The organism is Tautonia sp. JC769, from assembly GCF_040717455.1.
In the GTDB taxonomy this organism is placed as follows: Bacteria; Planctomycetota; Planctomycetia; order Isosphaerales; family Isosphaeraceae; genus Tautonia.
In genome coordinates, this window is sequence record NZ_JBFEFH010000019.1 from 1 (window position 1) to 57671 (window position 57671).

Genomic DNA, 57671 nt, shown 5'->3' on the forward strand with positions numbered 1-57671 from the left:
CGCGAAGGCGATCCCTGATGACGCCGGCCGCCGCTCCTTCTACAATATCAGGCGATCGATCCTCCCCCCGTACCCACCGCGAAGCCCCACCGTTTCATGGCCGACGCGAATCACAAAGTCCCCGAGAACGTCGCCGGGCGGTTCTACGTCGATGACACCTGCATCGACTGCGAACTCTGCCGCGAGACCGCCCCCGAGAACTTCGCGCGCTGGGACGACGGCCGCTATTCGTTCGTCGCCCTCCAGCCCCGCGACGACGAAGAGGAGGCCGCCTGCCGGGCCGCTTTGGAGGAATGCCCCGTCGAGGCGATCGGCTCCGATGGGGAGGAGGCCGAATGACGATCGCCGAGATCCTCGCCGACCAGGTCCAGCGCGACGGGTTCGCCGTCGTCCCGCGTGTGCTCGACGCCGACGAAATCGAGTCCTTGATCCTCGCCGTCGATCGCGCCCGGGCCGCCGCCGACCAGGCCGCCGATCCCGCCTCGCTCCGCCGCGGCCAGAGCACCTTCGGCCTGCGCGACCTGCTCGGGCGCGTCCCCGAGGTCCGCCGCCTCGCCGGTTCGCCGCCGATCCGTGAGTTGGTCGAGCCGATCCTCGGCCCCGCCGCCTTCGCCGTCCGCGGGCTCTGGTTCGACAAGACGAGCGAGGCGAACTGGAACCTCCCCTGGCATCGCGACCTGACCATCGCCGCCCGGAGGCGCGTCGACGCCCCCGGCTTCTCCTCCTGGACCGTCAAGGCGGGCATCCCCCACGCCCTCGCCCCCGTCGAGGTGCTGGAGTCCATGCTGACCGTCCGGCTCCACCTCGATCCCGCCGGCCCCGACAACGGCCCCCTGCGCGTCTTGCCGGGGTCGCATCGGCTGGGCGGCTCCGCGCCGACCGAGGTCGGTTCCTGGACCGACCGCGTCCATCCGATCGAGTGCGTCGTCGATCGCGGGGGGGCCGTCCTGATGCGGCCGTTGCTCCTGCACGCCTCGAATTCGGCCGCCTCGCCCGATCACCGGCGCGTGATCCATCTCGAATTCGCGTCGATGCCGCTGCCGGGGGGCGTCGAGTGGTATGACGTGGCTCGGGCGGAAGCGTCGTCCTGATTGGGGTTCTCGGGGGGACGAGGAATCGGATGAATCCTTACGAGGCACCTCGGGACGATCATTTTCCGACCGCACCGCACGACCGGCCCCGATCGAAGTACGATACGATTTCTTCCTGGGCACTCCTGCTCGTTGCGCTGAACCTCTGCTGGGTCCTCATGCTTTACGTCGTGATCCGATACGAGTCGAAGGAGTGGATTCCCGAAGAGATCGAACCAAAACCCCTGCCAAGGAGGGTCGTTGACGCGCTTGGTATTCTCCATGTCGTCCTCTCCGGATTGGCGTTCCTGGCCACCTTTCCGTTGACCTGGAGTTTATGGAAACGTCTCCTTGCCTGGTTCCTGATCCTCCTCCTCCTGGCATGGTCGGGATTGTGGTGGCTTGCGGCAGGAATGGGAACAATGGGTCATTATCTGTAACCTGACACGTTTCTCTCCGTGCGAATCGCACGATCGACCGATCCCGTCCGAGGATTCCCATGCCTCTCCGCGTCACCAGGATGCACGGACTCGGCAACGATTACGTCGTGGTATTATGATGGCAGGCCGCCCGACGAGGTCTCGTCTTAGGACCGCCGGCTCGTCCTCGTGGAAGGCCCCATGGACACGTCGAATCCTTACGACCCGCCGCTCAGCCGCGTCGCTCCCCCTGCGCCGGGGCACTCCGGCCGGGCGAGGCCCGATCGTCGCCGTTCCTGGTCCCTTTGGTTCCTGACATTAACGGTGTGCTCCGTCCTGCTGATCGTGGTCGGAGCAGGGTTCAAGCGAGATCGTTCGATCGGATTGAACAACTGCCCCTGGCCGGACGGGCCGATTCCCTGGCACGACCCGTCGATCCCTTGGCCGATCCGGGCCGTTTACGCCCTCACGGCCACTCACCTGGTCATCACCGCGGCGGCGTTCGTCGCGACCTTCTGGATCACGAGCCGCTTGAAGCAACGAATCCTCGCCTGGCTGGTGCTCGTCATCATGCTCGGCTGGACCCTGCTCTGTACCGTCGGCGCATACCTGGCGACCACCGGAAGATAACCGGGATCGCAAGGACGGGAAGAAACCCGCGTTGCCGATCAACCCCATCGAGGACCCCATGCCCCTCCGCTTCACCAAGATGCACGGACTCGGCAACGATTACGTGTATGTCTCCCTGTTCGACCAGCAGCTCCCCGGCGCAATCGCCCCGCTGGCCCGGGCGATGAGCGACCGGCACTTCGGCATCGGCTCCGACGGCCTGATCCTCATCCTCCCGTCCGAGCGCGCCGATGCGCAGATGCGCATGTTCAACGCCGACGGCTCCGAGGGGGAGATGTGCGGCAACGGCGTCCGATGCGTGGCGAAGTATGTGTATGACCACGGCATCGCCCGCAAGGATCAGGTCACGATCGAGACGGGCCGAGGGGTCCTGACCCTCGACCTGGAGATCGAATCGGGCAAGGCCCGGCGCGTCCGGGTGGACATGGGCACGCCGATCCTCCAAAGCTCCGACATCCCGACCACCCTGCCCGGCGACCCTCCGGTCGACGTGCCGGTCGAGGTCGGCGACGAGCGCCTCAAGCTCGTCCTGCCCCAGACGGCCGTCTCGATGGGCAACCCGCACGCGGTGGCGTTCGTCGACGACGTGGTCGGCTTCCCACTGGAGCAGATCGGCCCGCTCTGGGAGACGGACTCGCACTACCCGAGGAAGGTCAACGTCCACGTCGCACAGGTCCTCAGGCCCGATGAGGTCCGCATGCGCACCTGGGAGCGCGGATCGGGGATCACCCTCGCCTGCGGCACCGGGGCGTGCGCCGTCTGCGTGGCGGGAGTCCTGACGAAGCGCACCGATCGGAAGATCCTCGCCCACCTGCCCGGCGGCGACCTGGAACTGGAGTGGCCATCCGACGACGCCTCGGTCTTCATGACCGGCCCGGCCACCGAGGTCTTCTCCGGCGAGTGGCCCGCGTAGATGGCGAGACCAGGGGGAGACACCGCCGCGATCGTCGCCGGGGCCGACGGCTGCCCCGGGGGCTGGATCTGCGTCCTGCTCGATCGCTCGAGCCGAAGCGTCACCCCCCTGCTCTGCCGGTCGAGCGAGGAGTTGCTCGCCATCCACCCCGAGCCGTCCGTGCTGGCGATCGACATGCCGATCGGCCTGCCCGACTCGGGCGATCGGGACTGCGACCGGATCGCCCGGACCTTGCTCGGCCCCCGGCGATCGAGCGTCTTCCCGGCGCCGATCCGCCCGAGCCTCGCGGCCGTCACCCGGCGCGGGGCCGACGCGATCAGCCGGGCGATCGTCGGACGCGGGGTCGGGGCGCAGGCGTGGGCCTTGTATCGTCGAGTCCTGTCGCTCGATCGCCTGATCGGCCCCGAGGAGCAAGCCCTGTGCGTCGAGGTCCACCCCGAGCTGTCGTTCTTCGCCCTCAACGGCGATCGCCCCGTGCCGGATGCGAAGCGATCGCCCGGAGGGATCGCGACGAGGCGGGCCCTGATCGACGCCGCGTTCGGCCCCGAGGCGTTCCCCCTCGTCCGCCGGGCGATCGCCCCCATCGAGGCCGACGACGATGACCTGCTCGACGCCCTGGCCGCCTGCTGGACGGCCCATCGGATCGCCGAAGGGACCGCGCAACGGATTCCCGCCGATCCGCCAACCGACGCACGCGGGCTTCGCATGGAGATGTGGTTTTAAATCAACACCAATCCCGGAGGAACAAAGGCACCGATGACCGGAATTCGCGGCCTCTTCGTGACGGGGACGGACACCGGCGTGGGCAAGACGCGGGTCTCGTCGGCGATCGTGGAAACCCTGGTGGCCCAGGGCGAGCGCGTCGGCGTGCTCAAGCCCCTGGCGAGCGGGGCCGATCGGGTCGATGGTCAGCTCCGCTGGGACGACACGGAACGCCTGATCGCCGCCCTCGGCCGCGACGTGCCGCGCGATCGGGTCACGCCGATCACCTTCGAGGCGCCGCTCGCCCCCCCCGTCGCGGCCCGGCTGGCGGGCGAGCCGCTCGCCTTCGACCGCGTCCTGGAGGCGACCCGGGCGGCGATCGCCTGGTGGGCCGGCCCCGGGGGGGCGGAGCTGATGGTCGTCGAGGGGGTCGGCGGCCTGCTCTGCCCGATCGCCGAGCGGGCGACGGCCGCCGACCTGGCGATCGCGCTCGATTACCCGCTGCTGGTCGTGGCCCGCCGAGGCCTGGGGACGCTCAACCACACGATCCTGACGGTCGAGGCGGCCCGATCCCGGGGGCTCCGGGTGGCCGGCGTCGTGCTCAACGGTTCGGAGCCGACGGTCGATCCGATGGCCGAGTCCACCAACCCGATCGAGCTGTCGCGATGGCTGGGGGAGATCCCCTTACTCCTTGAACTCCCGCACGGATCCGACCTGACGGCTTTGCTCCGGTCGCGGCCCGACCTAAACTGGAAGGGACGAGCCGCCTTGCCCCGGACGGGCTGGAGTGAGGCAGGGCGGCCGGCCCCCCGATGATCGCGAGGGGCCGTTGCGTCGCGCCGATCGCCCGTGCGGGATCGGTGCGATGAACCGACGATCCTTTGAGCCAAAGGGTCCGGGGTGATTCGAAGGTCCGCCGGCTGCCTCGGTTGAATGCGCGTCGCAACGCTGCCCGGATTCGGTTCGTCGATGGCAAGGCCGAGGCCGGGAAAGGATTGTCCGCCGATGTCTCCTCCCCTCGTCTGCCCGCACTGCGGGGTGCGCCTGGAACCGCCTCCTGCTCCCTCCGGATCGCCCGGGGACGCGCCTCGCGCCGAAGGCCCCGAACCCCGCCGGCCTCCTTCCGGAGACTCGGCGGAGCGGCGCGCGGCCATGCCGTCCTCCGGGGAGATCCTGCCCGATACCCTGGCCCACCCCGACCCGATCGCCGCCGCGGCCCTGGTCTCGTCCGATGACGAATTCCAGATCAAGGCCGCCAACCCGTCGAGCCTCGGGATCACGCTCAGCCCCTCGGCCGATTCGAAGCGGGGCGCCCGGCCGGTCGCTCCCTTCGCGTCGTCCGCCCCGGCCGATCGGGGGGACTCCCGCTCGCAACACGACGACGACGACCACGGGCACGTGCGATCGGCCTGGCCGATGGCCCTGCTCGCCAGTTATGCCAGCGCCATGACGATCGCCTGCGGGTGGCTCTGGTGGGCCTCGGATCGCGAGGCCCCGGGCCGCCCGGCGGCCCCGGCCTGGGCCGCCGGCCTCGATGCCGCGGTCGAGCCGGACGCCGGCGCGGAGGCCGGCCGTCGTGACGACGTCTCCGCCGTGGTCGAGCCGTCCGAGCCGATCGCCGAGGGGCGCCTCATCCCCCTCGGCGACTCGGCCCGGATCGATGCCCTGGAGATCCATCCGGAGCGGGTGACGGTCGGCCCGGTCGAGCTGAAACGGACCCGGGTCGACGGCCGGACCGAGCGCCGGGACGGCGGTTCCCATGCCCTGCGGCTCCATCTTCGCTTGCGAAATACGTCCGACTCGGTCATCTTTGCCCCGTTGGACGAGGCATTCGTGCGCGAGCCGGATCGCCGGCTCCCGGAGACGTTCATCCAGGATGGCTCCGGGACGCGGATCTATGCCTATCGGCTGCCGGTCTCGAGCGAGTGGGAGATCGCCGGCCAGTCCTTCCACGAGCTCCGACCCGGAGAGCAGCTCGAGACCGTCGTCCTGAGCGATACGAACTCCAGGAACCGGCTCGATGGCCCCTTGGTCTGGCGGCTTCGCCTGCGGACCGCCCCCGAGACGACCACCGTCCTCGGCGTCACCTTCGATGCGTCCGAGGTCGAGCCGGCTCGCTGACGGACCGCACGGCCCGGCCCCCAAAGCCCCGGGCCGCGACGAACCCCGGGCGGCCGCTCGATCCCTCGGGCGCGGGAGCGACCCGAGGATCTCCCTCTCCTCTCTTCTCATCACTTCAACACTGGTCCCAAGGTGTCCGACCCCGGGGGGCAAACGGCGTCCGTCGGCAAGGATTCGAGTGAGCACGCCCCGATGAAGGTCCTCCTTCTCTCCGCCGAGGTCGAGCCGTTCGCCAAGACCGGCGGCCTGGCCGATGTCGCCGCCTCGCTCCCGCAGGCCCTGACGGATCTCGGGCACCAGGTCGCCGTCATCATGCCCGGCTACCGCCGCGCCCTCTACGCCGGCCGGCCGATCCGAGACGCCGGCGTCCGGGTCCGCGTGCCGATCGGCCACCGGTCGCTCGACGGGAGGATCCTCGCCTCCTCCCTGCCCGGGTGCGACGTGCCCGTCTATCTGGTCGATTACGCCCCTTACTTCGACCGGACCGGGATCTACGGCGCCGACGGGGTCGATTACCCCGACAATTGCGAGCGGTTCGTCTTCTTCCAGCGCGCCGCGCTGGAGGCGATCCGGATGCTCGACTTCCAGCCCGAGGTCATCCACTGCAACGACTGGGAGACCGGCCTGGTCCCCGCCTACCTGGAGGAGGTCTACCGCCCCCAGCCGGGCTCGATCTTCCGCCGGGTCGGCACGGTCATGACGATCCACAACCTCGCGTACCAGGGGTCGTTCTGGCACCTCGACATGCCGCTGACGGGCCTCGACTGGTCGCTGTTCACCCCCGAGCGGCTGGAGGCGTACGGCCGGCTGAACTTCCTGAAGGCCGGCCTCGTGTACTCGGATCTGATCAGCACCGTCAGCCCGACCTACGCCCGCGAGATCCAGGCCCCGGAAGGGGGCCGGGGGCTGGACGGCCTGCTCCGGGCGCGCAAGGCCGACCTGTTCGGCATCGTCAACGGCATCGACGTCACGGCCTGGAATCCGGCGATCGACCCCCATCTGCCCGCGCGATACACCGTGAAGACCTGGCCGGCGGGCAAGGCCGCCAACAAGTCCCACCTGCAACGCCTGGCCGGCCTCCCGGAACGGCCCGCCGTCCCCTTGATGGCGGCGATCTCGCGGCTCGACCCCCAGAAAGGCTGGGATCTGGTCGTCGATGCCGCCGGGGACTTGCTCCGGCGCGACCTGCAGATGGTCATCCTGGGCACCGGCGAACCGCGATACGAGATGGCGCTGCAGCAACTGGCCGGCGAATTCCCGGAGAACCTCCGCGTCTTCCTCGAATTCTCACAGCCCCTGGCGCACCAGCTCGAAGCCGCCGCCGACCTGTTCCTCATGCCCAGCCTCTACGAGCCGTGCGGGCTGAACCAGCTCTATAGCCTCGCCTACGGCACCGTCCCCATCGTCCGGGCCACGGGAGGGCTGGTCGACACGGTCGTCGACGCCACCGACGAGACCCTCCGGGACCGGACCGCCACCGGGATCAGCTTCCTCGACCCGACCGCGAATGCCCTGATCCGGGCCGTCGATCGCGGCCTGGCCCTCTACAAGAGCCCCGACGCCTGGCCGCCCCTCGTCTCGAGCGGGATGCTCGCCGACTGGACCTGGCACCGCAGCGCCGAGCAGTACGCGAGGCTCTACGAGGCCGTCCGCCTCCGACGCTCGGCCGCCCGCCCCCTCGATTGACCGGCGTCGCCGTAACATTCGACGGGGCCGCCGGAACGAACCGTCACACGTGTCGGGGAAGGCCCGTAATTTGCAGAGCTCTCTTGACGCAATCCCTTCAATCGGATTCTGATACCCGCTGCAAGGGTGTGTGAAGTGTTTTGACCTGCTTGCACCTCCCGAGACGCACTCCAATGCCTCTTTTATTCACCACTCCCAGGGTCCTGCTGGGCCTCCTGGGACTGATCGTCCTGTCCAGCGCCCCTCCCGCTCAGGCCGAAAGCCTTCGGAGTCGCCTGACCCGGAAGGATGACATGAATGCCATCCGGTTCCAGGGGCAAGACTGGACGATCCACGACCTGATCGATCGCCGATCGCAGGCCCCGGGCCGCTTCGATGTCCATCATCAGCGGCTCGGCTCGGCACTGGGCCTCGGGCTCGAGGGGCTGGAAGCGCGACGGGCCCTGAACCCGCGGCGGTTCGACTTCTTCCACCCGTTCCTCGGGTACTTGCTCTCGGACATCGACCCCGACTCGGGGCTGGGCGCCGGGGGCGATCCGGTCATCGACGACCCGCCGATCGGCCAGGACGGGGGCCCGCAGCCCCTCCCCGACGAATCCGTCTCTCCCCAGGTGCCGGAGCCTCCCCAGCCGCCGATCGTGCCCCCGACCCCCACCGACCCGACCGTGCCCCCGCCGCTCGATCAGCTCCCGTCGGTGCCGGACGAGTCCGAGGGGCCGCAACTGCCCGGCGCTCCGGACGGCCCCGAGGTCACGCCGCCGACGGTCGATCCGATCGGCACCGACGATCCGAACGAGATCCGGGCCATCCCCGAGCCCTCGACCGTGATCCAACTGAGCGTCGGCCTGGCCGGACTGGTGGGGGCCCTGGCCTGGCGACGCCGGGCCGTCCCGCGGCCCGCCGCCGATTAATCCCTCCGACCGTCCAACTCGATCCGACGATTCGGGCCGGTCTCCATTGGAGAATCGGCCCGTTCTGTTGATAATGGCACCATCGGTCACCATTGACCAACCGTTCCGAACCGTCTGGTTCCTCCGGATCGGATGGACCTGCCCTCGCCCCGGCCCGTCACGATGACGGGCATTCCCCCGCTCTGGGACCCGTCGCACCATGTCGCGCGTCCGCCTGATCCTCGCGCTGCACGACCACCAGCCGGTCGGAAATTTCGAGAACGTCTTCGAGGCCGCCTACCGGGACAGCTACCTGCCGTTCCTGGAACTGATGGAGCAGTACCCCGAACTGCCCTTCAGCCTGCACAGCTCCGGCCCCCTGATGGAATGGCTGGTGGCCCATCGCCCCGATTACATCGATCGCCTGCGCGCCATGGTCGCCGCCGGCCGGGTCGAGATCCTCGGCGGCGGCTTTTATGAGCCGATCCTGACGATGATCCCCCACCGCGACCGCGTCGGACAGATCCGGTCGTATTCCGACTACCTCGAACGCCTCTTCGGCCAGCCGATCCGGGGGGCCTGGATCGCCGAGCGGGTCTGGGAGCAGCACCTCGTCTCGGCCCTGGTCGAGGCCGGCATCGAGTTCACCGTCCTCGACGACTTCCACTTCCAGCGCGCCGGGGCCGCCTCCGACGACCTCTTCGGCTACTACCTGACCGAGGACGAGGGCCACCTCCTGAAGGTCTTCCCCAACAGCGAGTCGATGCGCTACCTCGTCCCCTGGCAGGAGCCGCACGCCTCGTACGAGTACCTCCGCGGCCTCTCCCAGTCCCGGCCCGATGCCGTGGTCGTCTGCGCCGACGACGGCGAGAAGTTCGGGGGCTGGCCCGACACCCACGAGCACATCTTCACCAAGGGGTGGCTCCGCCGCTTCTGCGACATGATCCGGGGCAACCGCGACTGGCTCGAACCGACGACCTTCGCCGCCGTCGTCGACTCGACCGTCCCGCTGGGCAAGGTCTACCTGCCCGACTGCTCCTACCGAGAGATGACCGAGTGGGTCCTCCCCCCCTCCCAGCTCTCGGCCTTCGAGTCCGCGGTGAAGGGCTCCGAGGGGGTCGCCGCCGTCGATCACGTCCGCCCCTTCGTCCGCGCAGGCGGCTTCTGGCGGAACTTCAAGAACAAGTACATCGAGACCGACGAGATGTACGCCCGGATGCTCGAGCTTTCCCACCGGCTCAACGCCCTCGAAGAGTCCGCCGACGCCGACGCCGAGGCGCTCGACCTCGCCCGCCGGGAACTCTACCGCGGCCAGTGCAACTGCCCCTACTGGCACGGGGCCTTCGGCGGTTTGTATCTGCCCCACCTGCGCAACGCCATCTTCAAGCACCTGATCGCCTGCCACGACGCCCTCGACCGGGCCGAGGGGAAGGTCGGCCCCCGCGTCGCCCTCGACGTGGCCGACTACAACCTCGACGCCCGCCAGGAGGCCCGGCTCGAGAACGACCGCCTGATCGCCTACGTCCGCCCCGCCAGCGGTGGTCATGTGTACGAACTCGACGTCCGCAAGGCCGGGGTCAATGTCCTGGCCACGCTCGACCGCCGTCCCGAGTCGTACCACGGCGCGATCGCCTCGGCCGCCGTGGCCGAGCCTTCGGGAGAGACGTTCGAAGGCCCGTCGAACCTGCACGACCGGGTGATCCTCAAGCAAGAAGGCATGGACAAGCTGCTCGTCTACGACCGTGCCCCCCGCAAGGCCCTGGTCGATCACTTCTTCCCGATCGACGCCTCGCTCGACGACCTGACCTCCTGCCTCGACATCGAGCGCGGCGACTTCGCCACCGGCACCTATCTGTCGAAGGCCCATCGCGAGGAGGGCCGCATCGCCCTCCTGATGGAGCGGCAAGGCCTTGCCGACGGCCACCTGATCCGCATCCACAAGACGATCGCCATGGAGGCCGGACGCCCGGGGCTGGAGGTCGTCTACATGCTCGAAGACCTGCCCGTCGGCCAGACGGTCCACTTCGCCATCGAGCTGAACCTGGCGGCGATGGCCGGCCACGCCGAGGACCGCTTCGTCTCCGACCTCCACGGCCACCGGCTCGGCCTGCTCGACGCGAGGCTCGACATCCCTCACGCCGAGGGGGTCAACCTGACCGACGAGTGGCTCGACCTGGGCGTCTCGATGCGATGGTCGGTGCCGTCGAGCCTCTGGTGCTTCCCCGTCGAGACCGCCAGCCAGAGCGAGGGCGGCTTCGAGGGGATCTACCAGAGCACCGCCGTCATCCCCCACTGGCGGATCACCGCCGACGAGTCCCGCCGCTGGACCGTCCGCCTCTCCTGGGCGCTCGACCTGGCCCGGCCCGAGGAAACCGAGACTCCCGCCGAGGCCGATCGCCCCTCCTCCTCGGCCCCCCGGGCCGCCGACCGCCCCTCCTCCTCCCGAGTCGCGGGGGCCCCGGCGGCCGGCTGACGCGTTCGAACCGGAGTCATCGGTGATGGAAACCACCCCGGCGCTGCTCGAGTCGCCATCGTCCTGCGAACAATGGGCGGTGCTCCCCGGGATCACCTGGGAAACCTATGGGGCGATCCTCGAGGAACTCGAGGGTCGCCGCGTGTTCCTCACCTACGACAATGGGCTCCTCGAAATCATGTCGCCCTCGTTCCGGCACGAGTCGTATGCGGTCCTGATCGGCCAGATGATCGACCTGCTGACGATGGAGCTGGGGCTGCCGATCCGATCCGGGCGATCGACCACCTTCCGACGCCGAGACCTTCACCGGGGGCTCGAACCGGACAATTGCTACTGGATCGAGAACGAACCCCGCGTCCGAGGCCGCCTCACCTTCGATCCCGAGGTCGATCCGCCCCCCGACCTCGCCATCGAGATCGAGGTCTCTCGACGAGCACTCGACCGCCTGAGCATCTACGCCGCGCTGGGTGTCCCGGAGATCTGGCGGTGCGACGGGCAACGCTTGATCATGTGCCGGCGTCAGGAGGACGGCTCGTATGGGGTCCTGCCCCGGAGCCCGGCGCTGCCCATGCTCCCGCCGGAGCAGGTGCTTCACTTCCTCCATCGGTTCGAGACAATGGACGAGACCGCCTGGAAGCGTGCCTTCCGCGACTGGGTCCGCGCCGAGGTCCTTCCCCGGCCCGGCAATCCGCCCGACTGAGTGAAGGGAGCGATCCTGTCATGACTCCCCCCATTCCGATCGAGAATCGGGCCGGATTGACCGATCCGGAGTTCGCCCCCCTGGCGGCCGAACTGGCCGGTCAATCGACGATCACCCGGGCGCTGGGCTGGTTTTCATCCCAGACTCCTCCGCTCGCCCCCGACGGGATGGTGACGCAGGACGAGTTCAGCTTCGACCTCCTCGTGCCCTGCTCGCGGGGCCTCTACCTCGCGTACGACACGAACTGACTGGGAAACGTGGCGGCGGTCGCCGTCTGGGACCACCGGCCCTCGCCGGCCGAGCTCCTGAACGCCCGCCTCGCCCGCGGCTGGCGACCGACGGCGACCCCCACGGTTCGGGGCCCTGTGGTGCTCGGATACGCCGGCTGCCCGGTCGGATCGGACGCGAAGGGGCAGCAGGACTGATCGGGACCGATTTCCGCCATGCGATTCTCCCTCCGCAAACGCCCCGACCCGCCGGTCCCGGACCTCGACCCGGGCGCGATCATCCGCCGCGCCCGCCGCCTGCGCTTCCGGGTCCGGCCCTCGGCGGTCGCGCAACTGGCCGGGGCCTATCACAGCGCCCGGCCCGGGTCGGGGCTGACCTTCGCCGAGCTCCGGGCCTACGAGCCCGGCGACGACGTCCGCCACCTCGACTGGAACGTCACCGCCAGGCAGGGCCGCCCGTTCGTCCGCCGCTACGTCGAGGAGCGGTCGCTCAGCCTCTGGATCATCCTCGACATCTCCCAGAGCCTCCGGTTCGGCGCCGACGGCCGGTCGAAGTCCGATCGGGCCGCGCAGGCCGCGGCCCTCCTGGCGGCCTCGGCCATCCAGAACGGCGACCGGGCCGCCCTGACCCTCGTCAGCGACCGGATCGAGTCCGAACTGCCCCCCGGCGGGGGCCCGAGGCATCTCTCCCGGCTCCTCCGGATGCTCGTGACGTCCCCCTCGACCTCGAGGCGGTCGTCCCTGGCCCTGGCCGTCTCGCGCCCGCGGCGGTTCGCCAGGAGGGGCCTGGTCGTCGTCCTCAGCGATTTCCTGAACCCCGAGCCGGTCGCCCCCTGGCGGGCGCTGGCCAACCGGGGCGAGGTGGTGGCGCTCCGGCTGGTCGACCCCCTGGAAGAAGCCCTCCCCGACGCCGGCATCCTCGCGCTCGAAGACGCCGAAACCGGCCGCCGTCGCGTGGTCGACTCCGGGTCGGCCCGCCTGCGGGAGTCCTACGCCCGCATGGCCGAGGCCCGCCGACGCTCCTTCCGTTCCTGGTGCGAGGCCACGACCATCGAAGGGCTCGATCTCTCCACCCGACACGACCCCATCGGCCCCTTGCTCGGCATCTTCCGCGGAAGGGCCCGACGACGGGCCGGTCCCCGATGATTCCCGGAGCGCTCCAGGGGACCGAGAGCCTCCCCGACGCTTCCCGGCCCGTCCCCGCCGAGCCGATCGTGCCGCCCCGCCCCAACCTCGGCCCGGAACCCTGGCCCGACCCGGCCCCGGGGGGCGAATGGGCCCCGGTCGCCCTGGCCCTCCTCATCGGGCTGCTGGCCGCCGGCCTCGGCCTCGGGTTCCGGTCCCGGTCGCGACGCAGGGCCCGCCGCCGGGCCGGGGGCCCGGGAGGCGATCGCGGGCCGTCGAGTCGCCAGTCCGGCTCCTCCCCCGAGGATCGCCGCATCCGCCGCGCCGAGGTCCTCCGAGACGCGCTCGTCAACGCCTTCGGCCCCTCCTGGAACGCCAAGACGACCGAGGAAATCGGGGCCGACCCCGCCCTGCCGGCCCGGCTCGGCCCCGAGGCGTCGGCCCGGGCCGTCGCGATCCTCGCCGAGGCCGACCGGGCCAAGTTCGCCGGCCCCTCGGCCGGGCCCCCGGCCGACGGAGGCGACGAAGACGACGACGACGACCGGGGCCTGGACGGACTCCTCTCCTCCCTGGCCGCCCCCCCGGCCGATCCGGGCCGCTGATCGGCCGACGCTCCCCCGCCTGGTCGCCTTGTTTCGCCGCGATCCCGGCCCGCATTCGCCCCCCGTCGAGCCAGGTTTGTAGCATCTTCAGACAAATTTGACCGATCGGTTGCCTCCGATCCCGGGACGAACGCCAATCGCGCACTACGATTGGGACGAGCCAGCGGATCAGGAGGGTTGTCCGGTGGGTGATCCGCCCGTCGCGGGACAAGAAAAGGAGAGACGCCAACCCCCTGTCACCCGTAACGACCGCTGGGTTGCGACCGGCAGGGCCTGGGGGCTAAACTCAAGTACTGGGGCATCTCGCGTGTCCGACCAAGCTTTGACATCCACCTCGCCTGCGCCCACCCTTTGCCTTGCGTTACCCTGCGGGCGCCCGGAACGATCCCGAGCCATGTCGATTGACCCGCGAACGTCTCGATTCTGGAAAGAGACGTTGCGCCATGGACTGCTCGATGACGCGACCCTCCAGTCGTGTTGGGACGCCATTCCTCCCGAGAAGCGAGAGGACCCCGACGCGATTGACCGCCGGCTCGCGCGGCAGGCCATCGCGGCGCAGCACCTGACCCTCTGGCAGGGTCAGCAGATCGTCGCCGGCCGGGCCTCGGCCCTCAAGATGGGCAAGTACGTCGTCCTCGACATCATCGGCAAGGGGGGGATGGGCCTGGTCTTCCTCGCCCGGGACACCCGGCTCCGGCGCCTCGTCGCCATCAAGATCCTCTCCCGAGAACGCATGAGCAGCGCCCGGGCCGTGGCCCGCTTCGAGCGCGAGGGCAAGGTCGGCGCCCAGCTCCAGCACGACAACCTCGTCCGCATCTACGACGAGGGGGAGTACCGCGACCTCCGCTACCTGGTCATGGAGTACATCGAGGGGCGCAACGTCTCCCAGATCCTGGCCGAGGTCGGCCGCCTCTCCCCGGCCCTGGCCGCCTCCATCGCCCGGCAGGTCGCCCTGGGCCTGGAACACGCCCGGCTCAAGGGGCTGATCCACCGCGACGTCAACCCGCAGAACATCCTCGTCACCGAGGACGGCACGGCGAAGCTCACCGACCTCGGCCTGGCCATCGACCTCGGCGACCCCGACGACGTCGTGACCCGGGACGGCGCCACCGTCGGCACGTTCGACTACATCAGCCCCGAGCAGGCCCGGCATCCCCGGTCGGTCGACACCCGGAGCGACCTCTATTCGCTCGGGTGCACGATGTATCACATGATCGCCGGCCGCGTCCCGTTCCGCGAGGCGAGCCTGCCGCAGAAGCTCTACGCCCACCAGCTGCACGAGCCGGAGCCCCTCTCGGAGCAGGTCCCCGAGGTGCCCCCCGGCCTGGAGGCGATCGTCCGACGTTTGATGGCCAAGTCGCCCGACGACCGCTTCCCCTCCCCGCTCGCCCTGGCCGAGGCCCTGGCCCCGTTCGCCGAAGGGGCCTCCTCGGTGGCCGAGCAGATCGCCGCCGGCCGGATCGCCGCCAGGCAGGGCCAGAGGGCAGCCCGGCCGTCCCCCGACGCAATCCCGTTCGGCGAGGGGTCCGACCCGCACGGCTACCACCTCCGGCCCGACCCCGAGCCCGTCTCGGACCAGCACGAGGAGGCGCCCCCCACCCGCACCGCCTCGGCCATGAAGCCCGAGCTGCGCAGCCCCGCCGACAGCGGGATCGGGCCGATCCCCGGCGATTCCGAGGACGGGTCCGATTCCGGCGACTCCGAGCGGCAGGCCGAAGCCGATCCTTCGCCCGCCGCCCAGCCGACCACCGAACCCGAGCCCGAACCCTTCGTCCCGGCGCCCCCGACGGCGAGGAATGGCCTCGGCCTGCCGATCGACCTCGGGCCCGAGCCCTCGCTCACCGAGATCGCGGCCTCCCGCAGCCGATCCCGCTCCTCCCTCTCCCGGTCGTCGAGCGACCCCGGCTCTTCCGACAAGGTCAAGCCCGCCCCCGCCGAGCCTCAATCGGCCGAGCGGACCGACCTGCGCCGGAAAATCATCTGGCTCGTGGGGGGAGTCGTCGGCTCGATCGCCGCGCTCGTCCTGATCGTCCTCCTGGTGCAGTCCGTCATCTCCGGGGCCGCCGAATCGAGCAACGACGACCTCGTCGCCCCCCCCCCGATCGATGACCCGCCCGCGGCCGATCCCAGGCCGACGGCCCCGGCGTACGCGGTCGGCACCGCCGACGGCCAGAAGCTGATCCCCTGCCCCTCCTTCTCCGATGCCCTGATGCTGGCGCCGAACAACGGCGGCGTCCTCTACCTGAGCGATGCCGCCGAGCCGTTCACGGTCTCCGAGGGAGATCCCGCCTCCTTGATCCCGCGGGCCGGCATGGTCATCCGCCCCTATCCGGGCTCGCGGGGGGCCGTCCAGGTCACGCTGGCCGGCCGAGAGGCCTGGCTCCGTCAGCAGTCGGTGGGGGGGCTGACGCTCGAAGACCTGACCGTCGTGGTCCGCTACGAGGGCCCGGCCGCCGCCGAGACGCGGCGCCCCCCCGTCATCGAGTCCAACGGGGAGCTCACCCTCCGACGCTGCACCTTCCTCGTCCAGTCGGAATCGGGCCTCGGCTCCAGCGTCGTGCAGTCGTTCGGCTCCTCGGTCCGGGTCGATGGTTGCCTGTTCCGGGGCTTCGACCGTCCCCTCGACCTGGTCGTCTTCGGCGGGGTCCGCCACGAGATCTCGAACAGCATCTTCGTCTGGACCCAGGGGACGCCCGGTCGGCCGTCCGGCTGGCCGATCCGGATCGCCAGCCGATTCGCCAACCAGCCCCGACCGGGCCGGGTCACCATCGACCGCTGCTCGGTCTTCCTCGCCACCGGATTCCTCGAGACCACCTCGTTGCTGCCCGAACATCCGCTCGAACTCCACGTCCGAGAGTCGGGCATCCGCGCCGATCACCTGATCTGCTGGGCCCCTCCGGCCGAGGGGGCTTCCTTCCCCTCCGGCCTGAAATGGACGGGAGAGGCGAACCGTTACGACCTGCAAGGGGCGTCCTGGGTCGTCTCCTCGGCCGACGGCCTGACCGTGCCCGACGCCGCCCCGTCCGACCTCGAATCCTGGGTCGAGGCCCTCGGCGCCGACGGCACCGACTCCTCGGCCCAGATGCTCGTCGAGCTGCGGGACCCGTCGGCCTTGAAGTCCTCGTCCGTCGATCCCTCCCGCTTCGCCGCCCGGTCCGGCGGCGATCCGATCGGCGCCGATCCCACCCAGGTCGGGCCTCCCGGCGACCCCTCCACCGCCCAGTAGCCCCATCCGCGTATCCGCACCCCCTCGTCGCAGGACGCATCCGTCCCCTTCGTCCGTGTCGTCGACCTTCCGCTCGACGATGGTGGGGCCTTCCCGGGTGGCCCCTGTTGCTTCGCCAACCGGGGTCGCGCAGCGACAAGAGGTCTCGGTGCCGCCCCCGTGGACACTCTCGGCTGCGCCGCCCCGGTTGCTCGCCGACCGGGGCCACCCTCAACGTATCAGTCAGGACTTGGAAACAGCAGTTGGGAGGGGCTCCGACCCCCGATCGTCCTCCGCTCTTCGTACGCGCCTTCTCCCGGCTTGTACGTCCTGCATCTCGGCGTTTACGCTCGGTTTTCTTACGCTTAGGCTTGCGATCTCTTACGCTCGATCCTGCAGTCTGTACGCCCTGTTTCCTCGTCCTCACGCCCAACATCAACGCAACGACCCCCCTCCCCCGCGTCCTTGGCGGGAGAGGAGGGTCGTCGATTCGACACCTCGGCCGGATGCGCAGCAGTCCCCAATCACGAGGACGGTTCTCAATTGCAGGAGGGGGGCCCCGTCGATCGCCCCGCGATCAAGAGGGAATCGTCCTGATCGGTGAATCGGAGAATCCGAGGCGCCCGGCGTCCGGAGGCGTGGGCGACCTCAGAGGAAGAACCCCCCGAAGCCGGGGCCGGTCCCGATCCCGGGGCCCGCAACGACCCCGAACGTGTTCCCCAGCCCGAACGCACCGCCCGAGCCGAAGCCGAGATTCTGGCCGAAGACCGACCCAGCGGGCCCGAGGCCGGGGAACGTCTGGCCGCCGAAGCCGAAGCCCGTCCCGAAGTTCACCGGCCGGCCAAACCCGACCAGCCCGTTCCCGAGGCCGCCGAAGCCCAGCGTCGGGTCATACCCGGCCGGTCGGGGCCCGAAGAACGGCTGGGCCGGGACTCCCGGGCTGAAGGGGGAACCGCCCAGCCCCGGCCGATCGCCGTAGCCCGGCACGCCGACCAGGCCACCCGGCCCGAAGCCTCCCCCCCCGAACCCGCCGCCCAGTTGCGCCGCGCCCGCCTCTCCGACACCGACACCGGCACTCACCGTCTGGGCGGCCGACTGCGATCCCGGGCCACCGGCGGCGCCCATCGGGGTGCCGAAGCCCTGCGCCGGCCGGCCCATCATGGCGAACCGGGGATTGGCGTCGAAGAACTGCATGGCGGTCGTGAACAGGCTGAGGTCATAGAGCTGGACCATCGCCCTCAGGTCGTTCACCGACCGGCCGATCAGGTCCTCGGTCAGGGCCGCATGGCCGAGCGTCCCGAAGGCGGTCGTGCCCGCGTCCGGCACGTTCGCCAGGTTGAGCTGCAGGGAATTCAACTGCTGGGTCGCGAAGGAGTTGAGCACCCCCGCGCCCCCGGCCGGCTGATTGATCGCCTCGATCGCCGCGGTCCGGAGGTCCTCGGCCCGCTCGGCCACCTGCCCGCGGAACGCCTCGAAGGCGTCGTCACCCGCCTGATCCCCGATCGAATCGAAGTAATCGGAGCGAGAGTCCCGGAAATCCGAGGCGAACGAGGCGAACGAGTCGTTCAGGCCGTCGAGCACCGGGCCCACCACGGGGGAGAGCTCCGCCAGTTGCTCCGCAGGGCGTTCCCCACCCCGGAAGAAGCGGAGATTCCCGCTGAAGAACCCGGAGGCCGTCTGGAAGAGTGCGGCGTCATAGACGTTGATGAACCGCTTGGTGGCGGCCAAAGCGTCGGCGATTGCGAATTCGCTGATGACCGCATATTCGGTGGTGTTGAGCAGCCCCTCCCCGATCCCGGGGATGTTGACCAGCTCCTGCCCGAGCTGCTCGACCCGGGCCCGGCCGAAGTTATTCAGGAGGCCGCCGCCCCCCTGGATCTCGCCCAGGGCCTCGTTGACATCGTCCCGCAGCCCCTCCACCCGGTCCAGGACGGCCTGCTGGAAGGTCGACGCCATGCTCTCGGGCGTCACCGGGGCCGGCTCGGCCCGGAGGTCGATCGGGTCGTCCGCGTCGCCCCCCGGGTCATCTCCCGGCGGCTGCGTCGGCGTCGCCAGGCCCTCGAAGTAGTCCGAGCGCAGGGCCCGGAAATCCTCCGCGAACGTCGCGAAGAGCGAGTTCATCCGCGCCTCCAGCTGATCGATCAGCTGAGACCGCTCCGGGAGTTCGGTCGGGAAGCGGAACCCGTCGGTTTCCTCGCTCGTCGTGGCCATCTGGGCCGCCTGGGCGGCCACCGGGCCGAGCAACCCGGCCTCGCTGAGGACAACTCGTTCTTCCAGCGCGGGCGAGTTCTCGGGCCTGAAGGCGCGGGGGCGTCGTGATCGCATTGGTTCATTCCCTGGTGTGATCGTGAATTCGCGAAAGTCCGTGCAGGCGTGAAATCCCGGCAATGCGTCGTCCCCGATCGCCGGCCTTCGCGTCCCGCCGTCTCGAAAGCACCCGAGAGCACGATCCCGGATGCCGCTGCCCCCCAGGACAGGCAAAGCATGGGCCTGAACATGGACAACTTTACGAACTTTACGCAAATCGTCGCCGGCCGCCGGCCGATCCCGCCCGGCCCGATGGCCGGATTCCCCCGGGAAACCCCGGGAATCCCCGCGGATCCCGCCCTCCTGGTGGGATTCCCCGGCGAGGCCCAAAACGACAATCACTCGCGTACCCGCATGCAAATGCGCCGCGAGGTCGATTGACCTCGGGATGACCACCCTGAAACCAGGTCGTCCAGCCGGTCGGCCCCCCGTCCCCTCGCGGTCATGCCGGGCAAATGCCCGCGAAATCCCGCAAGGCCGCCTGCGCGACCGGGCCCGGGCACGACCAGACGAGGAAGAACATCGCCTGCCGCGCCCATCGCTGCGCCGGCTCGGTCCGGAGCATCCCCGACCCCCGCCGGGCCGTCAGGTAGGCGTGCGTCGATCGCAGCACGAACCGGTTCGCCCGGGCCCGCAAGTCGGCGGCCGAGGGGGCCTCGGGCCGGCCCTCCGCCGCGTCGAGCAGCCCCCCGGCCAGCTCGCGCCAGGACGACTCCAGCGCCTCGACCGGCTCCTCCAAATCGTCCCGCGAGGGGGCCAGATCCCGCAAGGCCCTCAGCGCGGCCGCGGCCTGCCCGATCGCCAGCGCCGAGGTCTCCAGGCTCCCGGCCCCCCCGCCGTCGCTGGCAAGGGCCATCACGTCCGGATCCGGTCCGAAGAGGACCTCGGACGCCTCGACCCGGACCCCCTCGCAGGCCACCTCGGCGGTGCTCGACGCCTGCAGGGCCGCCAGCGGCATCGGCGGACCGACCGACACGCCCCCCCGGTCGCTCGGCAGGGCGATCAGGACCTGCCGGTCATCCTCCAGGACCGCCCCCACGACGAACAGGTCGGCCTTCGAGGCCGCGGTCACCCACGGCATCGCCCCCTCAAGCCGATAGCCGCCCCCCGACACCGCTTCGGCCGTCAGGGCGCGACGGCCCCGGCGTCGCGACGTGGTCAGTTGCGACGTGCCGATCGTCGGGAACGCCCGGCCCGAGGCGATCGCCCGGAGCCACCGCGCCGCCCCCTCGTGCCCGCGATCGGCCGCCGTCACCAGCCTCCTCGTCGCGGCGTTGAACTGCGAGAAGATGAACGCGGCCGTCAGGCTCCCCTCGGCCAGCCCGGCCTCGCGGCGGACCATCGTCGCCCGGTCGAGCCCGTCCCCCCCGTGCGACGCGGGCACCGGCCACCGCGGCACTCCGAATCCCTCCAGGGCCGACCACAAGGCCCCCGGCCATTCGTCCGAGGCGTCGGCCGGGCCGTCGAGTTCGGCCAGGCGGCCGACGAGCTCGGCCACTCCCGGATCACTGAGGGTCGACAGCGGATCGCCGGTAAAGTCGGTCATGGCAAGACTTCGGGTAAAGGCTGGGGTCCGCGATTCGCAACGAGGGTCCGGAACCGCCCGCGGACCTCGACGACTGGCAGTAGACGATCTTCCCAGTCTCTTTATAGTGATCAACGGAGAGCTTTCCGGCCAGACAGACTGGAGCCGGGGCTTGCCTGGCAGGATGCAACACTCATGACGCAATCGTACTGTTACGACTTCCCCCGGCCCGCCGTCACGGTCGACACGGTCGCCTTCGCGATCGACCGATCGGCGCTCCGGGTCCTCTTGATTCGCCGGGGGCAGCCCCCTTTCGAAGGCCAGTGGGCCTTGCCCGGCGGATTCCTCGACCTCGACGAGGCGGCCGAGCCCGCCGCCCGCCGCGAGCTGCGGGAGGAGACCGGGGTCGAGGTCAAGTCCACCTTGCCGTTCGAGCCGCTCGGCTTCTATTCCGCACCCGGACGCGACCCGAGGGGCCGGACCATCAGCCTGGCCTACGCCACCGTCCTGCCCCCTCCCCCCCCCGACCCCTCGGGCGGCGACGACGCGGCCGAGGCCTCCTGGGTCGTCGCCGACTCGCCCGACCGCCCGCTCGCCTTCGACCACGCCCTGATCCTCAACGACGCCCTGGAATGGCTCCGCAAGGGGGTCGAGGCCGGCCCCCTCGGACTCGCCTTGCTGCCCGACCCGTTCGACCGCGACGACGCCCGCTCCATGTTCCACGCCGTCGGCCTGCCGCTCCGCCACTCCGCGCGATGGCTCGGCCGATGCGCCAAGGAACAGTGGATCGAGCCCGTCGAAGGAGACGCCCAGCGCTATCGACCGAGGCGATGACGGGCCCCGGTGCGGGCCCGCCTCACCCCCCCTCGCGGTCGTCCCGCAGAAGCTCCGCCTCCGATGTCGCCGTCGACGCCGACGGCCCGGAGGCCCGCCGGATGCGTTCCAGGGCCGACCGGACGGAGCGTCGGGCCCCGACCTCGTCCGATCGCTCGGCCCGGTCGTCCCAGGCGGCCCGGAGCGACAGGGCTTCATCGAGCACCGATTGATACGACCGGGCCCTCGAGTGCGATTGCCAGCGGGCGATCCGCACGCCCAGCCGCCCGTCGTACCCCTCGATCTCCCAGGGGTGGCGTCGCCCCACCAGCACCCGGGCTGTACGGTCGAGGAACGCCTGTGGCAGGAACGAGAGCGCCTTCGGCGGATCGATCGCAAGCCCCTCGAACAGCCCGCCGGCCGGCCGATCGGCGACGGATGCCGGCCGGCCCGCCCGCGGAGTGCTGCCGCCCGCCGCCCCCTTCGCCGCCGAGTCCGGGCCGATCCGGAACTCGGGCAGGCCCGGCACGGGGTCGTCCAGCAGGACCAGGAGCTGATTGACCGGCCTCGGCACCGCGGAACGATTCTCCCGGAACCACCCGATCCAGCGGACCCCTGGGGCGCGATCGTCGTTCGATCGCCAGGACATCGCCCGGCCCGGTCGCTCGTGGATCCCGAGCAGGATCACGGCCCGGCCCTCGTACGATCCTCGTAACTCCCAGACGATCGACCGATCATTCTCCCCGATCCCCGAGACGCGGTGGTCGAGCCAGCGCCGGAGCCCCGGATCGCCCGTCGCCTCCTGGCCCAGGCCGAGCTTGCGGGCCACGTCCGCGATCCTCCAGGCCGCCTTGCGATGCGCGGCCGATCGGGCCACGAGCAGCACCGCCACCGTGGCCACGAATGTCAGGATCGCGAGCCAGAAATTCAGCCGATCCGGATTCATCAACCCCCCCCTCGCCGTCCGGTCATCCCGCGCGTCTCCGAGGCCCGCGGGCCCGACCGCCCCCCGCCCGGCCCCGCGACCCCGCCGCGTCCCTCCGACGTTTGACAGGCCGGGCCTCAATGTGACAGACTGATCGGCTCCCGGCCGCAACCGTCCGAATGCCGCCACCGATGTTCAGAAGAAGATGCCACTCATGGGTTTCTTGCTGCTTGCCGAGCGCGCCGAACTGGGATGGTCCCCCCGGATCGGCGACCCATCGATCATGGGATGGCTCACGGTCGTCGCCTATTTCCTCGCGGCCATCGCCTGCGGATTCGCGGCCCGGGCCGAGCGGCGGAAGGACCTCGGCGTTCGGGTCGTCCACCCGGTCTTCTGGAAGCTCGACCCCGTCCGCCTCTCCCCCCCGACCGGGGCCAGGTCGCCCCGTCGCCGCGCGTTGTTCTGGTGGATCCTGGTGCTCGCCCTGGTCCTGCTCGGCGTCAACAAGCAACTCGACCTGCAGAGCCTGCTCACCGCCGTCGGCCGCCGCCTGGCCCAGGAACAGGGCTGGTATCAGGAGCGGCAGGCCGTGCAGCGGGCCTTCATCGCCGGCGTGGCGATCGCGGGGGCGGGCGGCCTGGCGCTGCTCGCGGTCCTCTTCCGCTCGGTCCTCCTGCGCAGGCCGCTGGCGGCGATCGGCCTCGTCTTCCTGTACACGTTCGTCCTGATCCGAGCGGCCTCCTTCCATCATGTCGACGCCTTCCTCAAGGATGACTTCCTGGGCATCCGCATGAACTGGTTGCTCGAACTGGGGGGCATCTCCTGCGTGCTCTCCTCCGCGATCCGGGTGCTCCTGGAGGCCCGACGCGGCACCAGACGCTGACAAGGGCCGGCGCCCCCCGGCCCTCGTCAGGGCCGACCCCCGCCCGCGATCACCAGCGTGATCGGCGGGGTGCTGTGGTCGGTCCCGGCCGCCTCCACCTTGCCGACCCCGAAGAACGGACGCTCGGTCGGCGCCACCCACGGCTCGGCATACAGGACGACCGTCCGCTCGGCCTGAGACTCGGTGATCAGGACCCCGTTCAGGCCGACATCGAGCACCCGGACCCCATGCGGCAGGTTCCTCACGTCGATCGGCACCCGGCCCGAGAAGGCCGCCGAACGATCCACCCGGAACGTCAGCTCGGCGTGCTCCCCGGGGCGGAGCACCACCCGGTCCCGGTCGGTCGAGACCCGCAGGTCGGGCGTCGGGGTCACGGTGATCCAGCTCGAGCGACCGCCCCCGGGCCGGATCTCGTGCCGGATGGTCTCGCCGGCCGACCCGCCCTCCCTCGCGGCCTCGGCCACCACGCGCCACGGGGTCGAGGAGAAGGTCGGGGCGTCCTCGTCGGCCATCAGCAGCAGGTCGGCGGACCCGTGCCCCGCCTCCACCCGGGCCGAGGTCGCCCGGATGCCCGGCGGGAGCCCCTCCACCCTCAGGTCGATCGGCGCCTCGAACCCGTCGATCCGATCCACGGATGCCGAGACGACGGCGGCCCCTCCCCGGGGGATGTCCGGCCGCTCGGTGCCCAGGCTCAGGGCGAAATCCGGGCGCGGCTCGCGGACGACCAGATGATACCCGAACCCGGGCCCGCCCAGCCCCCGAGCGTCCCCCACCCGGATCAGGTAAGTCCCGTCGTGCGGCGGGTCGAAGCGAAGCGAGGCATCCTTGCCCAGGCCGGTCGCGTCGTCGTTGCGGTGCACGAGCGTCACCGGCGCGGCCCCCCCCGGGGGGAACGTGGTGCCGGGCGGGTGGATCTCGACCTTGTCGATGGGTTGATCCTGCGGGTGCTGCTCCGGGGTGGTCCCGAGGTAGGCCCTGCGCCGACCCCCCGACGACCAGAAGACCGCGTCGTCGTCCGGGTTGCGCGGCAGGGCGAACAGTCGGGTCAGCTCGCGACCGATCAGCAAATAATCATCCTGGGCCAGCTCGTCCCACTGGGTGAGGCGGATGCGGTCGAGCGTCGCGTCGTGGTCGCGGAAGGCCACCGACGACCGGGCGACCGGGCGAAGCACCGCCAGCGGGACCGGGGCGCCCTCGGCGTCGAGGATCTCGACCACCGGGTCGATCTCCGTCCCCAGGCGGTGCCCGAAGACCTCGACGATCAAGGGGTGCCCCGCCTTTGCGGAGATCTTCACATGATCACGATCCCCGTCGCGGTCGATCCGGCCGGACACGCCCCCGGGCACGGCCAGTCCCGGTCCGCTCGCCGGCTCGTCGTTCGGCTCGACCTCCACCGCCTGCGGGCCTTCGGCCACGACGACCTTCGCCCGACCTTCGGCCGGCCTCCCTCCCCGGTCGGTCGCCGGGACGTCCAGCAATGTCCCCGGCTCCCCCGCCGTCGTCGGGGCCGAGACGCTCACGACCGACGACCCCAGGTTCGCCCCGGAAACGCCCAGCTCCGCCGAGCCTCCCCGGGCCACCCCCAGCGGGAACACGCCGTCAATCCGGGGAATTTCACCGATCTCGATGCGATAAAAATGATTGCCCGAGCCGTTGAACTGGCGGTCCGCGATCCTGAGCGTCAGCTCCCCGTCCCGGTCGGCCCGATGCGTCACGACCGATCGACCCGAACCGACCACAACCCCCGCGTCGTCCCGCAGCTCGAGCACCGGGTCGAGGGCCGAACCGAGTGACCCCCCGCGATCGGCGCAGACGATCGTCTCGCCCCGCGCCACCGGGAACCGGGCATGATCCACGTCCCCCGGGGCCTCGATCGCCCCCGCCAGGGTCGTCGGCCAGCCGACCGGCGTCGCCTGCTCGACCGACCCGTTCGGCTCCTCCTCCGCGCGTTCCGGGGCCTCGTAGACCGCGAACCCCTGCGCCGCGGGCACCCCGAGCGGCGTCTGCACGCGAAGCAGGTGACGACCGATCGGCGCGTCCTCGGCAATCGACACCTTGATCCGAAGCCGGTCCGGGTCGGGCGACGCGCTCGGCTCGATGGCCGCCCCCAACCGGGGGTCGTCGAACGCGACCGCATTGGCCAGCCCGACCCCCGCTCCCCCCAGTTCGACCACCACGGTCCGGCCTCGCTCCGCCCCCCTCGGGCTGGGAGGCCCCAGCGAGGGACGACGCACCAGTTCCGGCGCCGCCGCCCCCGGTTCCTCCGCGGCCGTCGACGGGTCCTCGGCGGCGCCCGCAGGGTCGAGCAGGGTCAACCCGCCTCCCCCTCGCGCGTCGGCCCCGGGCGACCCGGGCAGGAGCACCAACGCCCCGTCATATCGCCCGAGCGCGATGGGCGAGCCCGACGGATGCACGGCCGCCGCCAGGGGCCAGTCGGGCTGCCTCGGCCAGGCGGCGACCGGCGCCAGATCCGGCAACGACCACCGCTTCACCGCCCCGTCCTCCCCCGTCGAGAGCAGCGACGCCCCCTTCGGATCGACCAGCAGATCCAGCACCGCCCCGTCGTGGGCGATGGCCGACCGGTCGAGCGTCCCCGAGTCTCCCGACAGCCTCCAGCGGCGGATCGTCCGATCCGCCCCCCCGGCCAGCACGGTCGACCCCTCGTCGGCGAACGCCACGGCGTACAGCTCCTCGGTCGCATCGCCGAGCGATTCCAGGCGGCGGCCGGTCGCCGCCTCCCAGATCTTGACGGTCCGGTCCCCCGAGGCCGACGCCAGCCTCTCCCCTCCCGGCGCGAAGGCCACCGCGTAGACCGCGTCGGTGTGCTCCTTGAGCGTGCGGATCGCCGCGCCGGAATCCAGGTCCCAGAGCATGACCATCCGGTCATAACTCGCCGTCGCCAGGGTCGCACCGTCCGGGGCGAGGTCGGCCGAGAGGATCGTGTCGGCGTGCCCGCCCCACGACCGAAGCCGTTCCCCCGACTCCGCGTCCCAGACCGCGATCGAGCCGAGCAACCCCGGCCGGCCGCCCGCGGCCACCAGCCGTCGGCCATCCGGCGAGAAGACCAATGCATTGATCTCCCCCTCGTGCCCCTCGAGCAAGTGAGTCGGGTCGCCGCAGTCCTCGTCGAACAGGAAGATCTCCGACCCCCTCGCCGCCGCCAGACGGGCGCCGTCCCTTGAGAAGGCGACGGCCGAGACCGGGTCGGCCACCTCCGCCGTCACCTCCACCCGGGGCAGCCTCGCCAGCGGGTCGACCAGTGATGAGAGCGGCATATCCTCCGATTCCCCGTCGAAGTCGGCCCCTTCCGCCACCCATCGCGCAATCAGGTCAATCTCCGATCCCGTCAACGGATCTTGATCCAAGGGCATCCTGATGGCCGCCTCCGGCTTCAGGACCGCGACCAGGTGGCTCGCCTCCGGCTCCCCCGGCAGGAGGATGAGATCCCCCTCGATCGCCCCGCCCTCCCGGAGCCTGGCGAACGTGCTCATGTCCAGGCCGCCTTGCGCATCACCTTCCCGATGGCATCCCAGGCACCGGGAGACCAGGATGGGCGCAATCTGCTCGCGAAACCGAACCGGTTCCCCATCACTCGCCAGGGCGATCCACGGCAGGGCGGCAAGGCATTGCAGCAGAGTCATCTCGCGCAGATCTCCTGGGGGGGCCGCCCCGCCGTCGGGCCTATTGGGCCGTGTGGCCGGATCTCATCCGGGCCGGCGGCCATCAGTGGTTGAACAGGAATTCATTGCCGGTCATCGTCGCCCAATAGAGATCCTCGAGCACCTGTCGCCTCAGGACGGCCCGCTCCTCGTCGGTTTCCGCCCCGGCCACGGCCTCGTCCAACGCCGAGACGATCCGGGCCGACTCGGCCCCCGTCGGCGGCCGAGCAAGCGCCTTCTTGAACAGATGATCGACCGTCTCCGCGAACGGTTCCCCCGACGCCGCCGCCCGGGCGACCGCCGAATCCTCGCGGCGCAGCTTCTCGTTCAGGGTGCTGCCGTTGGCCAGGTGAAGCGCCTGGGCGAGCGACGGCTCCGACGATCGCTCGCACGAGCACGTGTCGTTCCGTTCGGGGCGGCCGAACGCGTCCAGGAACGTGCTCGCCACCTCGACGTCGGGCAGCTGCACGCTCCGCCAGCCGGCCGGATACCCCGGGAATTCGGTCGGCACGCCGGTCACCTGGGCCATCACGTCCATCAATACCTCGGCCGGCAGGCGTCGCGGGACGTACCGGCTGAGGAACTTCGAGTCCCCCTCGTTCCCCGGCACCGGCGCGGCCGACCGCTGATAGGCGGCCGAGGTCATGATCGTCCGGATCAGGTGGCGGACGTCGTAGCCGTGCCCCTTGAAGTCCTCGACGAGCCAGGCCATCAGCTTCCGGTCGCTCGGCGGGTTGGTCGCACGCAGGTCGTCCTCGGGGTCGACCAGCCCCCGGGCGAAGAAGTTCGCCCAGACCCGGTTGACGATCGCCGCCGCGAAGTACGGATTCTCGGGCGATTCGAGCCAATCGGCCAGCGCCTCGCGGCGATCCCCGGGCGATTCCAGCGGCATCGCCTCGGCATCCAGCGGCTGCGGAGCCATCGGGGCGCCCCGCCTCGGGTGCAGGATGTCCCCCTCCGACGCCGGGATGATTTCCACATCCCCCTGCGCGGCCCCGCGATCCCCGTCCTTCAGCTTCACCCGCCCGAACAGGTTCGCGAACCCGTAATACTGGTCCTGGGTCCACTTCTCCAGCGGGTGATTGTGGCACCGCGCGCAGGTCATCGCCAGCCCCAGGAACGCCATGCTCGCGTTCTCGGTCAGCTCGATCGGGTCGCGGTGGATCACGAAGTAATTGCCCGCCCCGTCGTCCAGGGTGCTCCCCTTGGCGGTCAGAATCTCCCTCGTGAATTCATTCCAGGGCCGATTCTCGGCCACGCTCTCCCGGATGAACCGGGAAAAACTCCACATCGCCGGCTTCGCTAAATTTCGAGACGACACGAGCAAGAGGTCCGACCACTTGTAGGTCCAGTAATCGACGAATGCCTCGCTGTCCAGGAGTTGATCGACGAGCTTCGCCCGCTTCTCCGGGTCCTCATCCGCCAGGAATGCCTCGACCTCGTCCACCCCCGGCAAAGTCCCGGTCGCGTCCAGGTACGCCCGGCGCAGGAAGGTCGCGTCGTCGCTCGGGGGAGACGGGGGAATGTTCAGCGATTGCAGTTTTTCCAGGTTGATCGCATCAATCTCATTGAATCTCGGGGCCGATGCAAACACCCCCCGGTCGATCGTTTGATCGTAGGGGACCGTCACCGTCGTCAGGTCGACCTGGCTGTCGAACCAGACCGTGATCGCCCCCTCGCCCGCCCCGACCACCGTCAGGCGGCCCGATTCATCGACCGTGGCCACGGTCTCGTCGGTCGTGCCGAACTTGGCCCAGCGGGTCACGTCGGCCGCCCTCCCGTCGGCGTAGGTCGCCCTCACGAGCAGTTGCTGCGACTGCCCCGGCGCGAGCAGGACGGCCGGGGGCATCACCTCCACCCGGTCGATCCGGGCGTCCCCCTCGCCCGGGCCCGGCATCCCCGCGCCGATCCATTCGGCGATGATCCGATACTCGCGCGAGTCCGGGTCGATCCGAGGCCCGCCCCCGTGCTCCACCACGCCGGTCGCCTTCAAAAGCATCAGGCTCTCGCTCGGCGCGGTCTTGTTGATGCGGCGGGCCATCGCCTGCCGCGTCAGGGCGTCGTAATCGGCCTCCGGCCCGTAGCCGCGCAGGGTCAGCCGCAAGCCGTTCTTCCCCGCCGCCGCGCCGTGGCACGACCCCTGGTTGCACCCGGCCTTGGTCAGGACGGGCAGGACGTGGTTGCGGAAGCTCCACGGCTCGACGCGGCCCGAGTCGCGGACCCGCACCGGGGCCGAGACCGACCGATCCCCCCACCGGGCCGTCAGGGTCGTCTCGCCGTCGCCCACCGGCTCGACCGTCCCATCGGCCGAGACGGTCGCGATGTTCGGGTTGCTGACCGAGAACGAGACCGGCCCGCCCGGCTCGCCCACGGCCACCCCCTGCGCATTGACCCGCCCCAGGAGGATCCGCTGCGAGGCCCTCGGCCCGTCGAGCCGGACCGACTCGGGCACGAGCACCAGCCCCTCGTCGGCCCCCGCCGCCGCCCCGAAACTGGCCATCACCAGGGCCGCCGCCGTCCCGAAGCGTAGCGCGATTCTCATCATGCGTGGGTCTCGTCGAGAAGAGGGGCGGGACAGGGGAGCCGCCCTGTCCCGAAGCATCAGTCAGTCAAGGTTATCGTCCGCTCTTGATCCCTCGGGCCGTGGCGCGCCAGCACTCGATCCGGATGCGGCCGTCGGGCTGCTCCTGGGGCCGGAAGCCGTGGGTCGGCGGGCCGGAGAGCACGACCTGGCGGACGAACTCCTTCTCCCGCTGCGGCGAGCCCCGGTCGAACCACTCGTCGAAGTCCAGCACGAACGTCTCCTCGAGCAGGTGCACCGACTCCATGCCCGAGACCGTCAGCAGGTCGGCCAGCTCTCCCGGGGTCGCGTGCGACGTGTGCGAATGGTCCCGCAGCCGCTCGACCCCCTGGTGCCACGACCTCGATTCCGGCGCCGGGTCGGTCGTCTGGTCGCTCAGGACCAGCACGCCACCGGACCGGAGCAGCGACCCCTGGCGCGCGACGAACAGCATCGGGTCATGGATATGATGCAGCACATAACGCGACAGGCATGCGTCGAACGGCGCGAACTCGGCCGGCTCGGGGTCCTGGAGCGACCCGACGAGGAACAGCACCCGGTCGCCGAAGCGTTCGCAGCGGCGGCGGGCGCGGGCGATCATCTCGTTCGACAGATCGATGCCGACCACGCTGTGGCCGGCCTCCAGCAGGGCCTCGGCCACCAGGCCGGGGCCGCATCCCACGTCGAGCACCAGGCTTTCCGGCTCCAGTTCGGCCACCTCCAGCAGCCGGGCGATGGCGGTCGGATCGGTCTGAACCGGGGCCCGTTCAAACTGATCCGCCTGAGCATCGAACGCGGAGGCAACGGCCCGATCGTGGGAAGAGGGCGCGGATCGGCTCATATGCGGAGTGTGCTCGCTCGGTCAAGGGTCGGCGGGGCCAGCCGGGGAGAGGAGCGGTCGTCAAGGCCCTGCCGATCGGTTTCAAGGCCGGGTACATTGGGTCACACGCAGTTCAGTTCGGTCCCGTCCGGTCCGGTCGAGGCACCCCGAACCGAACCGATCCAGGGGACGCGGGGGGTGGGGCGAGCCATTTGCATTGCCTCGCCCCACCGCATCCCCCCTTCCCCGGCCAAGGGGCCAGGGTGACATCGCGACGCGCAGGCATCAGAACAACGGCAGGATCGGCTCGACGCCGTGATCGACCACCCGGAGCGGCCTCCCCTGCGGGCCGGGCAGCTCGGTGTCGAGATCGATCCCGAGACCGTGATAGACGGTCGCGGCGATCTCGGCCGTCGAAACCGGCAAGTCCCTCGGCGAGTGGCCGATCTCGTCCGACGCCCCCACCACGTTCCCGCCCCGGATCGGCCCGCCCGCAAACAGGACCGTCCAGCAGGCCGGGTGGTGGTCGCGGCCGCCCGCCGGGTTGATCTTCGGCGTCCGGCCGAACTCGCCGAACGCGAGGATCATGGTGTTCTCCAGCATCCCCCGCTCGTACAGGTCGGTCAGCAGGGCCGTGTACGCCGTGTCGAAGTTCGGGCCGATCTCGTTCTGGTACGACTCGATCGCGCTGAACGGCGACGAGCCGTGGATGTCCCACGTCACCTCGTTGAAGACCGTCTCGAACATGTTGACGGTCACGAACCGCACACCCCGCTCGACCAGGCGACGGGCCATCAGGCAGCTCTGGCCGAACCGGGTCCGGCCGTACCGGTCGCGCATGTCGTCGGGCTCGGCGTCGAGGGCGAACGCCTCCCTCGCCTCGGCGCTCGACATCAGGGCATAGGCCCTCTGGAAATTCTCGTCGACCAGGCGGGCGTCTTCCGACCCCTCGAAGTCTCGGACGGCGCCGTCGATGGCGTCGCGGAAGGACCGTCGGCGCGATTCCCGGACCTCGGTCACGTACTCAGGCGGCAGGAGATCCGGCACCTTGAAGTCCGGAGCGTTCGGGTCGGCCCCGAGCACGAACGGGTCGTAGCTCTTGCCCAGGAACCCGGCGTCCTGCCCGTGCGGCATGTTGCCGCCGGTGTTGCCGATCGGCCGGGGCAGCAGGACGTGCGGCGGCACGTCACCCCGAGGGCCCTTGAGGTACGAGAGGACCGAACCCAGGTGCGGGTACTTGATCGCGCCGTTGCCGAACAGGCGGCCGGTCTGCATCATCTGGTGGCCGGTGTCGTGCACGGCGGTCGCCGTGTGATAGGCCGACCGCACCAGGGCCACCTTGTCCATGTTGGCGGCCAGCTTCGGGAAGATCTCGCTGATCTGGATGCCGGGCACGTTGGTGTCGATCGGCCGGAAGGGGCCCCGGATCTCGCTCGGGGCGTCGGGCTTCATGTCCCACGTGTCGAGCTGGCTCGGCCCGCCGACCAGGAAGAGCATGATGCAGTTCATGTCCTGGTCACGCCTGACCGCGCCCTGGGCCTCCAGCGCGTGCAAGCCGGGCAATGAGAGCCCCAGGGCCGCGAGCGATCCGGCGTGCAGGAAATCCCGACGGGTCAGTCCGTCGCAGAAATGGGCCGGTTTGCGAGCATCGAGCCGATACATGGCAGAGACCTCAACTCCGGTTCGGGACGTCGTCGGGGAGAGCGTGCACGACGATGCGGCGTGGGACGGCTTCACGAGTGTTCCAGGCTATCGTACCGGCAAGGGCGGGTCAAACCTCGAGGGCTGCCCTCGCCCGGCGCAATCCGCCCTCCCCGGCTGCAAGGAAAACGTCGGCTGCAAGGCGGCCCGCCCTCCCCGGGCCGGCCCGGGCGATCCCCGCGCCGGGCCGACCGGGGCGGCCCGACGGCTCGGGTTGTCCGGGGGCGCGCCGATGCGATAAGGTGGACCGTACAAGTTCCGTTCCACGGGCCATCATCGAGACGGATCCGGACAGGGAGTGTGTTGACGTGTCGGCTTTGCTCGAATCGAATCTCGAGGGCTTCCCGAAGCGATCGGGGAAGGTCCGCGACGTGTACGACCTGGGCGACCGCCTCCTGGTCGTCGCCACCGACCGCATCAGTGCGTACGACTGGGTCTTGCCGAACGGGATTCCCGACAAGGGCCGCATCCTGACCGCGCTGTCCGCCTTCTGGTTCGATCGGCTCGACACGCAGAACCACTTCATCTCGACCGACCTCGACGCCGCCGGACTCGACCTCTCCGACGAGGATCGCTCGCAGCTCGAAGGCCGCGTCATGCTCGTCCGCAAGGCCGAGGTCATCCCGTTTGAGTGCGTCGTCCGCGGCTATCTCTTCGGCAGCGCCTGGCGCGAGTACCGCACCAGGGGGACCGTCTGCGGCGAACGCCTGCCGACCAGCCTGGTCGAGGCCGTCAAGCTCGACCCCCCCCTGTTCACCCCCGCCACCAAGGCCGACGAGGGGCACGACGAGAACGTCAGCTTCGAGGAACTCTCGGCCGACCTCGGCCCCGAGCTGGCCGATGCGCTCCGCGACCGCAGCATCCGGATCTACCGCCGGGCGGCCGAACACGCTTCCTCCGTCAACCTGATCCTCGCCGACACCAAGTTCGAGTTCGGCCGAGCCGCAACGAGCGGCGAGATCATCCTCATCGACGAGGTCCTGACCCCCGACAGCTCGCGCTACTGGCCGCTCGACGCCTACAAGCCCGGCGTCGTCCCCCCCTCGTTCGACAAGCAATTCGTCCGCGACTGGCTCGACTCGACCGACTGGGACAAGCAGAGCGAGCCACCCCCCTTGCCCGACGCGATTGTCGAGCAGACCCGGGCCAAGTACATTCAAGCCTTCGAACTCTTGACCGGACAATCGTTCCCGGACGCCTGAGCGGGCGTCGTGCTCGCGGCCGGGCCGGGCGTCATCGCGCCGTCTCATTGGAATCGAAGAAGAGGGTCGGATGAGCCCCACGCTCCCCTTCTGGGTCGGCGCCCTCATCCTGATCCTCCCCGCGACCATCATGATCCTGGCCGTGATCAATGCCCTGCCGCCCTGGTTCGGGTCGCTCGTCTTCCTGATCCTCTTCGGCCTGCCCCTCCCGGCCGCCGCCTGGACCATCGGCAACGGCATCCAGGCCCTGCGCGACCGGCCGTCGGGCCAGGCCGACGCCCCCGATCGCCTCCGATCCTGGTGGACCGCCGCCAGTGCCCTGGCCTCGATCCTCCTCGCCCTGCTCGTGATGGCCGGGGCGATCCTCCTGCTCGCCTGGTTCGCGATCCGGCAGTTCACGGCGTCCCCCTGATCCCCCTCCCCCCCGGCGCCAGACCCCCGACGACTCCCAACGCCTCGACCCCGAACCCGATCGACCTCAAACCACCTACAAGGCCCGAAACCCCCATGCTCCGCTACCTGACGGCCGGTGAATCGCACGGACCGGCCCTGACGGCCATCGTCGAAGGCTTCCCCTCGGGCATCACCCTCGACGCCGAGTTCATCAACGTCGACCTCAAGCGCCGCCAGGGGGGGTACGGCCGGGGCAAGCGGCAGACCCTCGAGACCGACCGCGTCATCGTCGATTCCGGCACCTACCACGGCGTCACCACCGGCGGGCCGATCACGCTGCGCCTCATGAATAATGACGCGAAGCTCGAACGCCTGAAGGAACCCGCCGCCCCCCGGGGCGGCCACATCGACCTGGCCGGCTCGATCGCCTACCAGACCGGCATCCGCCAGGTCCTCGAACGGGCGAGTGCCCGCGAGACGGCCATGCGCGTCGCCGTCGGCGGCCTGGCCAAGCTCCTGCTCCGCGACCTCGGGATCGAGGTCTTCGGCTACGTCCGCGAGCTCGGCGGGATCGACGCCCCCCCCGTTTCGCTCGACCCGGCCCTCCGCGACGCCAGCCCCATCTACTCCTGCAACCCCGAGATCGACCCCGCCATCGTCGCCGCCATCGACGCCGCCCGCGAGGCCGGCGACACCCTCGGCGGCGTCGTCGAGGCCGTCGTCACCGGCTGCCCGATCGGCCTCGGCTCCCACGCCCAGTGGGACCGCAAGCTCGACGCCCGGCTCGCCCTGGCCGTCATGAGCATCCAGGCCATCAAGGCCGTCGAGATCGGCCTCGGCATCGAGGCCGCCCGCCGCCCCGGCTCGAAGGTCATGGACCCGATCCGCTTCGAGGCCGAGCACGACCCCTCCGACCGCCGCTTCGGCTTCCGCCGCCCCTCCAACAATGCCGGCGGCATCGAAGGGGGCACCACCAACGGCGAGCCGATCGTCGTCCGCGCCGCCAAGAAGCCCATCAGCACCCTCGCCGCCCGCGGCCCCTCGGTCAACATGGCCACCAAGGGGGAATCCCCCGCCAGCTACGAACGCTCCGACGTCTGCGCCGTCCCCGCCGCCAGCGTCATCCTCGAATCCGTCGTCGCCTTCGAGATCGCCTCCGCCGTCGTCGAGCGCTTCGTCGGCTCCAGCCTCGACGCCATCCGCGCCGCCCTGCTCGCCCTCCACGACCTCTCCCGCCGCCACCTCGACGAGTTCTGGTCGGCCCCCGACGCCCCTCGGTAAGTGGGCATCCTTAACCCATGCCCGCCGGTGTCCCGGCCCCAGTCGCCAGGAGCCGAGACCTGCCGGGTGCCATTCCCACGTCCTCGTGGGTATGACTCCGCGAGCCCCGCCCGCCCGGCGACCATGGCCACGCGGACGTGGCCAAGCCACCCGGCCGACGAACCTCAACCCTCGCCCCCGCTCGCGGGGGAGAGGGTGGCCGTCAGGCCGGGTGAGGGGGCCGACGGGAAGAACGCCACGCCCGGCGATCCGAACGAAGACCCCGCCCCCCGGCGGCGCAGCCGCAAGCGATCGAAGAAGGCCCCTGGCCATCCCCTGGCGACGGGCATCACCAGGGCACCTCGTAACGCGACGCGAGCGGATGATCACGGACATCGCCCGAGCTGCCCGCGTTCAACGTGTTTCGCCTCAATCCCCCGCCGATTCCACTTCGGCCCCCGCTCCCTCCCCGTCGACCCTGAACGGCTCCTCCACCAGCCGCTTCAGGTGGTCGCGAATATCCTCGGGCCACCCGTCGATGAGCCGATCGAAGCGCCCCCGATCCCGGGCGAACAACGCCCGAGACGCCTCCTGGAATCCCGGCAGGTTCCCCGCCATCGACCACATGAACGTGCTCGCGGCCTCCAGGGCCCTCCGCGTCTGTTCCGCGTGCGGTTCCCGTTTCCTCGCCTCGTCCACCAGGCGCCGCAGGGCGGCAGAGGCCCCGCTCGGCTGCCGTTCGAGCCAGTCCCAGTGCCTCGGCAGCAAGGTCACCTCCCGCGCGACCACCCCCAGCTTCGGCCGACCCGGCCCCTGCCGCCTCGACCCGGCCGCATCGGCCCGCGCCAAGACCTCCTCCGTCGTCCCCCGGAAGTCGAAGTCGACCTGCTTGCCGGTCTGATCCTCGAAGATCAAGACCGGCTTCGGATCGTCCCCGTCCAGATACGCCTTCGTCTCCCGCAGCATCGTCGCGCGATCGGCCGTCGTGATCCGCCTCTCCCCCGCGAACACCGTATACGAGCGTTCCTCGTCCATCCTCCCGACCCCCATCGAATAACACCCGGGTTTTTCTCGACGCTCCTGAATAATACCCGGATCATTTCTCTTGTCAATATTCCCCGGGCAAAATTCCTCCGTTCCCCACCCGATCGCCCGTCAACGGCCTCCCTCGAAGGGACGAATGTCAAGCCTTGTCGGGTCCGCTGTGCGGACCGAAGTGCTCACAGGATTGAAGGATCGGTCTGTCCCTGGGTGGCCCCGGTTGCTCGCCAACCGGGGCGGCATAGCCGCACGAGGCTGAGGGAGGTCCCCCCGAAACGGCTCCTCGCTTCGCGCATCCGATCGGCAAGCCTCCGAGGCGACTCGGGATGCATGACATTGAGGGTGGAGGCGGTACGGCGTTCGGCCGCCGAGCCAGACGGCTCCGTCTGATCCATCCCCCACGCATTGCCGGGCCATCCTGGGGAATTAGTGACTAAACCCCCCCGAATTCTCGATGATCTTGTCGAGGATCTCGCTCCCCGACGACCGACCGGCCCCGCTCCACCCCCGTCCGAGCGTCCCCTTCACCCGGTCACCATGATCGCGCTCCCGACCGACCCCCGCTCGCCCCTACCCCCGGCCGCGCCCGCCTCCCCGGCGTCCGCTCCCCTGTGCGCGGCCTCGCTCACCCCGATCCCCTCTCGGCGCGAAACAATCCCAATTCTGGGGACCATTCTGCTCGAACCGATCGCTGCGTGTCGCGTCGTTCGACCGGTTAAAAAATCCCCGCGCGAAACAAACCCAATTTTGACCGCAGAACCCCCGAAACGAATCGCTTTAATCGACCCAACCTTCTATCATTCCACGAGAAACGCCGAATCATCCCGGCGCACCCATGGCGCACCCGAGGGCGCACCGCCCGCGCACCGACCGGGAGAGCGCTCAATCCTCCCTCCCCCATTCTCCCCTGCCGATTCCCGATGCCCTGTTCCCGAAACGAACCGCTTTCATCGCCGCAACTCTCCATCAGGACACGAGAAGCGGATCGCCCCCCATGCGCACCGGCCGCGCACCGACCCGCGTACCCCGAGGCGCACCGACCTGCCATCCCGGCCCTTCCTCGCTCGACCAAACAAACCCATTTGCGGGCGTCGCTTCAACCTTTCCGAACCAATGAGCCCTCACGCCTCCTCAGGAGCACGATCCAGGCCCCGTCTCCCGAAACGACCGGGTGCTTTGTACGTAACCCTCATTCGGGAAACAGGTTCTGCTCTGATCCCCCGGCGCACCCGAGGGCGCACCGGTCGCGCACCGCTCGCCTCGCCGCATGGCGTGGCACTTCACGAGGTTCGGCGTCGCGTCTGTCCGGACATCCCCCCCGACCGACGGGCGAGCCTCGAGGCGACTGGCCAGGCACTTCAAAAAAAGTCGATGAAGAAACGATCGCATTGCGGCCACCGATCTGATACGCTCAACGGTTGTTTGATCGTCCCCCCCGAGGGCAACGAACCGCTCCCGATCCCAGCGAGGTGTTCGTCGATGACCAGGGCCCTCCTCTCCTCCGCCCGCCTCCCCGCACTCGGCTCGATCCTGACCCTCCTCTCGATCGGCCTGCTGCCCCCCGCCGCACAGGCCGATGAGGCCCCCGACCGCGAGGGGCTCCAGCTCTTCGAGTCCCGGGTCCGGCCGATCCTCATCGACCGCTGCCAGCGGTGCCACGGAGAGGAGAATCAGAAGGGGGATCTCCGGGTCGACTCCCTCGCCCACCTGCTCGGCGGCGGCCGGACCGGGCCGGCGGTCGTCCCGGGGGACCTGGTCGAGAGCCTCCTGGTCGAGGCCGTCCGCTACGAAGGCTTCGAGATGCCACCCGACGGCCAGCTCCCCGCCGAGGAGGTCGAGGCCCTCGTCCGGTGGGTCGAGCTGGGCGCCCCCTGGCCCGGCCAGGAGCACGCCGAGGCCATCCGCGAGACGCCCGGGACCTTCACCGACGCCGACCGCTCGTACTGGGCCCTCCAGCCGGTCGCCGAGGTCGAGGCCCCCGCCGTCAATGACTCCGGATGGGGCCGCAACCCGATCGACCGGTTCATCTTCGATCGCCTCGACGCCGCCGGCCTCTCCCCCGCCCCCGAGGCCGACCGCCGCACCCTCATCCGACGCGCCACCTTCGACCTCCACGGCCTGCCGCCGACCCCCGAGGAGGTCGACGCCTTCCTCGCCGACGACTCCCCCGACGCCTTCGACCGCCTCGTCGATCGCCTGCTCGACTCCCCCCGCTACGGCGAGCGCTGGGGCCGCCACTGGCTCGACCTCGTCCGCTTCGCCGAGTCCGACGGCTACCGGGCCGACGCCTACCGCCCCTTCGCCTGGCGCTACCGCGACTACGTCATCGACGCCTTCAACCGCGACCTGCCCTACGACCAGTTCGTCCGCGAGCAGATCGCCGGCGACGAACTCGACCCGGAGAGCCCCGTCGGCCGCGTCGCCACCGGCTACCTCCGGCTCTGGGTCTACGAGTCGAATCAGCGCGACGTGGAAGGCCAGTGGGACGGCATCCTCGACGACATCACCGACGTGACCGCCGACGCATTCCTCGGCCTCGGCATGGGTTGCGCCCGCTGCCACGACCACAAGTATGACCCGATCCTCCAGAAGGATTACTACCGGCTCCGCTCCTACTTCGCCGCCGTCGTCCCCCGGGACGACCTGAACGTCCTGCCCGACGCCCCCGCCACCGGCGAGGCCGAGCGCCGGGCCGCCTGGGAGGCCCTGACCGCCGCCACCCGCGCCGAGATCGCCGAGCTGGAGGCCCGCCACCGCGAGCGGGCCGCCCAGTCCGCCATCAAGCTCTTCCAGCCCCACATGCAGGACCTCATCCGGGAAGATCGCGACGCCCTCTCCCCCCGCGAGCAGCAGCTCGCCACCCTGGCCTTCCGCCAGGTCCTCATGGAGTACGACAAGGTCCCGAACCAGCTCAAGGACGAGAAGGCCCGCTGGGAAGAACTCGTCGCCGAATTGAAGCGGTTCGACGCGATCCGACCCGCCGGGGCCAACGTCGACACGATCGCCGACGTCGGCCCGGTCCCCCCGCCGACGCTCATCCCCGGCGACCGCTCCGGCGAGGACGTCGCCCCCGGCATCCTCTCGATCCTCGACCCCGAACCGGCCGACATCGCCCCGCCCCCCGGCTGGCCCGACTCGACCGGCCGTCGCACCGCCCTCGCCTCCTGGCTGACCGACCCGGGCAACCCGCTCGTCCCCCGGGTGATGGTCAACCGCCTCTGGCAGTACCACTTCGGCAAGGGGATTGTCGCCACCAGCAGCGACTTCGGCCGCCTGGGAGAGGAGCCGTCCCACCCCGAATTGCTCGACTGGCTCGCCTCGACCTTCATCGACGAAGGGTGGAGCCTCAAGTCGTTGCACCGCATGATGATGACGTCGAGCACCTACCGCCAGGCGTCCTCCCGCGACGACCTCGAATCGTGCCAGGCCGTCGATTCCGAGAACACCCTGCTCTGGCGGATGCCCCCCCATCGCCTGGAGGCCGAGCCGATCCGGGATGCCATGCTCGCCGTCAGCGGCGAGCTGGATCTCGACCTCGGCGGGCCCAGCGTCCCGGCCGACCAGCCCCGACGTTCCATCTACACCAAATTCATCCGCAACACGAAGGACCCCGTGCTCGGGGCCTTCGACATCGCCGACGGCTACCTCAGCACCGCCCAGCGGAACGTGACGACCGCCCCCACCCAGTCGCTCATGATGATCAACGGCGCCTGGACCCTGAAGCGCGCCGAGGCGTTCGCTAGCCGCCTGCTCGACGCGCCGGACCCGACCGACGCCGCGCGGGTCCGCCGCGCCTTCCGCCTCGCCTACGCCCGGTCGCCCGACTCCGACGAGGTCGCCGCCGCCCTGGCCTTCCTCCGCGGGCCGGGTGCCGAAGACGACCTGGTCGCCGCCGACCTCTCGTGCGACGGCGGCAGCGAGGCCCCGGCCGACCGCGCCGCCTGGGTCGACTTCTGCCACGTCCTGCTCAACGCCAACGAGTTCCTCTACGTCGACTGACCCAAGACACGGGCACCCCGCCGGATCGGCCCCGCTCCCGGCCGGTCCCGATCGGGACGCCCCGAGACTCCTCCCCGCCGAGCCGAGAGGTCGACCCATGCCCCGCCCCTCCGAATCGCAGCCGAGTCCGATCCCGCACCGGATCAACGCCCTCTCCCGCCGCGACATGCTCCTCCGCGGCGGGGCCGGATTCGGGGCCCTGGGCCTGTCCTACCTGCTCGGCGGTGCGTCGGCCTCGGCCCGGGGCGACGGCCCGACCCTCCTGCCCGACGCCTCGGCCTGGAAGCGGCCCGACGGCGGCGCCAAGAGCGTCATCTTCCTCTTCATGGAAGGCGGCCCGAGCCAGATCGACACCTTTGACCCCAAGCCGGAGGTCAACCGCTTCGCCGGCCAGCCCCTGCCGTCGAGCATCAAGCGGGTCATCCTGCCGATGGGCGAGATGGAATCCCCCCTGCTCGCCTCGCATCGCACGTGGTCGCGCCGGGGCGAATGCGGCATGTGGGTCTCCGACTGGCTGCCGCACATCGGCGAGTGTGCCGACGACCTGGTCGTCGTCCGCTCCTGCATCTCCGACGGCCTGAACCACGTCAACGGCGTCTGCCAGATGAACACCGGCTCGATCCGGGGGGGCCGCCCCTCGCTCGGGAGCTGGGTGACCTACGGGCTCGGGACCGAGAACGAGAACCTCCCCTCCTACGTCGTCCTCCAGGACAACGAGCGGGCCACCGTCGCCGGCGGCCCGCGCAACTGGGGGGCCGGGTTCATGCCCGCCGTCTACCAGGGGACGAAGCTCGCCTCCGGCGACGAGCCGATCCCCGACCTCCTCCCGCCCGACGGCATCGACGACGCCCGCCAGCGCCGGAAGCTCGCCCTGCTCGACCGGTACAACCGCAGCCACGCCCTCGACCGGCCCGACCAGTCGGAGCTGGACGCCCGGATCGCCTCCTACGAGCTCGCCTTCCGGATGCAGGCCGAGGCCCCCGAGGCGGTCGACATCGACTCCGAGGCCGAGGAGACCAAACGCCTCTACGGCCTCGACCGCGAGGAGACCGCCACCTTCGGCCGCAACTGCCTGCTCGCCCGCCGCCTGGTCGAGCGCGGGGTCCGCTTCATCCAGCTCTACCACGGGGCCGGCAGCAAGTGGGACGCCCACACGAGCATCGAGAAGAACCACACCGAGAACTGCCGGTCGATGGATTACCCCGTCGCCGGCCTGATCAAGGACCTCAAGCGCCGGGGCCTGCTCGACTCGACCCTGGTCGTCTGGGGCGGCGAGTTCGGCCGCACCCCGATGTCCGAGAAGGGGGACGGCCGCGACCACAACCCCTACGGCTTCACCATGTTCATGGCCGGGGCCGGCCTGCAGGGCGGCCGCGTCATCGGCGAGACGGATGACTTCGGCCTGCACGCGATCGAGGACCGCATCCACGTCCACGACCTGCACGCCACGATCCTGCACCTGATGGGCCTCGACCCCGACCGCCTCGTCTTCCTGCACAAGGGCCGGCCCGAGCGCGCCACCCTGAATGAGGGGGTCGTCGCCGACCGGGTCGTCGTCGGCTGACTCGACCTCCCGCTTCATCCCGCGGCCCTTCACGACCCCGGACTCTCCGCCGCCTCCTGCAGGAGGGGGCTCCGGCCCCCGATCCGATCGTCGCGAGGTGCCTCCCGGGAATCCCCGCCAAGCTCGCCCGGCCTGAGACGCGAACAGGCCCCGCCAATCGTTCGGATTGGCGGGGCCTGTCGACGGGATCAGAAGCCTCGGCCGACCGTCAGAAGGGGGAGTTGGCCTCGGCTTCCTGGCGGCGGCGTTCGAATTCCTCGGTCCCCGGCAGGGGGACGGTCGTCCCTTCGGGGTTCAGCAGGCGATCGATCGCCTCGGTGTCGGCCGCCTCGACCACCCCCGGGATGGTCATGCCGTAGGAGTAGCCGAGCGAGCTGAGCAGCCGCTCGACCGGCAAGGGTCGGATGCCCAGTCGGCGGGCCTCCTCGATGATCTCGGTCCGGGTGGTGGCGAAGGCCAGGTCGTCGAGGTTCATCTCCTGGACCGACCGCATGTTCGAGGGGGTCCGCAGCGGGTCCCGCTCGTCGATGATGTAGTAGCTGATCTTCGCGTTCAGCTCGCCCTGCTCCTGGCCGACCGAAGGGGTGGGCAGGTCGTAGTCGACCACGCCGCCGGCGGCCTGGATCAGGCGCTTCAGGTCCTCGCGGTCGTCGACGCCGTCGCGGTTCATGTCGATCTTGCCGATCAGGGCGAACCGCTGCGGGCCGTCGGGGCTCCAGGCGGCCGAGTAGAGCTGGTCTCCCACCCGGAGCGGGTTCGACTTGTCGAACTGCTCCTCGATCGAGGCCACCGTCTCGCTGCTGCCCACGTTGATCAGCTTGATCCGGGCCTTCGGCTTGTCGCTCGGCAGGCCGGGGGCGTCGGCGTCGAAGACCGAGAGGATCATCTGCGGCCGGGCGCCCATGCTGCGGGTCAGGTTCGTCCGGATCCGTCGGGACGAGTAATCGACGAAGGTCACGTACCCGTCGGCGTTGTCCAGCACGACCTCGTTCTTCTCCGACTGGTCGCGCCAGTACTTCATCTGCTCGAGGATGTCGGAGATCCGGTCCTCGTAGTCGGTCTTCTGCGAGGCCAGATTGGTCGTCAGGCCGTCGTTCTGGACGCGGAGCTCGGCCACCTGCCGCTGGAGCTGGCTGAGCTGGTCGCGCTGCTCCTCGAACAGCCCTTCGTACTTCTGGTGCTCGTTGTTCAGGTCGGTCTGGGCGGTCTGGGCGGCCTCTTGCTGCCGGTTCAATTCCGCCTGGTTGACGTTGTCGACGTTCTCCAGTTGGCGGCGGAGCCGGACGTTGTCGGTGGCCAGCGCCGTGGCCAGCCGGGACTGGTTGGCCGTCAGGGCGGCGAGGGTTTCCATCGACCCCTTGAGCGTCGGGGTCAGGTTCGTGTCGTCGGTGAGGGTCTGGACCAGGCCGGTCAGGTTCTCGCGGTAGCGGGCGACCTCGGCGCCGGTCGCGCCGTCACGCTGGGCCTGCTCGATGGCCTGGTTGGCCTCGGCCAGCTGCTCGCTCAGCGAGGTGACGAGGGCCTGCTGGTCGGTGTCGATGGTCGTCAGCAGGGCGTTGGTATCGGACTGGACCTGATAGCCGGCCCGGTCGAGGACCGAGATCAGGTTGTTGTTGGCCTGGCCGGCCTTGGTGTTGGCCTGCGTCGCCTCGTTCCGGGCCGTGTTGCCTTGCTCGATCGCCTTGCTGTACTCGGAGTACAGGAAGTACGACGTCACCGCCAGGATCACCGTCAGTGAGACGAAGATCGCGACGGCGATTTTCAGTCCCTGCGATTCGTTGGCAGATGCCATGGATCAATATCTCCCGCCGGCCGGGCCGGATCCTCGGGGGTGGCCGGTCCAGGCTGTCCGCGTGGTGCGTGGAATGGTCGAGTCGATTGGGGTCGAGAGGCGGCGATCGCGAGATCAATCGGACCGGATCGCGAGAAAAGAGAGGAGCATCCGAAAGAGCAATCACTTCCAGATTTTAGGAGCCGTTCCGGCCTCGGTCAAACCAACCACGAACGGCTTGAATCCGCTTGCCGTCCTGACCGGCAGGGTCGACACAGAACGATCGGGGTCAAACCTGCCTGGCTCGTTCCGTTGGACGAGCGGACCGGGGAAACCGTTCCCAACCTTTTCCCCGACACCGCATTCTTTCGGGCCGCCGGGGCCGGCAGGTCCCTTGACGCTCGCCGGCCGATCGGCCGACAATCCGTTGGTCCCCCCCCGTTCGGATCGCGTGGTCTGATCCCCGAGTCGATCGCACCTGATGGAACCGGCCGATGTCCTCGATCTCTCGTGCCTTGAATCGAACCGTGGCTCGCCCCCTGGCGATCGTCGTCCTCCCGGCCTGGGCCCTGCTGGTCGGGGCGGCCGGATCGGCTCGGTCTCAAGCGGTCGACGTCGAGCCGGCGCTGGCCCGGATGCAGGCCGACGTCGCCTTCCTGGCCGACGACGCGCAGGAAGGCCGGTCCCCCGGCTCCGCCGGGATCGAACGCTCGGCCCAGTACATCGCCAAGGTCTTCGAGGAGGCCGGCCTGGCCCCCGCTCCCGGGCTCGACGGCTTCGAGCAGCCGTTCACGATCACCGGATCGGCCCGGCTCGGGCGGTCGCAGTCGCTCAGCGCGGCGGTCGAGGGGGGGGAATCGATCGACGGGCGCCTGAGGCGCGACTTCATGCCGCTGAGCATCGGCGGCGGCGGCCCGATCGAGTCGCTGCCGATCGCCTTCGTCGGCTACGGGATCACCACGCCCGACGACGCCGAGTTCGCCTACGACGACTACGCCGGGATCGACGTCGAGGGGAAGGCGGTCGTTTTGCTCCGACGCGCCCCGAAGTACGACGAGCCCGGCAGCCCGTTCGCCCCCGACGGCGCCCGGCCGGTCGACGTGGCCACCTTCCGCCACAAGGCCATCAACGCCTTCCGCCACGGGGCGAAGGCCGTCATCCTGGTCAACGACCGGGCGAGCGCGGACGGCGAAACGGATGAGCTGCTCCTGTTCACCTCGGCCGGCTCCGAACGCTACACGACGATCCCCTTCGTCATGGCCCGGCGAGCCTTCGTCGATCAGATCCTCGAGGCCGCCGACGCCCCGAGCCTGGCCGAGCTGGAGGCCGAGATCAACGCCGGCGAGCGGCCAGGGCCCGCCAGCCGGCCGCTCGGAGGGGTGACGCTCAATGCCTCGATCGACGTGGAGCAGCCGACGATCGTGGCCAAGAACGTCATCGGCGTGCTGGAAGGGTCGGGCCCCCTGGCGAACGAGACGGTGGTGATCGGCGCCCATTACGACCACCTGGGCAAGGGGGGGGCCGGGTCGCTCGCCCCCTTCTCCCGGGAGATCCACAACGGGGCCGACGACAACGCCTCGGGCACCACGATGATGCTCGAGATGGCCCGGCGTCTGGCCGCCCGGCCCGACCCGCTGCCCCGTCGCGTCGTCTTCATGGCCTTCTCGGCCGAGGAGCGCGGCTTGCTCGGCTCGCGGTTCTATGTCGAGGATCAGCCCTTGATCCCGCTCGGCGAGACGGTCTTCATGTTCAACTTCGACATGGTCGGCCGCCTGAGCGAGTCGGGCGACCTGACCGTCTTCGGCGTCGACTCCACGCCCGGGCTGCGCGACCTGGTCACGGCCCTCGGCTCGTCGCACGGGTTCAACGTCCGGCCCAATGCCCAGGTGGCCGGCAACAGCGACCACGCCCCCTTCCACGACCGCGGCATCCCCGTGGCCTTCCTGTTCACCGGGACGCACCGCGACTACCACCGCCCGAGCGACACGGCCGAGAAGGTCAACTACGAGGGGATGGCCCGGATCGCCGACTACGCCGAGCTGCTCGTGCTCGACGTCGCCCGCCGCCCCGAGCGGCCCGCCTTCTCCGTCAGCGAGGAGGCCGAGCCCGAGCCGAGGCGGATGGCCGCGGGGAACGGGGCCTCGCTCGGGACGATCCCCGATTATGATGAGAGCGTCGAGGGCCTCCGCCTCAACGGGGTCCGGGAAGGCAGCGCCGCCGACAAGGCCGGCCTGACCGAGGGGGACGTCATCATCGGGTTCGCCGGCAAGCCGGTCGGCACGATCTACGACTTCATGGAAGGGCTGACGGAATCGAAGCCCGGCGACCGCGTGACCATCGAGGTCCGCCGGGGGGACGAGACCCTGACCCTCGAAGCCGTCCTCGACGCCTCGGCCCCCCGAGAAGGGCACGACTGATCGGGCCGTCCCCGGGGTGGCCGCCCGCGATCGGGACGAGCCGAGCCCGAGCCACCCCGGACGCTTCGATTCGCGACCCCTGCGAGGTGCCGTCCCGGGCACCTCGAAGGTCCGGCCCGGCTTCGTGGCTCGTGGCTCGTGAGTGAATGCCTCCCCTCCCCTCTCGATTCCCGGCGATCGCGTCCTTTTGGGGCCTCGATCCCAGAGAACCGCCCCGTCGATATGACTCGAACCGGATCATCCGTGGTGCCCCTGAGCGTGCTGTCGGTCGCCGTCCTGGTCGTCTCGGGATGTTCGGACGGCCCGTCGACGTCGACCGTCGTCATCGCGACCCCCTGGGACCGCGAGACCTGCCGGCAATGCTCGGGGCGACTGGCCGAGGCCCCGGGCGACCCGCCCCCCTCCCTCCGATGGATCCGGCTCGATCCGTGGGACGACCCCGCCCACCTGCTCGACGCCGGCGTGTCGGTCGATCTCCTGGTCGGCTGGCCGGCCGCGACCCTCGACGACCTGGGCCGCCGGGGGTTCCTCGATCCCTCGGAGGGCTCTTTGTTCTTCCTGGATCGCCCCCAATCGCCCGGCTCGGCCGTCGACGCGGCGGCCGGGCTCCCGATCGGCCAGCAAACGCCCGACGCCGGCCTCGTGCAGGGGGATCCTCGTATCAACCCGGCCTTGCGCGATCAGGTCGCCTCGCTGCTCCGACGGGAAGGGGTCGGGGGCGTGTACGCGGGGCTCGTGGCGACGGACCCGTCGCCGCTCGATCGGCCGGGAGAATCGGAGGCCGGGCGCGTGGGAGTCGCCGCGGTCGCCGGCCCGTCGTCACGGCCCGAGGTCCGATCGCTCCTCGACCGGCTCCGGAGGCGGTCGATCGCCGAGCCTCGCGACCCAGGCCGGGACGCCCCCCCTGCTCCGGAGGTCCGGGTGCTCGCCGCCGAGCTGATCGGGGCCACGTTGCGAGACGCCGGGCCGGAGCGGCGGGAGGCGCTGGCCATCCTCGCGCGATCGGCCGATGCCGGACCGGGGAGGGCGTTGCTGGCGGAGCCTCCCCCCTGGCCCCCCGACTCGATCCGGAGGCTCGGGGAGGACCCGGATCGGCGGCCGATGCTCGACACGCTGGCCGCGGCGTTGGTCGACGACCCGGGGTCGCGCGACTGGCTGCTCGAATCGTGGCAAGGCCCCCCCCGGCCCGTCGATCAAGCCTTGCTCGAGGCCCTGGCGACGGCCGGCGACGGCCGATTGATCCGGTCGTCTCGGGTCCTGCCCTGGCTCCGGGCCGAGTGGACGGCCTGGGCCCGGCAGCGGTTCACCCAGATTGCCCGGGAACTGGGGCCGGACGCCGACGCCGAGGAGGCCGCCCGGTGAGCCGCCTCCTCTGTGAAGGACTCTCGAAACGCTACGACCGGGTGGCCGTGGTCGATGAGGTCAGCCTCGATGTCCGGTCGGGTCAATGGCTGGCGGTCCTCGGCCCCCCCGGGGCGGGCAAGTCGAGCCTGGCTCGCCTGGTCGTCGGGCTGGAACGACCGGATCGCGGCGAGATCTTCGTCGACGACCGCCTGATCCAGTCGGCCCGGCCCCACGACCGCGGCTTCGGCTACCTCGGGCAATCGGAGGCCCTCTGGCCCCACCTGACGATCGCCGAGAACGTCGGCCACGGCCTGAGGGCGCGGGGGATCCCGCGCAAGGAGCGGCGGCGGAAGGTCGAGGAGGCGCTCACGACCATCGGCATCGAGACCCTGGCCGACCGGCTCCCCGCGGCGATCGACGACCTGCAACGCCGTCGGGCCGAGCTGGCCCGGGCGATCGTCGAGGACCCCCGCATCCTCATCCTCGACGAGCCGACCGGCCCGCTCGAACCCCGGAACCGCCCGGGGTTTCGGGACGAGCTGCGGCGGCTCCGGGCCGGTTGGGATCGGACCGTCGTGGTCCTGACCCAGCACCGCGACGACGCCTTCGCCTTCTCCGATCGCCTGGCCGTGATGGACCTGGGGAGGATCGTCCAGGTCGGCTCGTCGGAGGAGGTCTACGGCACGCCGGCCGACGCTTTCGTCGCGCAGTTGCTCGGGCCGGTCAATTTGCTGCAAGGCCAGGTGGCCGGGGCCTCGATGTCGGGCGAGCTGTTCGTGAGGACCACGATCGGCCGGCTCGTCGGCCGCCTGGCGACCCGGGCCGAGCCCCCGGTCGGCACGCCGGTGACGGTGGCGATCCGGCCCGAGTCGATCCGGCTCGGCCCGAACCTGCCGGCCGACGCCAATCGGTTCCAGGTCACGGTCGAGCGCCAGGTCTTCCACGGTCCGTTGCGGTCGATCGACCTGAGGGGGCCCGGCGACTGGCCGATCGCGGCCTCGGCCCTGCACCCCCAGGCCCCCGACCTCCGCGAGGGCCAGGCGCTCACCGTCGCCGTCACCCCCGACCATGTCGTCGTCCTGCTCGGCCGATACGCGACGGTCCCGAAGCCCGGCGAGTCGGTCTCGGCGTAATGCGATGGAGAGGCCGATGACCCGACTCGTCAGGCTCCTCGGGGCCGCGCCCGCCCTGGTCGTGATGGCTGCCCCGGTGATCGCCCTGGCCGTGGCCTCGATCCTCGCGATCGAGCCGCCGGACGGCCCCCGCGCGACGATCGTCCACTGGGGGCTGACGCTCTCCGACCCGTTCGCGCGCGACTGCCTGGTGAACAGCGTCGGCTTGGCGGTCGTGGTCGTGTCGTTGGCGTCCGCGGTCGGCGTGGCGATCGGCCGGATCTCGTGGGGCCGCCGGGGCTGGCGGGGGGCCATCCTGCTGACCTCGATTCGCCTGGGGGCCGCATGCCACCCGCTCGTCATGGCGATCGCCTGGCTCGTGCTGGTGGACCGGGTCGACCCCTCGGCCCGGGGCTTCCCTGAGGCGGGGCAGTGGCTCGACGCCCCGCAGGGGCGATGGCTCCTGCTCGGCCTGGCGCAATTCGGGTTCGCCTCGAGCTGGGTGGCCTGGTGGACGGGCCGGGCGCTGGAGCGGGTCGGGCCGGATTGCGTGCGGGTGGCCGCCCTCTCCGGGGCCTCTCGCCGCTGGATCTGGCGGACGGCGCTCTGGCCGCTCGTCCGGCCGACGGTCGCGAGGGCCTCGGCCTCGGTCTTCGCCGTGCTCGTGATCGAGCCGGGGGGGCCGCTGGTGCTCGGCCTCCGGCGCTCGATCGGCGCACAGGTCGTGACCTCCCTCTGGATGACGTCTCGCGGCGACCTGGCCCGGGCCGCGATCCTGGGGGTGCTGGCGATGGTCGTCTCCCTGCTCGTGCGGGTGGCCCTGAGGCGTTGGGGGGGGCCGGACCACCTGGCCGGGATGGTCCCGACCTCCTCGTCCGATGCGCCGATGGGGGCGGTCGCGCCGCCGGGGAGGTTCCGGTCGGCCGTCGCGGCGCTCGGCGTGCTCTGCTGGGCGGCGGTCGCGCTTGGCCCGGCCCTGTTCCTGGTCGTCGCGAGCGTCCCGTCCCTTGCGATCCGGGGCGAGGGGGCCGGCCTCGCCGAGGCGGCCTGGCGGGGCCTGGCGCCGATGCTCGGCGCCTCGCTGGCGGTCGGCGGGGCCTCGGCGCTGGTGGCGATGGTCGTGGCCTGGCCGCTCTCGGCCGTCCCGCGGGCGGGGTCGGCCGTCCGGGTGCTCGACGCGGTGCCCCCGCTGGCGATCGGGGTCGGCCTGTTCTGCCTCTGGAAGGTCTCCGGGGCCTGGTCCGGGGCCGATCCGATGGCCGGGGCGATGAGCCGAGTGGGTCGCCTGGTCGACCCGTATGCGACCCCGTGGCTCCTGGTGAGCTGGGGGACGGCCCTGGTGCACCTCCCCTGGGCGGTCTCGGCGGCGCGATCGGCCCGAGGGATCGATGCGCGGGCCCTCCGGGATGAGGCCCGCGTGGCCGGTCGTCGCGTGGCGTTCAGCCGGACCCTGCTGTTCCTGCCGATCGCCTCGCGTCGCTGCGCGGCGCCGGCCCTGGGGGTGGCCCTGCTCGCGGCCTCGGGCCTGTCGCCGGCGCTGGTGCTCACGCCGCTGGAGCCGTTCCGGCCGATGGCCGCCTGGGTGCTTCGGGACGCGATGGGTGCGCCGGGGTCGGGGCCGGGCCCGGGGCCGGGGGTGCTCGCGGCCCTGGTCTCGCCGATGCTCGGGCTGCTGCTCCTGCTGCGTCGGGGCCAGGCGCCCGATTCCCCGACGGTCCTCCGGGGCTGATCGGGGCGGGCCCGGCGTCGGCCGGCCCGTCGGGGCGATTCGGCGGCCGCGAGGCGGGCCGTCCCGGACAAAAAAACTCGCCCGTCGCGAGGGCTTGGTGGTAGCCTCACCGTTGAGGGACGAGCGTCCTCGAGACATGTCGAGGTGTGTGATGAATGTCGATCGAGATCTGCGGCTGTTCGTGCTGGCCCTGCAGGAGCATGTGCTCGACCCGGCCTTGCTCGCGGAGGTGATCGCCGATTGGACTCCCCGAGGGCCGGGCGACGGATTCATCTCCTTCCTCGTCGATCGGGGGGCCCTCACCCCCGAGGACCTGCAACGCCTGGAATCGCTCCCCTGTTGCACCGAGGCGGCGGCCCCGGACGGGCGGGAGACGACCTCGGTCGCCCTCTCCTCGGTGGCCCCGAACCCGCACGCCACGACCGAGGCGGCCCCCCTCTCCGGGAGCGAGACGATCCCCTTCGACTCGGGGGGCGGGGGGCTCCGGTCCTCGGGGTCGGCCGACCGGGGGGGCCCCTTCGTGCCCCCCCGGCGTTACGAGATCGTCGAGCTGCACGAGACGGGCGGTCTGGGCCTGATCTGGCGGGCCAGGGATACGGTCATCGGCCGCGAGGTGGCGCTGAAGACCCTGCAGCCCGATCGGGCGAGGACCGAATCCGCCCGGTCGCGATTCGTCCGAGAGGCGCAGGTCACCGGGCAACTGGAGCATCCGAGCATCGTCCCGCTGTATGACCTCTCCAGCAACGGTGACGACCCGTTCTATGTGATGCGGTTCATCTCGGGCCGGACCCTGTCGCAGGTGACGGCCGAGTACCACCGCCGCCGGCAGGAGGGCCAGGTCGGGCCGCTCGACCTGGTCGGGATGCTCGACGCGTTCGTGAGCGTGTGTCGGGCGGTCGCCTTCGCGCACCGGCGCGACGTCTTGCACCGCGATTTGAAGGGCCAGAACGTCGTGGTGGGGGAGTTCGGCGAGGTCTTCCTGCTCGACTGGGGCCTGGCCAAGCACATCGGCGAGCTGGTCGACCCGGTCGGCTCCGCCCCGATCGACGGCGGGACCGGCAGCGAGGAGACCGCCCCCGGCTCTGCCGTCGGCACCCCCGGCTACATGGCCCCCGAGGTCGCCCGGGGGGCCGGTTCCACGAAGCAGTCCGACATCTACGGCCTGGGGGCGGTCCTGTATTCGCTGCTGACCGGCAAGGCCCCCTACTCCGGGTCGTCCGTCAACGAGGTCTTGCACAAGATCCTCACCACCGACCCGGCGGCGATCCGATCGGTCAATCCCGACGCCCCGCCCGCGCTCGAGGCCATCTGTCGGAAGGCGATGGCCCGGACCCCCGACGACCGCTACGACTCGGCCGAGGAGGTCGCGACCGAGGTCCGCCGCTGGCTCGCCGACGAGCCGGTCGGCGCCTATGCCGAGCCCTGGGGCGTCCGGTTTGCCCGCTGGGCCAGGCGGAAGCGGACCACGGTCATCGCCGTGGTGATCTTCCTGGTGACCGCCGCCGTGGTGGCCGGCCTCGCCGCGGCCTTGCTCTGGCAGGAAGAACGCCGAACCGAAGCGGCCCGGGGGCTGGCCGAGCGGAACGCCATCCTGGCCCAGAAGGAACAGGCCCTCGCCGACCAGAACGCCGAGCTGGCCCGCAAGGTGAGCGCCGACGCATTGGCCCTGGTCCAGGCGGTCGAGTGGGTGCTCGCCTCGACCGAGCCCTTGCACCGATTCCGCAAGGACCTGCTCGCCTCCGGCAGCCGGGCCTTCCGCGAGCAGCTCGCCCGAGACCCGGACGACGAGGACGCCATCCCCCGGGCGGCCGGCGTCTTCCTGTATGCCGCCAACGTCTTCCGGCTGGAGGGGGACGACGCGACCGCCGGGCCGCTCTACCGAGAGGCGGTCGGGCTGCTCGATCGGATGATCGCCGCCGACCCGGGGGACACCGAGGCCCGGCTCCGGCTCGTCGATTCGCTGAAGGATTGGGCGGTCCTTCGGACCCGGACCGGCCCCCAGGGAGAGGCCCGTGCCCTGTATCAGCGGGCGAAAGATGCCTTGAATCCCCTGCAAGGGCCGGACGACAACCCGGCCGAGGTCCGGCGATCGCTCGCCCGGATCCTGTTGAACCAGTCGGTGAGCCTGGAACTGGTCGGCGATGACAACGCCGCGCTCGCGGCCGCCCGGGAGGCCGCCGACCTGTTCGGCGCCCTGGTCGCCGCCCCCCCGGGCGATCGCCACCCGTACGACCCCTTGATGCTCTCGCGGGCCCTGACGCTCGTCGCGGCCCGGGAGCGGGATCTCGGCCGGGTCGATCGCGCCAAGGAGATCCACGTCGAGGCCGTCCGGGCCTTCGAGGAGGCGAACCGGGCCACCCCCTACGGCGTGACCCAGGCCGACGTGGCCTGGACCGTCGCCCTCGCCCGGCTGCAGCGGGGCCGCACCTGGGCCCTCGACGGCGACCCGAGGGCGTGGGGGGCCCTCGACGCGGGCGTCGAGGCCTTCGAGCAGCTCGCCGCGGGCTTCCCGTGGGTCATCGGGTATTCGACCGGCCTGGCCGAGGCCCTGCTCCTCCGCGCCGACGCCAAGGCGGCCGTCGGCCTCCCGGACGCCTTCGACGACTACGATCGGGCGCGGGCCGTCGCCGATCGCCTAGTCGCCGAGCATCCCGAGGTGGCCGACGATCGGCGATTGCTCGGCAAGAGCCTCCTGGGCCTGGCCCGCACCACCCGAGACGACCCCGAGGCCCGCCTCGACCGCCTCCGCCGGGCCGAGGAGCACCTTGAAGCCGCCCTCCGGCTCGACCCCGAGGTGGTCGAGGCGCAGGAGGCCCTCGACGCGGTCCGAGACGGCCTCCGGTGAGGGCGTGGCGGGGGAAGGCTCCCGGACCCGCGGCCTCGATCGACGAGGCCCGGCCTCCGGGGGGCAATTACGATCGAGGGGAGTCCCGATTCATCACGGTTCATCGTCGTCGTAATAGTCGACGGTGACGGTGGCCTGGGGCGGCGTCGCGTTCGTCAGGGTGATGACGATTGTCCCGTCGGTGGGGTTGATGACCTCCTCGGGGTTCGCGTACCGGGCGGGTTCTTGATGCTGCTTCGGGGGTGGCGGCGGGTTCGCCGCCCTCCGGCCGCTCGACCGGATGGCGACGACGAGCGTCGTCCGATTCTTCGCGACGATCTTCCCGGAGCCGACATGCCAGTTGCAGTTCGAGCCCTCGGCACGCTGCACCCTGGTGCTCGAGGGATCGTACCAGCCATCCGGGCCGGTGATCGAGAAGTACGACCATTTGCCGTTCCTCGGGTTGGCCGCGGCCTTTGCTTGGAGCGACTGGCTCATCGGTTATTCGTCCCAGAGAGAGGTCTCGACCGGTCTCACAATCACAAACTCCGCAATGATGTTATGAGGTTTGGCGGGGGCCCGGACAAGCGTCTACCCGCCCGATCACGGGCGCGGCGGGCCGACGGATTGGCATCGACGCATGGCGAGGGGGGATCGGGACGGCCCGGGGCGGCTCGCGTCCGACCCCCCGATCGGATTTCTCCGGCTCGGCCCAAGTCCCCTGGTCCGTTGGTCCTTCAAGCTGCTACGATGGGGAGGAGCGAGTTGAGCGTTCGGCGGCCTTCGTTGAGAGCCAGAGGGGAGTCACGCGACGGCAATGGGCATTGCGAAACTGGCCTTGGAGGATGGCACGGTCTATACCGGCCGGTCCTTTGGAGCATCCGGCGAGATCGACGGCGAGGTCGTCTTCAATACGAGCATGACCGGCTACCAGGAGATCCTGACCGATCCGTCCTATCACGGCCAGATCGTCGCGATGACCTACCCCCTGATCGGCAACTACGGCGTGAACACCGAGGACGAGGAAAGCGCCCGGCCCTGGGTCCGCGGCTTCGTCGTCCGGGAGCTGAGCCGCCTGGCCAGCAACTACCGATCGCGCGAGGACCTGCCGAGCTACCTGGCCCGTCATGGGGTGCTCGGCGTCGAGGGGATCGACACGAGGGCCCTCGTGCGACGGACCCGCGAGGTCGGGGCCATGAAGGGGATCCTCTCGACGAGCGACCTCGACGACGAATCGCTGATCGAGAAGGCCCGCCGCAGCCCCGGCCTGGTCGGCCGCGACCTGACCCGAGACGTGATGCCCGACGCAATCGCCCGCTGGGAGCTCGGGTTCGAAGGCCCGTCGGCCGAGATCCTCCGGGCGACCGAGGGGTTGCAGGAGCATCAGCCGACGCTCCCGCATGTCGTCGCGCTCGACTTCGGCATGAAGCGGAACATCCCGCGCTTCCTGGTCGAGAGCGGCTGCCGGGTGACGGTCGTGCCCGGTTCGGCCCCTCCGCAGGCGATCCTCGAGCAGAAGCCCGACGGGATTTTCATCTCCAACGGGCCGGGAGACCCGTCGGCCCTGGCCGGGGCGGTCGATTCGCTGCGGGCCCTGATCCGGTCGGCGGCCGACGACCGCGGGGTGCCGATCTTCGGCATCTGCCTCGGCCACCAGTTGCTCGGCCAGGCGCTGGGGGCCCGGACCTTCAAGATGAAGTTCGGCCACCGGGGGGCGAACCACCCGGTCCGGGACGAGCGGACCGGGAAGATCGAGATCACGACCCAGAACCACGGCTTCGCCATCGACGCCGAGTCGTTGCCGGAGGAGGTCGAGGCCTCGCACACGAACCTCTACGACGGCACCCTCGAGGGGCTCCGTCACGCCCGCTTGCCCGTCTTCGCCGTCCAGTATCACCCCGAGTCGTCGGCCGGGCCGCACGACAGCGGGCACCTCTTCGGCGAGTTCCGGCGCCTGATGGACCGCTGATCCGATCGTCGCGACGCCGGGGCGCCGCCCGCTCGCCGCGCTTGACGGATCGGTTCGGCCGTCGTATCGTATTGCGTTTTGCTCCGTAACACTTTCGCGATCAAGATCTTGCATCAGGAGGATGGCCGTGCCATCGACGTGCGTCGTCGGGTTGCAGTGGGGAGACGAGGCCAAGGGGAAGATCGTCGATGCCCTCTGCGACCGGCATGACATGGTCGTCCGCTACCAGGGGGGAGCCAACGCCGGTCATACCGTCGTGACCGGCGGCGTGACCTACAAGCTCTCGCTCCTGCCCTCGGGCATCCTGCGAGACGGGATCACCTCGGTCCTCGGCAACGGCCTGGTCATCCACCCGCCGACCTTGCTGGAGGAGATCGAGCGGCTGGCCGGTCAGGGGATCGACGTGAGCGGTCGGCTGCTGGTCGGCGACCGGGCCCACGTCATCATGCCCTATCACCTGGTCGAGGAACGCCTGACGGAGGAGTCGACCGAGGCGGCCGAGCAGCTCGGCACGACCCGTCGCGGGATCGGCCCCTGCTACCGCGACAAGGTCGGCCGGGTCCACGGCATCCGGATCGCCGACCTGTACTACCCGGATTCGTTCCGCGAGCAGGTCCGCCGCGCCGTCGAGTTCAAGAACCGGTCGCTCTCGGCCCTCTTGCCCAGCTTCACCCCCCTCGACGCCCGGGCGATCACCGAGGAATACCTCGCCCTGGCCGATCGGATGGAGCCGTACGTCGGCGACGCCACCGACCGTCTGCATCGAGAGATCGAGTCGGGCAGTCGATTGCTGTTCGAGGGGGCGCAGGGGACCTTGCTCGACATCGACCACGGCAGCTACCCGTACGTGACCAGCTCGAACAGCAGCGCCGCGGGGATCTGGTCCGGGTCGGGGGTGCCTGCCCGGTTCGTCGACCGCTGGATCGGCGTGGTCAAGGCGTACACGACCCGGGTCGGCGAAGGGCCGTTCCCGACCGAGCTGCACGACGAGACCGGCGAGCGCATCCGACGGGTCGGCCGGGAGTTCGGCACCGTCACCGGCCGGCCGAGGCGCTGCGGCTGGTTCGACGCCGTGGCCGGACGCTACACGGCCCGGGTCTCCGGGTCGACCGAGCTGGCGGTCATGCTGCTCGACGTGCTGAGCGGCATCGACCGGCTCCGCGTGGCGGTGGCCTACGAGGACGAGTCGGGGGCCCGCGTCTCGGCCTTCCCGGCCCACCTCGACCGCCTCGCCCAGTGCCGCCCGGTCTTCCACGAGCTGCCCGGGTGGTCCGAGGACATCTCCGGGGTCCGCTCCTGGGCCGACCTCCCCGAGAACGCCCGGCGCTACGTGCAGTTCCTGGGAGAACAAGTCGGCGTCCCGGTGCGTATCGTCTCGGTCGGGCCGGATCGGGACCAGACCATCTGGCTCGACTCCGCGACCGACCGCACGTGACCGACCTGGTCTGACCTGCCCATACCCGGGGATGGAGCACGCCCGGCGTGAGCACCTCGACCGCGACCTCTGAGGCAATCGCGACCATGACCGACCCCAAGGTCCTGCCCCCCGAGCAACGACCTCGGCACGTCGCCATCATCATGGACGGCAATGGCCGATGGGCCGAAGCCCAGGGGCTTCCCCGGATCTTCGGCCACCGCTCCGGCATCCGGAGCGTCCGCTCGGTGGTCGAGGAGGGCTGCCGGATCGGCCTGGAGCAGATGACGCTCTACTGCTTCTCGAGCGAGAACTGGAAGCGGCCGAACCGCGAGCTGCGCTTCCTGTTCCGCCTGCTCCGGCATTTCCTGATCGTCGAACGCTCGGAGCTGATGGAGCAGAACGTCCGCCTGGCGATGATCGGCCGCCGCGAGGGCCTGCCGCCGGATGTGCTCGACGAGTTCGACCGGACGGCCGCCATGACCGCCTCGAACACGGGCATGACGCTCTGCCTGGCCGTCAACTACGGCGCGAGGGCCGAGATCGCCGAGGCCGCCCGCCGGATCGCCCGGGACGCGGCGGCCGGCCGGCTCGATCCCGAGCAGATCGACGAGGCGGCCTTCTCCGGTTATCTTGCGACCGCCGGCATGCCCGACCCGGACCTCCTGATCCGGACCGCCGGCGAGCTCCGCCTGAGCAATTACCTGCTCTGGCAGATCTCGTATGCCGAGCTGTATATCACCGAGGTGCTCTGGCCCGACTTCCGGGCCGAGCACCTGCAGCGGGCCGTGCTCGACTACGCCCGCCGCCAGCGGAAGTTCGGGGGGTTGCCCGGCCGGGCCCCCGCCCCCGAGCCGACTCCCATCGGCTGAGCGGAGCCGGCCCGGCCTCGGGCTCGCGTCGACGGCGGCCGGGCGCCGGCCTGCCGGGTCGGTTGCGTGGGCGAAGAGAGGATTCCGAGTGATGATGACTCCGGTGGTATCATGCTCCTGACCCGGTTGCTCATTGGCATCCCGATGGCGGCGGGGTTCGTGGCGATCCTGCTGATCGACACGCTCTATCTCGCCCCCTGGTTCCCGCTCTGGCTGGTGGCCATGCTGGTGGCGATGGGCCTGGCGGCCCGGGAGATCACCGGCCTGTTCCGGCAGACGAGCGCCCGGCCCGACGGGGTGGTGGTGCTCGGCGGGGTCCTGGTGGTCGTCCTCTCGAACTGGGGGCCGCACGTCTCCCGGGCCCTGATGGGGCTCGAGACGCGCCCCGAAGTCGCGGTCGAGGCCCTGGCCTGGCCGCTCTGGGCGTTCGTGGCCGTCGTGATGACCACGTTTATCACCCAGAGCGCCCGGTTCGAGCATCCGGGGGGCTCGATGGCGACGATCTCGGGCACGGTCCTGGCCGTGGCCTATGTGGGGCTGCTCGGGAGTTTTCTGGTCCAGATCCGGTGGCTCGAGAGCCCGTATCAAGGCCTGGTCCCGCTGGCGGCCCTGGTGGCCACGGCCAAGGGGGCCGACATGGGGGCCTACTTCGCCGGCCGGGCCGCCGGGAGGCACAAGCTCTGGCCCCGCTTGAGCCCGAACAAGACGATCGAAGGGGCGATCGGCGGCCTGATTCTTGCGGTCATTTTTGCCGTGATCGTGTTCGGCCTGGCCCGGATCCTGTTCCACGCGACGGTCCTGAGC

General features: G+C 70.6%; 42 protein-coding genes (1 of these 42 running past the window's edge). 32 read left to right on the plus strand and 10 right to left on the minus strand.

Going from position 1 to position 57671, the window contains the following annotated elements; all coding sequences use genetic code 11:
- Window positions 1-96: 96 nt before the first annotated feature.
- The 16 genes from AB1L88_RS17875 to AB1L88_RS17950 all read left to right on the plus strand — a co-directional run bounded on the left by AB1L88_RS17875 (window position 97) and on the right by AB1L88_RS17950 (window position 16784).
- Window positions 97-339 (plus strand): ferredoxin, encoded by a 243-nt coding sequence (locus AB1L88_RS17875; protein WP_367098042.1) that lies wholly within the window; start codon window positions 97-99, stop codon window positions 337-339.
- Window positions 336-1091 carry a phytanoyl-CoA dioxygenase family protein gene (locus AB1L88_RS17880; RefSeq protein ID WP_367098043.1) on the plus strand — a complete coding sequence of 252 codons (756 nt, stop codon included), beginning with the start codon at window positions 336-338 and terminating at the stop codon, window positions 1089-1091. The genes AB1L88_RS17875 and AB1L88_RS17880 overlap by 4 nt, the downstream gene beginning before the upstream one ends.
- Before the next feature lie 29 nt (window positions 1092-1120).
- A complete protein-coding gene (locus tag AB1L88_RS17885) occupies window positions 1121-1510 on the plus strand; it encodes a hypothetical protein (protein ID WP_367098044.1) in 390 nt (129 codons plus the stop codon).
- Between the two features lie 180 nt (window positions 1511-1690).
- A complete protein-coding gene (locus tag AB1L88_RS17890; RefSeq protein ID WP_367098045.1) occupies window positions 1691-2119 on the plus strand; it encodes a hypothetical protein in 429 nt (142 codons plus the stop codon).
- 58 nt (window positions 2120-2177) lie between these two features.
- On the plus strand, window positions 2178-3032 hold the full coding sequence (gene dapF, locus AB1L88_RS17895; RefSeq protein WP_367098046.1) for a diaminopimelate epimerase: 855 nt from the start codon (window positions 2178-2180) through the stop codon (window positions 3030-3032).
- Window positions 3033-3755, plus strand: coding sequence for a DUF429 domain-containing protein (locus AB1L88_RS17900; protein ID WP_367098047.1), 723 nt, complete (start codon window positions 3033-3035; stop codon window positions 3753-3755). It begins immediately after the preceding gene.
- A 33-nt stretch (window positions 3756-3788) separates the two neighbouring features.
- Entirely contained in the window at window positions 3789-4550 is a 762-nt protein-coding gene (bioD, locus tag AB1L88_RS17905; protein ID WP_367098048.1) for a dethiobiotin synthase, read from the plus strand.
- A gap of 189 nt (window positions 4551-4739) precedes the next feature.
- On the plus strand, window positions 4740-5855 hold the full coding sequence (locus tag AB1L88_RS17910; protein WP_367098049.1) for a hypothetical protein: 1116 nt from the start codon (window positions 4740-4742) through the stop codon (window positions 5853-5855).
- Between the two features lie 192 nt (window positions 5856-6047).
- Window positions 6048-7541 (plus strand): glycogen synthase GlgA, encoded by a 1494-nt coding sequence (gene glgA, locus AB1L88_RS17915; RefSeq protein WP_367098050.1) that lies wholly within the window; start codon window positions 6048-6050, stop codon window positions 7539-7541.
- Window positions 7542-7714: 173 nt separating this feature from the next.
- Window positions 7715-8452, plus strand: a complete 738-nt coding sequence (locus AB1L88_RS17920) for a PEP-CTERM sorting domain-containing protein (protein WP_367098051.1) — start codon at window positions 7715-7717, stop codon at window positions 8450-8452.
- A gap of 199 nt (window positions 8453-8651) precedes the next feature.
- A complete protein-coding gene (locus AB1L88_RS17925; protein WP_367098052.1) occupies window positions 8652-10904 on the plus strand; it encodes an alpha-amylase/4-alpha-glucanotransferase domain-containing protein in 2253 nt (750 codons plus the stop codon).
- Window positions 10905-10929: 25 nt separating this feature from the next.
- A complete protein-coding gene (locus tag AB1L88_RS17930; protein WP_367098053.1) occupies window positions 10930-11604 on the plus strand; it encodes a Uma2 family endonuclease in 675 nt (224 codons plus the stop codon).
- A gap of 20 nt (window positions 11605-11624) precedes the next feature.
- Window positions 11625-11852 (plus strand): hypothetical protein, encoded by a 228-nt coding sequence (locus AB1L88_RS17935; RefSeq protein ID WP_367098054.1) that lies wholly within the window; start codon window positions 11625-11627, stop codon window positions 11850-11852.
- A 195-nt stretch (window positions 11853-12047) separates the two neighbouring features.
- Complete coding sequence (locus AB1L88_RS17940; protein WP_367098055.1) at window positions 12048-12977, plus strand: DUF58 domain-containing protein; 930 nt, start codon at window positions 12048-12050, stop codon at window positions 12975-12977.
- On the plus strand, window positions 12974-13558 hold the full coding sequence (locus AB1L88_RS17945) for a hypothetical protein (protein ID WP_367098056.1): 585 nt from the start codon (window positions 12974-12976) through the stop codon (window positions 13556-13558). The genes AB1L88_RS17940 and AB1L88_RS17945 overlap by 4 nt, the downstream gene beginning before the upstream one ends.
- A 394-nt stretch (window positions 13559-13952) precedes the next feature.
- Window positions 13953-16784 (plus strand): protein kinase, encoded by a 2832-nt coding sequence (locus tag AB1L88_RS17950; RefSeq protein WP_367098057.1) that lies wholly within the window; start codon window positions 13953-13955, stop codon window positions 16782-16784.
- Window positions 16785-17411: 627 nt separating this feature from the next.
- Here the strand turns inward: AB1L88_RS17950 and AB1L88_RS17955 are convergent.
- Both AB1L88_RS17955 and AB1L88_RS17960 read right to left on the minus strand, forming a co-directional pair.
- The gene (locus AB1L88_RS17955) at window positions 17412-19088 is read right to left on the minus strand and encodes a hypothetical protein (protein WP_367098058.1); all 1677 of its coding nucleotides are present in this window, start codon (window positions 19086-19088) and stop codon (window positions 17412-17414) included.
- A gap of 424 nt (window positions 19089-19512) precedes the next feature.
- Window positions 19513-20616, minus strand: coding sequence for an acyl-CoA dehydrogenase family protein (locus AB1L88_RS17960; protein WP_367098059.1), 1104 nt, complete (start codon window positions 20614-20616; stop codon window positions 19513-19515).
- A 174-nt stretch (window positions 20617-20790) separates the two neighbouring features.
- Between AB1L88_RS17960 and AB1L88_RS17965 the strand changes: the two genes are divergently transcribed.
- Entirely contained in the window at window positions 20791-21429 is a 639-nt protein-coding gene (locus AB1L88_RS17965) for an NUDIX hydrolase (RefSeq protein ID WP_367098060.1), read from the plus strand.
- Window positions 21430-21451: 22 nt separating this feature from the next.
- Here AB1L88_RS17965 and AB1L88_RS17970 read toward each other — a convergent pair whose 3' ends face one another.
- Window positions 21452-22354, minus strand: coding sequence for a hypothetical protein (locus AB1L88_RS17970; RefSeq protein ID WP_367098061.1), 903 nt, complete (start codon window positions 22352-22354; stop codon window positions 21452-21454).
- Window positions 22355-22547: 193 nt separating this feature from the next.
- Between AB1L88_RS17970 and AB1L88_RS17975 the strand changes: the two genes are divergently transcribed.
- On the plus strand, window positions 22548-23216 hold the full coding sequence (locus AB1L88_RS17975) for a hypothetical protein (protein ID WP_367098062.1): 669 nt from the start codon (window positions 22548-22550) through the stop codon (window positions 23214-23216).
- Window positions 23217-23242: 26 nt separating this feature from the next.
- Here the strand turns inward: AB1L88_RS17975 and AB1L88_RS17980 are convergent, their stop codons facing one another.
- The 4 genes from AB1L88_RS17980 to AB1L88_RS17995 form a co-directional block, all read right to left on the minus strand.
- Window positions 23243-26857, minus strand: a complete 3615-nt coding sequence (locus AB1L88_RS17980; protein ID WP_367098063.1) for a c-type cytochrome domain-containing protein — start codon at window positions 26855-26857, stop codon at window positions 23243-23245.
- An 82-nt stretch (window positions 26858-26939) separates the two neighbouring features.
- The gene (locus AB1L88_RS17985; protein ID WP_367098064.1) at window positions 26940-29420 is read right to left on the minus strand and encodes a DUF1553 domain-containing protein; all 2481 of its coding nucleotides are present in this window, start codon (window positions 29418-29420) and stop codon (window positions 26940-26942) included.
- A gap of 70 nt (window positions 29421-29490) precedes the next feature.
- Window positions 29491-30276, minus strand: coding sequence for a methyltransferase domain-containing protein (locus tag AB1L88_RS17990; RefSeq protein ID WP_367098065.1), 786 nt, complete (start codon window positions 30274-30276; stop codon window positions 29491-29493).
- Between the two features lie 264 nt (window positions 30277-30540).
- Entirely contained in the window at window positions 30541-31917 is a 1377-nt protein-coding gene (locus AB1L88_RS17995) for a DUF1501 domain-containing protein (RefSeq protein WP_367098066.1), read from the minus strand.
- Window positions 31918-32264: 347 nt separating this feature from the next.
- Between AB1L88_RS17995 and AB1L88_RS18000 the strand changes: the two genes are divergently transcribed.
- The 3 genes from AB1L88_RS18000 to aroC all read left to right on the plus strand — a co-directional run bounded on the left by AB1L88_RS18000 (window position 32265) and on the right by aroC (window position 34832).
- Window positions 32265-33158 carry a phosphoribosylaminoimidazolesuccinocarboxamide synthase gene (locus tag AB1L88_RS18000; RefSeq protein WP_367098067.1) on the plus strand — a complete coding sequence of 298 codons (894 nt, stop codon included), beginning with the start codon at window positions 32265-32267 and terminating at the stop codon, window positions 33156-33158.
- A gap of 70 nt (window positions 33159-33228) precedes the next feature.
- On the plus strand, window positions 33229-33570 hold the full coding sequence (locus AB1L88_RS18005; RefSeq protein ID WP_367098068.1) for a hypothetical protein: 342 nt from the start codon (window positions 33229-33231) through the stop codon (window positions 33568-33570).
- A gap of 95 nt (window positions 33571-33665) precedes the next feature.
- Window positions 33666-34832 (plus strand): chorismate synthase, encoded by a 1167-nt coding sequence (gene aroC / locus AB1L88_RS18010; RefSeq protein WP_367098069.1) that lies wholly within the window; start codon window positions 33666-33668, stop codon window positions 34830-34832.
- A gap of 408 nt (window positions 34833-35240) precedes the next feature.
- Here aroC and AB1L88_RS18015 read toward each other — a convergent pair whose 3' ends face one another.
- Window positions 35241-35846: a DUF2239 family protein gene (locus tag AB1L88_RS18015; RefSeq protein WP_367098070.1), complete on the minus strand. Its 606-nt coding sequence runs from the start codon at window positions 35844-35846 to the stop codon at window positions 35241-35243.
- Between the two features lie 1485 nt (window positions 35847-37331).
- Here AB1L88_RS18015 and AB1L88_RS18020 point away from each other — a divergent pair.
- Window positions 37332-39851, plus strand: coding sequence for a PSD1 and planctomycete cytochrome C domain-containing protein (locus tag AB1L88_RS18020; protein ID WP_367098071.1), 2520 nt, complete (start codon window positions 37332-37334; stop codon window positions 39849-39851).
- A 97-nt stretch (window positions 39852-39948) separates the two neighbouring features.
- Complete coding sequence (locus AB1L88_RS18025; RefSeq protein ID WP_367098072.1) at window positions 39949-41415, plus strand: DUF1501 domain-containing protein; 1467 nt, start codon at window positions 39949-39951, stop codon at window positions 41413-41415.
- Between the two features lie 208 nt (window positions 41416-41623).
- Here the strand turns inward: AB1L88_RS18025 and AB1L88_RS18030 are convergent, their stop codons facing one another.
- Window positions 41624-43207: a hypothetical protein gene (locus tag AB1L88_RS18030; protein ID WP_367098073.1), complete on the minus strand. Its 1584-nt coding sequence runs from the start codon at window positions 43205-43207 to the stop codon at window positions 41624-41626.
- A gap of 473 nt (window positions 43208-43680) precedes the next feature.
- On the opposite strand from AB1L88_RS18030, the gene AB1L88_RS18035 reads away from it, so the two are divergent.
- From AB1L88_RS18035 to AB1L88_RS18055, 5 genes are all read left to right on the plus strand, one after another.
- Window positions 43681-45603, plus strand: a complete 1923-nt coding sequence (locus AB1L88_RS18035) for a M20/M25/M40 family metallo-hydrolase (protein WP_367098074.1) — start codon at window positions 43681-43683, stop codon at window positions 45601-45603.
- 246 nt (window positions 45604-45849) lie between these two features.
- Window positions 45850-46965 carry a hypothetical protein gene (locus AB1L88_RS18040; RefSeq protein WP_367098075.1) on the plus strand — a complete coding sequence of 372 codons (1116 nt, stop codon included), beginning with the start codon at window positions 45850-45852 and terminating at the stop codon, window positions 46963-46965.
- Complete coding sequence (locus AB1L88_RS18045; RefSeq protein ID WP_367098076.1) at window positions 46962-48080, plus strand: ABC transporter ATP-binding protein; 1119 nt, start codon at window positions 46962-46964, stop codon at window positions 48078-48080. Before AB1L88_RS18040 ends, AB1L88_RS18045 begins: the two co-directional genes overlap by 4 nt.
- 16 nt (window positions 48081-48096) lie before the next feature.
- A complete protein-coding gene (locus AB1L88_RS18050) occupies window positions 48097-49788 on the plus strand; it encodes an ABC transporter permease subunit (protein ID WP_367098077.1) in 1692 nt (563 codons plus the stop codon).
- Window positions 49789-49939: 151 nt separating this feature from the next.
- Window positions 49940-52633 carry a serine/threonine-protein kinase gene (locus tag AB1L88_RS18055; RefSeq protein WP_367098078.1) on the plus strand — a complete coding sequence of 898 codons (2694 nt, stop codon included), beginning with the start codon at window positions 49940-49942 and terminating at the stop codon, window positions 52631-52633.
- Between the two features lie 93 nt (window positions 52634-52726).
- Here AB1L88_RS18055 and AB1L88_RS18060 read toward each other — a convergent pair whose 3' ends face one another.
- Window positions 52727-53110 carry a hypothetical protein gene (locus AB1L88_RS18060; protein ID WP_367098079.1) on the minus strand — a complete coding sequence of 128 codons (384 nt, stop codon included), beginning with the start codon at window positions 53108-53110 and terminating at the stop codon, window positions 52727-52729.
- Between the two features lie 319 nt (window positions 53111-53429).
- Here AB1L88_RS18060 and carA point away from each other — a divergent pair, with 319 nt between their 5' ends.
- From carA to AB1L88_RS18080, 4 genes are all read left to right on the plus strand, one after another.
- The gene (gene carA / locus AB1L88_RS18065; RefSeq protein ID WP_367098080.1) at window positions 53430-54581 is read left to right on the plus strand and encodes a glutamine-hydrolyzing carbamoyl-phosphate synthase small subunit; all 1152 of its coding nucleotides are present in this window, start codon (window positions 53430-53432) and stop codon (window positions 54579-54581) included.
- A gap of 127 nt (window positions 54582-54708) precedes the next feature.
- Window positions 54709-56016 carry an adenylosuccinate synthase gene (locus tag AB1L88_RS18070; RefSeq protein ID WP_367098081.1) on the plus strand — a complete coding sequence of 436 codons (1308 nt, stop codon included), beginning with the start codon at window positions 54709-54711 and terminating at the stop codon, window positions 56014-56016.
- Between the two features lie 86 nt (window positions 56017-56102).
- Window positions 56103-56867 carry an isoprenyl transferase gene (locus AB1L88_RS18075; protein ID WP_367098148.1) on the plus strand — a complete coding sequence of 255 codons (765 nt, stop codon included), beginning with the start codon at window positions 56103-56105 and terminating at the stop codon, window positions 56865-56867.
- Window positions 56868-56978: 111 nt separating this feature from the next.
- Window positions 56979-57671, plus strand: partial view of a phosphatidate cytidylyltransferase gene (locus AB1L88_RS18080; protein WP_367098082.1) — the 5' portion only. 207 nt of this gene lie beyond the right edge of the window; the window shows 693 of its 900 coding nt (coding positions 1-693); it begins with the start codon at window positions 56979-56981; its stop codon lies off the right edge, out of view.

What these genes read in the sequence shown, in the direction of transcription:
- AB1L88_RS17940 (WP_367098055.1), top strand. Translation starts at nt 12,048, where the DNA reads ATGCGATTCTCCCTCCGCAAACGCCCCGACCCGCCGGTCCCGGACCTC.
- bioD (WP_367098048.1), top strand. Translation starts at nt 3,789, where the DNA reads ATGACCGGAATTCGCGGCCTCTTCGTGACGGGGACGGACACCGGCGTG.
- AB1L88_RS17975 (WP_367098062.1), top strand. Translation starts at nt 22,548, where the DNA reads ATGGGTTTCTTGCTGCTTGCCGAGCGCGCCGAACTGGGATGGTCCCCC.
- AB1L88_RS17910 (WP_367098049.1), top strand. Translation starts at nt 4,740, where the DNA reads ATGTCTCCTCCCCTCGTCTGCCCGCACTGCGGGGTGCGCCTGGAACCG.
- carA (WP_367098080.1), top strand. Translation starts at nt 53,430, where the DNA reads ATGGGCATTGCGAAACTGGCCTTGGAGGATGGCACGGTCTATACCGGC.
- AB1L88_RS18030 (WP_367098073.1), bottom strand. Translation starts at nt 43,207, where the DNA reads ATGGCATCTGCCAACGAATCGCAGGGACTGAAAATCGCCGTCGCGATC.
- AB1L88_RS17960 (WP_367098059.1), bottom strand. Translation starts at nt 20,616, where the DNA reads ATGACCGACTTTACCGGCGATCCGCTGTCGACCCTCAGTGATCCGGGA.
- AB1L88_RS17985 (WP_367098064.1), bottom strand. Translation starts at nt 29,420, where the DNA reads ATGATGAGAATCGCGCTACGCTTCGGGACGGCGGCGGCCCTGGTGATG.
- AB1L88_RS18025 (WP_367098072.1), top strand. Translation starts at nt 39,949, where the DNA reads ATGCCCCGCCCCTCCGAATCGCAGCCGAGTCCGATCCCGCACCGGATC.
- AB1L88_RS18020 (WP_367098071.1), top strand. Translation starts at nt 37,332, where the DNA reads ATGACCAGGGCCCTCCTCTCCTCCGCCCGCCTCCCCGCACTCGGCTCG.
- AB1L88_RS17885 (WP_367098044.1), top strand. Translation starts at nt 1,121, where the DNA reads ATGAATCCTTACGAGGCACCTCGGGACGATCATTTTCCGACCGCACCG.
- AB1L88_RS17970 (WP_367098061.1), bottom strand. Translation starts at nt 22,354, where the DNA reads ATGAATCCGGATCGGCTGAATTTCTGGCTCGCGATCCTGACATTCGTG.
- AB1L88_RS18005 (WP_367098068.1), top strand. Translation starts at nt 33,229, where the DNA reads ATGAGCCCCACGCTCCCCTTCTGGGTCGGCGCCCTCATCCTGATCCTC.
- AB1L88_RS17900 (WP_367098047.1), top strand. Translation starts at nt 3,033, where the DNA reads ATGGCGAGACCAGGGGGAGACACCGCCGCGATCGTCGCCGGGGCCGAC.
- AB1L88_RS17875 (WP_367098042.1), top strand. Translation starts at nt 97, where the DNA reads ATGGCCGACGCGAATCACAAAGTCCCCGAGAACGTCGCCGGGCGGTTC.
- AB1L88_RS17945 (WP_367098056.1), top strand. Translation starts at nt 12,974, where the DNA reads ATGATTCCCGGAGCGCTCCAGGGGACCGAGAGCCTCCCCGACGCTTCC.
- AB1L88_RS17925 (WP_367098052.1), top strand. Translation starts at nt 8,652, where the DNA reads ATGTCGCGCGTCCGCCTGATCCTCGCGCTGCACGACCACCAGCCGGTC.
- AB1L88_RS17950 (WP_367098057.1), top strand. Translation starts at nt 13,953, where the DNA reads ATGTCGATTGACCCGCGAACGTCTCGATTCTGGAAAGAGACGTTGCGC.
- AB1L88_RS18050 (WP_367098077.1), top strand. Translation starts at nt 48,097, where the DNA reads ATGACCCGACTCGTCAGGCTCCTCGGGGCCGCGCCCGCCCTGGTCGTG.
- AB1L88_RS18055 (WP_367098078.1), top strand. Translation starts at nt 49,940, where the DNA reads ATGAATGTCGATCGAGATCTGCGGCTGTTCGTGCTGGCCCTGCAGGAG.
- dapF (WP_367098046.1), top strand. Translation starts at nt 2,178, where the DNA reads ATGCCCCTCCGCTTCACCAAGATGCACGGACTCGGCAACGATTACGTG.
- AB1L88_RS18075 (WP_367098148.1), top strand. Translation starts at nt 56,103, where the DNA reads ATGACCGACCCCAAGGTCCTGCCCCCCGAGCAACGACCTCGGCACGTC.
- AB1L88_RS18035 (WP_367098074.1), top strand. Translation starts at nt 43,681, where the DNA reads ATGTCCTCGATCTCTCGTGCCTTGAATCGAACCGTGGCTCGCCCCCTG.
- AB1L88_RS17920 (WP_367098051.1), top strand. Translation starts at nt 7,715, where the DNA reads ATGCCTCTTTTATTCACCACTCCCAGGGTCCTGCTGGGCCTCCTGGGA.
- AB1L88_RS17955 (WP_367098058.1), bottom strand. Translation starts at nt 19,088, where the DNA reads ATGCGATCACGACGCCCCCGCGCCTTCAGGCCCGAGAACTCGCCCGCG.
- AB1L88_RS18015 (WP_367098070.1), bottom strand. Translation starts at nt 35,846, where the DNA reads ATGGACGAGGAACGCTCGTATACGGTGTTCGCGGGGGAGAGGCGGATC.
- AB1L88_RS17930 (WP_367098053.1), top strand. Translation starts at nt 10,930, where the DNA reads ATGGAAACCACCCCGGCGCTGCTCGAGTCGCCATCGTCCTGCGAACAA.
- AB1L88_RS18060 (WP_367098079.1), bottom strand. Translation starts at nt 53,110, where the DNA reads ATGAGCCAGTCGCTCCAAGCAAAGGCCGCGGCCAACCCGAGGAACGGC.
- aroC (WP_367098069.1), top strand. Translation starts at nt 33,666, where the DNA reads ATGCTCCGCTACCTGACGGCCGGTGAATCGCACGGACCGGCCCTGACG.
- AB1L88_RS17890 (WP_367098045.1), top strand. Translation starts at nt 1,691, where the DNA reads ATGGACACGTCGAATCCTTACGACCCGCCGCTCAGCCGCGTCGCTCCC.
- AB1L88_RS17965 (WP_367098060.1), top strand. Translation starts at nt 20,791, where the DNA reads ATGACGCAATCGTACTGTTACGACTTCCCCCGGCCCGCCGTCACGGTC.
- glgA (WP_367098050.1), top strand. Translation starts at nt 6,048, where the DNA reads ATGAAGGTCCTCCTTCTCTCCGCCGAGGTCGAGCCGTTCGCCAAGACC.
- AB1L88_RS17995 (WP_367098066.1), bottom strand. Translation starts at nt 31,917, where the DNA reads ATGTATCGGCTCGATGCTCGCAAACCGGCCCATTTCTGCGACGGACTG.
- AB1L88_RS17935 (WP_367098054.1), top strand. Translation starts at nt 11,625, where the DNA reads ATGACTCCCCCCATTCCGATCGAGAATCGGGCCGGATTGACCGATCCG.
- AB1L88_RS17980 (WP_367098063.1), bottom strand. Translation starts at nt 26,857, where the DNA reads ATGACTCTGCTGCAATGCCTTGCCGCCCTGCCGTGGATCGCCCTGGCG.
- AB1L88_RS17880 (WP_367098043.1), top strand. Translation starts at nt 336, where the DNA reads ATGACGATCGCCGAGATCCTCGCCGACCAGGTCCAGCGCGACGGGTTC.
- AB1L88_RS17990 (WP_367098065.1), bottom strand. Translation starts at nt 30,276, where the DNA reads ATGAGCCGATCCGCGCCCTCTTCCCACGATCGGGCCGTTGCCTCCGCG.